Annotated in this window: 49 protein-coding genes, 1 pseudogene and 1 riboswitch; of the genes and pseudogenes, 24 read left to right on the top strand and 26 right to left on the bottom strand. The window is 67.4% G+C overall.

Annotated elements, in window-relative coordinates:
- Nucleotides 1-68 precede the first annotated feature (68 nt).
- The 6 genes from ACFXNW_RS08710 to ACFXNW_RS08685 form a co-directional block, all read right to left on the bottom strand.
- On the bottom strand, nt 69-806 hold the full coding sequence (locus ACFXNW_RS08710) for a hypothetical protein (RefSeq protein ID WP_379417020.1): 738 nt from the start codon (nt 804-806) through the stop codon (nt 69-71).
- Nucleotides 807-931: 125 nt separating this feature from the next.
- Complete coding sequence (locus tag ACFXNW_RS08705) at nt 932-1,696, bottom strand: L,D-transpeptidase family protein (protein WP_379417019.1); 765 nt, start codon at nt 1,694-1,696, stop codon at nt 932-934.
- Between the two features lie 106 nt (nt 1,697-1,802).
- Nucleotides 1,803-3,914, bottom strand: coding sequence for a glycogen debranching N-terminal domain-containing protein (locus ACFXNW_RS08700; RefSeq protein WP_379417018.1), 2,112 nt, complete (start codon nt 3,912-3,914; stop codon nt 1,803-1,805).
- The gene (locus ACFXNW_RS08695) at nt 3,911-5,119 is read right to left on the bottom strand and encodes a glycosyltransferase family 4 protein (protein WP_379417354.1); all 1,209 of its coding nucleotides are present in this window, start codon (nt 5,117-5,119) and stop codon (nt 3,911-3,913) included. Before ACFXNW_RS08695 ends, ACFXNW_RS08700 begins: the two co-directional genes overlap by 4 nt.
- 238 nt (nt 5,120-5,357) lie before the next feature.
- Nucleotides 5,358-5,660 (bottom strand): hypothetical protein, encoded by a 303-nt coding sequence (locus ACFXNW_RS08690; protein ID WP_379417017.1) that lies wholly within the window; start codon nt 5,658-5,660, stop codon nt 5,358-5,360.
- Between the two features lie 398 nt (nt 5,661-6,058).
- The gene (locus tag ACFXNW_RS08685) at nt 6,059-6,718 is read right to left on the bottom strand and encodes a cyclodeaminase/cyclohydrolase family protein (protein WP_379417016.1); all 660 of its coding nucleotides are present in this window, start codon (nt 6,716-6,718) and stop codon (nt 6,059-6,061) included.
- Between the two features lie 107 nt (nt 6,719-6,825).
- On the opposite strand from ACFXNW_RS08685, the gene ACFXNW_RS08680 reads away from it, so the two are divergent.
- Nucleotides 6,826-7,866 carry an LLM class F420-dependent oxidoreductase gene (locus ACFXNW_RS08680; RefSeq protein WP_379417015.1) on the top strand — a complete coding sequence of 347 codons (1,041 nt, stop codon included), beginning with the start codon at nt 6,826-6,828 and terminating at the stop codon, nt 7,864-7,866.
- Nucleotides 7,867-7,963: 97 nt separating this feature from the next.
- Here ACFXNW_RS08680 and ACFXNW_RS08675 read toward each other — a convergent pair whose 3' ends face one another.
- The 7 genes from ACFXNW_RS08675 to mftR form a co-directional block, all read right to left on the bottom strand.
- On the bottom strand, nt 7,964-8,302 hold the full coding sequence (locus ACFXNW_RS08675) for an STAS domain-containing protein (RefSeq protein ID WP_379417353.1): 339 nt from the start codon (nt 8,300-8,302) through the stop codon (nt 7,964-7,966).
- An 84-nt stretch (nt 8,303-8,386) separates the two neighbouring features.
- A complete protein-coding gene (locus ACFXNW_RS08670) occupies nt 8,387-10,672 on the bottom strand; it encodes a SpoIIE family protein phosphatase (protein ID WP_379417014.1) in 2,286 nt (761 codons plus the stop codon).
- A gap of 16 nt (nt 10,673-10,688) precedes the next feature.
- Nucleotides 10,689-11,315, bottom strand: coding sequence for a SpoIIE family protein phosphatase (locus ACFXNW_RS08665; protein ID WP_379417013.1), 627 nt, complete (start codon nt 11,313-11,315; stop codon nt 10,689-10,691).
- The gene (locus tag ACFXNW_RS08660; protein WP_379417352.1) at nt 11,308-11,688 is read right to left on the bottom strand and encodes an anti-sigma regulatory factor; all 381 of its coding nucleotides are present in this window, start codon (nt 11,686-11,688) and stop codon (nt 11,308-11,310) included. The genes ACFXNW_RS08665 and ACFXNW_RS08660 overlap by 8 nt, the downstream gene beginning before the upstream one ends.
- Before the next feature lie 22 nt (nt 11,689-11,710).
- Nucleotides 11,711-12,097 (bottom strand): STAS domain-containing protein, encoded by a 387-nt coding sequence (locus ACFXNW_RS08655; RefSeq protein WP_163823856.1) that lies wholly within the window; start codon nt 12,095-12,097, stop codon nt 11,711-11,713.
- Nucleotides 12,098-12,107: 10 nt separating this feature from the next.
- Nucleotides 12,108-13,004 (bottom strand): STAS domain-containing protein, encoded by an 897-nt coding sequence (locus ACFXNW_RS08650; RefSeq protein ID WP_379417012.1) that lies wholly within the window; start codon nt 13,002-13,004, stop codon nt 12,108-12,110.
- 88 nt (nt 13,005-13,092) lie between these two features.
- Nucleotides 13,093-13,758 carry a mycofactocin system transcriptional regulator gene (gene mftR, locus ACFXNW_RS08645; RefSeq protein ID WP_379417011.1) on the bottom strand — a complete coding sequence of 222 codons (666 nt, stop codon included), beginning with the start codon at nt 13,756-13,758 and terminating at the stop codon, nt 13,093-13,095.
- A 65-nt stretch (nt 13,759-13,823) separates the two neighbouring features.
- Here mftR and mftE point away from each other — a divergent pair, with 65 nt between their 5' ends.
- Both mftE and mftD read left to right on the top strand, forming a co-directional pair.
- Nucleotides 13,824-14,519, top strand: a complete 696-nt coding sequence (gene mftE / locus ACFXNW_RS08640; RefSeq protein WP_379417010.1) for a mycofactocin biosynthesis peptidyl-dipeptidase MftE — start codon at nt 13,824-13,826, stop codon at nt 14,517-14,519.
- A complete protein-coding gene (gene mftD / locus ACFXNW_RS08635; protein ID WP_379417009.1) occupies nt 14,516-15,727 on the top strand; it encodes a pre-mycofactocin synthase MftD in 1,212 nt (403 codons plus the stop codon). Before mftE ends, mftD begins: the two co-directional genes overlap by 4 nt.
- 56 nt (nt 15,728-15,783) lie before the next feature.
- Here the strand turns inward: mftD and ACFXNW_RS08630 are convergent, their stop codons facing one another.
- The gene (locus ACFXNW_RS08630) at nt 15,784-16,674 is read right to left on the bottom strand and encodes an NAD(P)-dependent oxidoreductase (protein ID WP_379417008.1); all 891 of its coding nucleotides are present in this window, start codon (nt 16,672-16,674) and stop codon (nt 15,784-15,786) included.
- A gap of 137 nt (nt 16,675-16,811) precedes the next feature.
- Here ACFXNW_RS08630 and ACFXNW_RS08625 point away from each other — a divergent pair, with 137 nt between their 5' ends.
- Entirely contained in the window at nt 16,812-17,381 is a 570-nt protein-coding gene (locus ACFXNW_RS08625; protein WP_379417007.1) for a TetR/AcrR family transcriptional regulator, read from the top strand.
- Between the two features lie 30 nt (nt 17,382-17,411).
- On the opposite strand, the gene ACFXNW_RS08620 is transcribed toward ACFXNW_RS08625, so the two are convergent.
- Entirely contained in the window at nt 17,412-17,972 is a 561-nt protein-coding gene (locus ACFXNW_RS08620; protein WP_379417006.1) for a MarR family winged helix-turn-helix transcriptional regulator, read from the bottom strand.
- Between the two features lie 251 nt (nt 17,973-18,223).
- Between ACFXNW_RS08620 and ACFXNW_RS08615 the strand changes: the two genes are divergently transcribed.
- From ACFXNW_RS08615 to ACFXNW_RS08600, 4 genes are all read left to right on the top strand, one after another.
- Entirely contained in the window at nt 18,224-19,900 is a 1,677-nt protein-coding gene (locus tag ACFXNW_RS08615) for a fumarate hydratase (protein ID WP_379417005.1), read from the top strand.
- 308 nt (nt 19,901-20,208) lie between these two features.
- The gene (locus ACFXNW_RS08610; RefSeq protein WP_379417004.1) at nt 20,209-20,766 is read left to right on the top strand and encodes a M15 family metallopeptidase; all 558 of its coding nucleotides are present in this window, start codon (nt 20,209-20,211) and stop codon (nt 20,764-20,766) included.
- 106 nt (nt 20,767-20,872) lie between these two features.
- The gene (locus tag ACFXNW_RS08605; protein ID WP_379417003.1) at nt 20,873-21,457 is read left to right on the top strand and encodes a dihydrofolate reductase family protein; all 585 of its coding nucleotides are present in this window, start codon (nt 20,873-20,875) and stop codon (nt 21,455-21,457) included.
- On the top strand, nt 21,454-21,867 hold the full coding sequence (locus tag ACFXNW_RS08600; RefSeq protein WP_379417002.1) for a VOC family protein: 414 nt from the start codon (nt 21,454-21,456) through the stop codon (nt 21,865-21,867). The genes ACFXNW_RS08605 and ACFXNW_RS08600 overlap by 4 nt, the downstream gene beginning before the upstream one ends.
- Before the next feature lie 65 nt (nt 21,868-21,932).
- On the opposite strand, the gene ACFXNW_RS08595 is transcribed toward ACFXNW_RS08600, so the two are convergent.
- Complete coding sequence (locus ACFXNW_RS08595; RefSeq protein WP_379417001.1) at nt 21,933-22,355, bottom strand: SgcJ/EcaC family oxidoreductase; 423 nt, start codon at nt 22,353-22,355, stop codon at nt 21,933-21,935.
- 132 nt (nt 22,356-22,487) lie between these two features.
- Between ACFXNW_RS08595 and ACFXNW_RS08590 the strand changes: the two are divergent.
- Nucleotides 22,488-22,694 (top strand): annotated as a pseudogene (locus tag ACFXNW_RS08590) (helix-turn-helix domain-containing protein); the annotation flags it as partial.
- Between the two features lie 543 nt (nt 22,695-23,237).
- Nucleotides 23,238-24,038, top strand: a complete 801-nt coding sequence (locus ACFXNW_RS08585) for an SMI1/KNR4 family protein (RefSeq protein WP_379417000.1) — start codon at nt 23,238-23,240, stop codon at nt 24,036-24,038.
- Nucleotides 24,039-24,459: 421 nt separating this feature from the next.
- Here the strand turns inward: ACFXNW_RS08585 and ACFXNW_RS08580 are convergent, their stop codons facing one another.
- Together ACFXNW_RS08580 and ACFXNW_RS08575 are read right to left on the bottom strand one after the other, a co-directional pair.
- Nucleotides 24,460-24,882 (bottom strand): VOC family protein, encoded by a 423-nt coding sequence (locus tag ACFXNW_RS08580; protein ID WP_379416999.1) that lies wholly within the window; start codon nt 24,880-24,882, stop codon nt 24,460-24,462.
- A gap of 296 nt (nt 24,883-25,178) precedes the next feature.
- Nucleotides 25,179-25,829, bottom strand: coding sequence for an HD family hydrolase (locus ACFXNW_RS08575; protein ID WP_379416998.1), 651 nt, complete (start codon nt 25,827-25,829; stop codon nt 25,179-25,181).
- Between the two features lie 267 nt (nt 25,830-26,096).
- Between ACFXNW_RS08575 and ACFXNW_RS08570 the strand changes: the two genes are divergently transcribed.
- On the top strand, nt 26,097-26,801 hold the full coding sequence (locus tag ACFXNW_RS08570; protein ID WP_379416997.1) for an HAD family hydrolase: 705 nt from the start codon (nt 26,097-26,099) through the stop codon (nt 26,799-26,801).
- Here the strand turns inward: ACFXNW_RS08570 and ACFXNW_RS08565 are convergent.
- The gene (locus ACFXNW_RS08565) at nt 26,779-27,585 is read right to left on the bottom strand and encodes an XRE family transcriptional regulator (protein ID WP_379416996.1); all 807 of its coding nucleotides are present in this window, start codon (nt 27,583-27,585) and stop codon (nt 26,779-26,781) included. The two genes, ACFXNW_RS08570 and ACFXNW_RS08565, sit on opposite strands and share 23 nt — an antisense overlap.
- Nucleotides 27,586-27,842: 257 nt before the next feature.
- Between ACFXNW_RS08565 and ACFXNW_RS08560 the strand changes: the two genes are divergently transcribed.
- Both ACFXNW_RS08560 and ACFXNW_RS08555 read left to right on the top strand, forming a co-directional pair.
- Complete coding sequence (locus tag ACFXNW_RS08560) at nt 27,843-28,106, top strand: hypothetical protein (protein ID WP_379416995.1); 264 nt, start codon at nt 27,843-27,845, stop codon at nt 28,104-28,106.
- A gap of 226 nt (nt 28,107-28,332) precedes the next feature.
- Nucleotides 28,333-29,355, top strand: a complete 1,023-nt coding sequence (locus ACFXNW_RS08555) for an NADP-dependent oxidoreductase (protein WP_379416994.1) — start codon at nt 28,333-28,335, stop codon at nt 29,353-29,355.
- 221 nt (nt 29,356-29,576) lie between these two features.
- Here the strand turns inward: ACFXNW_RS08555 and ACFXNW_RS08550 are convergent, their stop codons facing one another.
- Together ACFXNW_RS08550 and ACFXNW_RS08545 are read right to left on the bottom strand one after the other, a co-directional pair.
- Nucleotides 29,577-31,313, bottom strand: a complete 1,737-nt coding sequence (locus ACFXNW_RS08550) for an ABC transporter ATP-binding protein (RefSeq protein ID WP_379416993.1) — start codon at nt 31,311-31,313, stop codon at nt 29,577-29,579.
- Complete coding sequence (locus ACFXNW_RS08545) at nt 31,310-33,127, bottom strand: ABC transporter ATP-binding protein (RefSeq protein WP_379416992.1); 1,818 nt, start codon at nt 33,125-33,127, stop codon at nt 31,310-31,312. Before ACFXNW_RS08545 ends, ACFXNW_RS08550 begins: the two co-directional genes overlap by 4 nt.
- A gap of 184 nt (nt 33,128-33,311) precedes the next feature.
- A riboswitch (TPP riboswitch) is annotated at nt 33,312-33,408 on the top strand.
- Here ACFXNW_RS08545 and ACFXNW_RS08540 point away from each other — a divergent pair.
- The 4 genes from ACFXNW_RS08540 (at nt 33,402) to ACFXNW_RS08525 (ending at nt 36,717) form a co-directional block, all read left to right on the top strand.
- Nucleotides 33,402-34,106, top strand: coding sequence for a TenA family protein (locus ACFXNW_RS08540; RefSeq protein WP_379416991.1), 705 nt, complete (start codon nt 33,402-33,404; stop codon nt 34,104-34,106). Its footprint overlaps the riboswitch before it by 7 nt.
- Entirely contained in the window at nt 34,103-35,125 is a 1,023-nt protein-coding gene (locus ACFXNW_RS08535) for an ABC transporter substrate-binding protein (RefSeq protein WP_379416990.1), read from the top strand. The genes ACFXNW_RS08540 and ACFXNW_RS08535 overlap by 4 nt, the downstream gene beginning before the upstream one ends.
- Entirely contained in the window at nt 35,103-35,921 is an 819-nt protein-coding gene (locus tag ACFXNW_RS08530; RefSeq protein WP_379416989.1) for an ABC transporter permease, read from the top strand. The genes ACFXNW_RS08535 and ACFXNW_RS08530 overlap by 23 nt, the downstream gene beginning before the upstream one ends.
- On the top strand, nt 35,914-36,717 hold the full coding sequence (locus ACFXNW_RS08525; RefSeq protein ID WP_379416988.1) for an ABC transporter ATP-binding protein: 804 nt from the start codon (nt 35,914-35,916) through the stop codon (nt 36,715-36,717). The genes ACFXNW_RS08530 and ACFXNW_RS08525 overlap by 8 nt, the downstream gene beginning before the upstream one ends.
- 118 nt (nt 36,718-36,835) lie before the next feature.
- Here ACFXNW_RS08525 and ACFXNW_RS08520 read toward each other — a convergent pair whose 3' ends face one another.
- The 4 genes from ACFXNW_RS08520 to ACFXNW_RS08505 all read right to left on the bottom strand — a co-directional run bounded on the left by ACFXNW_RS08520 (nt 36,836) and on the right by ACFXNW_RS08505 (nt 45,765).
- Complete coding sequence (locus ACFXNW_RS08520; RefSeq protein WP_379416987.1) at nt 36,836-41,353, bottom strand: SbcC/MukB-like Walker B domain-containing protein; 4,518 nt, start codon at nt 41,351-41,353, stop codon at nt 36,836-36,838.
- Nucleotides 41,354-42,853, bottom strand: a complete 1,500-nt coding sequence (locus tag ACFXNW_RS08515; RefSeq protein WP_379416986.1) for a TIGR02678 family protein — start codon at nt 42,851-42,853, stop codon at nt 41,354-41,356.
- Nucleotides 42,850-44,442 carry a TIGR02677 family protein gene (locus ACFXNW_RS08510; protein WP_379416985.1) on the bottom strand — a complete coding sequence of 531 codons (1,593 nt, stop codon included), beginning with the start codon at nt 44,440-44,442 and terminating at the stop codon, nt 42,850-42,852. Before ACFXNW_RS08510 ends, ACFXNW_RS08515 begins: the two co-directional genes overlap by 4 nt.
- Before the next feature lie 90 nt (nt 44,443-44,532).
- Nucleotides 44,533-45,765, bottom strand: a complete 1,233-nt coding sequence (locus ACFXNW_RS08505; protein ID WP_379416984.1) for an XRE family transcriptional regulator — start codon at nt 45,763-45,765, stop codon at nt 44,533-44,535.
- Nucleotides 45,766-45,975: 210 nt separating this feature from the next.
- Here ACFXNW_RS08505 and ACFXNW_RS08500 point away from each other — a divergent pair, with 210 nt between their 5' ends.
- Nucleotides 45,976-46,281: a hypothetical protein gene (locus ACFXNW_RS08500; RefSeq protein ID WP_379416983.1), complete on the top strand. Its 306-nt coding sequence runs from the start codon at nt 45,976-45,978 to the stop codon at nt 46,279-46,281.
- A 69-nt stretch (nt 46,282-46,350) separates the two neighbouring features.
- On the opposite strand, the gene ACFXNW_RS08495 is transcribed toward ACFXNW_RS08500, so the two are convergent.
- The gene (locus tag ACFXNW_RS08495; protein ID WP_379416982.1) at nt 46,351-47,244 is read right to left on the bottom strand and encodes a PAC2 family protein; all 894 of its coding nucleotides are present in this window, start codon (nt 47,242-47,244) and stop codon (nt 46,351-46,353) included.
- 232 nt (nt 47,245-47,476) lie between these two features.
- Here ACFXNW_RS08495 and metH point away from each other — a divergent pair, with 232 nt between their 5' ends.
- The 6 genes from metH to ACFXNW_RS08465 all read left to right on the top strand — a co-directional run bounded on the left by metH (nt 47,477) and on the right by ACFXNW_RS08465 (nt 57,557).
- A complete protein-coding gene (gene metH, locus ACFXNW_RS08490) occupies nt 47,477-51,073 on the top strand; it encodes a methionine synthase (RefSeq protein WP_379416981.1) in 3,597 nt (1,198 codons plus the stop codon).
- Between the two features lie 425 nt (nt 51,074-51,498).
- A complete protein-coding gene (locus ACFXNW_RS08485) occupies nt 51,499-53,142 on the top strand; it encodes a serine/threonine-protein kinase (protein ID WP_379416980.1) in 1,644 nt (547 codons plus the stop codon).
- A 24-nt stretch (nt 53,143-53,166) separates the two neighbouring features.
- On the top strand, nt 53,167-53,853 hold the full coding sequence (locus tag ACFXNW_RS08480) for an HAD family hydrolase (RefSeq protein ID WP_379416979.1): 687 nt from the start codon (nt 53,167-53,169) through the stop codon (nt 53,851-53,853).
- 139 nt (nt 53,854-53,992) lie between these two features.
- The gene (locus ACFXNW_RS08475) at nt 53,993-54,853 is read left to right on the top strand and encodes an arpA protein (RefSeq protein WP_379416978.1); all 861 of its coding nucleotides are present in this window, start codon (nt 53,993-53,995) and stop codon (nt 54,851-54,853) included.
- Nucleotides 54,854-54,883: 30 nt separating this feature from the next.
- The gene (locus ACFXNW_RS08470; protein WP_379416977.1) at nt 54,884-55,693 is read left to right on the top strand and encodes a class I SAM-dependent methyltransferase; all 810 of its coding nucleotides are present in this window, start codon (nt 54,884-54,886) and stop codon (nt 55,691-55,693) included.
- Between the two features lie 49 nt (nt 55,694-55,742).
- A complete protein-coding gene (locus ACFXNW_RS08465) occupies nt 55,743-57,557 on the top strand; it encodes a choline/carnitine O-acyltransferase (protein ID WP_379416976.1) in 1,815 nt (604 codons plus the stop codon).
- The last annotated feature ends 114 nt before the right edge of the window (nt 57,558-57,671 follow it).

Genomic DNA, 57,671 nt, shown 5'->3' with positions numbered 1-57,671 from the left:
ATGTCTGGTGATCGTTCAGCACTGAGCCCGGTCTGGTCGGCGGTCCGCCGTTGCCGACGCGGGCACCGTCAGGTGATGGGGCTGATACCCGTGATCAAGGTTCTGCCGTCGACGCCAGCGGTCGTGACGAGCTGGGCGTTGTAGGTGATCGGCTCTGCGTGCGGCCGGTACTCGGTGATGACGACGGTGTACTGGCCGACGAACGCCCCCGGACTGATGGTGAGGCAATGCGTCGTCCCGGCGGGAACGGAATCGATACCGCGCTGGATATCGGGTGCCGACGGGACGGCCGCACCGGGAGCGACCACCGCGCGCGCCTGCTCGCCGGAGCGGGCGATGTAGAAGGCGTGCTGAAACGCGAAAATGGCGGCGGGCCCGGAGTCGTCCCCGCCGGCCGCATTGCCCTGGATCCGGTTGCCGACTCGTTCCGGCGCGCACGAAGCAGGGCCCGCGGCATGGTCAGGCGCGGCGGCGCCGGCCTGCGCCTGTGCGGGCGCGGGATCGGAGCCCGAGCCGCCGAACTGCACGTAGGCGGCTCCCAGCAGCACACCGGCGCCGAGCAGGCCGAGTGCAGGTGGGATCCACCGTCGTTTACCGGGTGCCGGCTCGATCGGTTCGCGTCGACCGATCCGGAGCGGTGCGTCCTCCCCGGCCGGTGCGGGCCGACCCGGTGCGATCTTCACGGGCGCGGGCAACTGGGACATCCAATCCGCCCACTCGCCCACATAATCCGCGTTCGATTCGCCCTCGGTCTTCCCGGCGCCGGACGCTCCCTCGTCGTCGCGCGCACTGTCCCGTCGATCCATAACGCCCCCACCTTCGTCAGGTTCTTCCGTCAGGTCCACCTATTTGTACTGGACCGACGGGTGAATGGGCGCTCGCGACACCCGCCCGGGCGGTTCGGGATACCGCTCGGGCTGTCGCACGGGAATCACCAGAAAACGTTGACCGGGTCGCCGATGCCGACGTTCTCGTAGTACCAGGCCGCGTCGCCGGGGGCGAGGTTGATGCAGCCGTGGCTGACGTTGGCATTGCCCTGTTGGTCGACCGACCACGGCGCTGAATGCACGAACACACCGCCCCAGGTGAGACGCACACCGTATTCACCGTCGATCAGATATCCCTCGGGGGAATCCAACGGGATGCCGATGGTGCGCGAATCGAAGACGATATGCCGGAACTTCTCCAGCACCGGGAAGGTGCCCGTCGGTGTCTCCCAGCCCGGCTTACCCATCGAGGCGGGCATCTGCCGGACCACCTGACCGCCGATGCTGACGGTGAAGGTGTGCGCCGACATATTCGCGTCGGCGACGACACCGGCATTGGTGGTGAATTCGGTGCGAGTCTCACCGATGCGCACGCCGATGGTGGCGTTGGCGGGCAGGAAACCGGTCGGCGTCCAGGTCAGTTGCCGGTCGCCGGTCCAGGAGAAGGTGCCGGTCAATGGTTGATCGGCCGTGATCACCGTCGATTTCTCGGCGGCGGCCCGATCCGCGACATCGGCCGCGAATCGGATGGTCACCGGATGGGCGATCCCGACCATCCGGCCCTCAGAAGGCGTGATGGAAGCGACCGAACCGACACCCGCGCCCGGCGGGGATCGGTCGATCAACATGGCGTTCGCCGCGCCCGACCCGAACATGGCCAATGCCATGATCGCGGTCGCCAGAAACAAATGTCGAACTACGCTCCGCATGGCTCCACCCCTTCGAGACGGTGTGGTGGGCAGAGATCCATTCTAGGCGCGCATGATCAACTACGGCGCAGAGCGTTGCGTGCTCGTTACTCGGTGGGTGGGTCGCTTACTCGGTGACCAACTGCCAATCGTCGGGTAATCCGTGCACATGAATCTCCGACCCCTCGGCATGCAGGGTGACCGTGGCCGGCCCGAGCCGCATGTCTGTCAACGCGAGCTTGCCCCATCGACGCGGTAACCGCGGGGTGACGGTGAGCCGCCGGTTCGGCACGCACGGCGTCAACCCGAGGAACGAGCGCACCAGCAGCAGCGGCGCCGCACTGGCCCACGCCTGTGGCGAACAGGAGGTCGGATAGGGGATGGGGGACCGGAACTCGCCGCGACCGAACCCGCAGAACAACTCCGGTAGCCGTCCACCGAACTCGGCGGCCGCGTCGAGCAGACCTGTGGTCAGCCGCTCGGCGAGTTCGCTGGCGCCGGGAATGTGGCGGTAGCGCTGCAGCCCGGCCACCGCGATGGCGGTGTCATGCGGCCACACCGAGCCGTTGTGGTAGCTCATCGGGTTGTAGGCGCCCATCGTGGCCGCCAGCGTGCGCAACCCGAAACCGGAATCCATCGAGGCGTCGGCGAGCTTCTCGATCAGCTCGGCGGCGCGCTCGTCGGCGACGATCCCCGACCACAGGCATTGGGCGGCATTGCTGGTCAAGGCATCGACCTGATGTTTGTGCCCGTCCAGTGCGATCGCGTACCAGCCGTTCTTGGCGACCCAGAACGCCTCGTCGAACCTCGTCTTGAGATCCTCGGCCTGACCGCGCAGCCGTACCGCGGTCTCGGTATCACCGAAATGGTCGGCCAGTTCGGCCCTGGCCAGCCGGGCCGCGTACGCGTAGCCCTGCACCTCACTCAGCGCGATGGACGGTTCGGCGAGATGGCCGCTCGCGTCGTTGATCGCGTCGAAACTGTCCTTCCAGCCCTGGTTGGTGAGGCCGCGGTCGGTCTTGCGGCGGTATTCGACGAAGCCGTCACCGTCGGCGTCACCGTATTCGTCGATCCAGGCCAGCGCGGCGTCGGCGGCGGGAAGCAGCTCCCGGATGGCCGATTCGTCGGCACCCCAGCGCCAGCATTCGGCCAGCAGCATCACAAAAAGCGGGGTGGAGTCGATCGAGCCGTAGTACACCTCGCCGCCGAGGACCTGGCCCCCTGCCGGGCCGTGCCGCATCTCGTGCATGATCCGGCCCGGCTCTTCCTCGGTGATCGGTTCCACCTTGGTGCCCTGGAGTTTGGCCAGCTGCCGCAGCGTCCCGACCGCGAGCGCCGAATCCAACGGCAGTGCCATCCACGAGGTGAGCAGGCTGTCGCGGCCGAACAAGGTCATGAACCACGGGGCGCCCGCCGCCACATACGCGGGTGAGCCGTCGCCGCGGCCGTCGATCCGCAGTGCGCCGAGATCACTTTCGGTGCGTTGCAGCACCTGGGTGAGCCGGGCATCGGTGGCGGTCAGATCGGTCGCGGTGGCCCGCCAGGCCTTGAGCCTGCTGATCGGGCTGTCCTCGTCGTCACCGAAGGCCATCTGCACCCGACGGTGCGCGACCACCGGCTGGGCCAGGATCTCGGTCTTCCACTGGCCATGCGCGGGCACCACCACCTGCCAGGTGACGGTCCCGGGCAACATGACCGGATCGCCGGTGGCGCTGATGGTCAGGCCGCGGCCCGGATCGGTGTGGTCGATCAGATGCAGTTCGCCGTCGACGGATTGAGCCTCGGCGCTGCCGAGATGTTTGCGACCCTCCTTGACGGCGAACAGGTCGGCGAAATCGGCGTCGGCGAACAAGGTGACGGTGATCGCGGTGTCCTCGTGACCGAGGTTCTGCACGATGATCGCTTCCTTGAGCCCCTGCCCGATCATGCGCTTGCGCACCACGAGCACAGTGCTGTCGGCGATGCCTTGACGCGGCTGCTTGCGCATGATGAACCGCGCCTTGAACGCCTCCGGGGTGAGCACCGTGAGTTGTTCGGCCGCAAGGCCGTCCAGCCGCAGCTCCCACCGCGAGATCACCCGGGCGTCACGGTAGAAAAGGCCCTGTGAGGTACCCGAATGGATGTCGCCGAGCTGATCGGAGAGACAGAAGGTGCTCGCTTCGACGAGGGTGATGGTCCCCCCGCCGCCGTTGACGGCGGCGGGTTGACCGGAATTGAGCACCCTGGGGGGTTCGGTCATGCTCGACTCCAAGCCGGTGTCGTGCCGTTGTCCGCACGCAGGCCGAGCAGGCCGCTGCGCCGGAGCTCGACGGTGGTCAATTCATCTGCCGGGCGATGGGATTCGTCCCACGCTTCGAGTATGCGGTAGTAGGCCGCCTCGTAGCCCGCACCCAGTTGATCGACACCGAAAAGTTCCTCGACGCGCCTGCGGCAGGCGTACGGGTCGAGTTCGCTCGCGCGCGCGATGGCGGCGGGAAGTTCGGCCGGATCGTCGCAGATGATGCCGGTGACGCCGTCGACGACGACCTCCTCCACCGCACCGCCACGCAACGCCACCACCGGGGTGCCGCAGGCCATGGCCTCGATCATCACGATGCCGAAGGGCTCCTCCCAGCGGATCGGGAACAGCAGGCAGCGCGCGGAGGCGAGCAGTCGCCGTTTGGCCACCGCGTCCGCCTCGCCGAAGACATGATCGCTGTCGGTCAGCAGCGGTTCGATTTCCTGCGCGAAGTAGGCCTTCTCCGGCGGTTCATTGCATTTACCGGCCAGGATCAACGGGATTCCGGCCTCGTGGGCGGCGTGCAGTGCCAGATGCGGGCCCTTGTAGGAGGCGTAGCGGCCGAGGAACAGCGCGTAGTCCTTCTTCTCGACCTGGAACGGCCATTCGCTGGGACGCAATGCGTTGTGTACCCGGGCGATCCAGTTGAACGTCGGCGCGAGCGCGCGCTGGCGATCGCTGATCGCGACCAGGCGGGTGTGCTCGTCGAGGGCGCCGTAGTAGTCGCACATATCGCCGTCGACCGGGCCGTGCACGGTGACCGCGGTAGGAATGCCGAGCGCCTCGTAGGCGGGCGCGTTGAGCGGCCCAGCGAAGGTGTGGTCGTGGATGATATCGATCGGCCTGGTGCGGGCCAGGTCCTCGATGATGCGCCGGACCTTGAGCGCGTTGACGACCTCGGGGAACGGATCGCCGAGCCGGTCGGCCTGGATGCGGTCCCAGACCGGCACGAATTCCGCTGCTGTGCCGGGCTTTCCGGCGCCGAGCAAGGTGACCTGATGGCCGCGCGCGACAAGGGTGTCGGCGAGTTCGGCGACCACGGCCTCCACCCCGCCGTACCCGGCGGGTGGGACATCGAAGTACGGGGGAGCGACGAGAACGATGCTGAGTGGCCGGTGGCGGGAGGCGCCGTTCAACGCGTCGCTGCCGGGTTTTCGGCCGAGTATGCCGGAATCGGAATCGGTGTCCTCGTGGGTGAATATGGTGCTCAACGCAATCCTCCTCAGCGGTGGCCGTGGCACGCGCGTGGCGTACCCGTCGGCCGATGGGTGGAGCTGATCACGAACCATTCGGTCTCATCAGGGCAACGAATGTGACCGGCGCCGATAGTGTCCGGCGCAATGAGGCAGCAGCGCACTGCTGCACGGACAACTCGCGGATGTCCGAAGCGGCATCGTGGGTGATCTACACGGCGCCTGCCCCCGCCCGATCGGGGGCCAGCGTGAACGCCGCACGGCCGGTGGCCGTCGCGTTCAGCGTGTACCTGGCTCGTCTGAGAACCAGGCAATCGGGTGAACAGTAGCGGTGGATGTCGTGGGCGCGGCGTGCCTGACCGACGGTCAGCTCGCCGGGATCGGCCGAGCAGTCCGCGATGTTGGAAACGACCTGGCGCACCGTGATGACGTCGATCCTGGCTGCCTGGCCAGCCGTGCGGTCCAGGTCGTCCGGTTCGAGCGTCGGTGGCGCCGTGATGTACCCGATCCTCACCGTTACCTCCTGCATGTCGAGCTCGAGCTATCAGTTACGGCGGCGGATGGCCGCCGATCACGCTGGTGACTCGTGGTGACGCACAAAGCAGGTGAAGCAAGAACGGTCCGTGAAGTGATGCGTATCACGAAACCGCGGCCCAGTGTACGCCCACTCAGTTACCTACTCGGCAGTACGCCGGTAGAAGGCGGATTCCGGTGCGGTTGAGCATCGGAATCGGGCATCTACTGGCAGTTGTGGTGCGCGGCCCTGGCTTTCGTGTGGCCGGATTGTGGCGAGTTCGGGATCTGTATAGCGGTTTTAAGCCGTGCTGGCTATGTGTCGGCTATTTATTTGGCGGGTAGTCCGGACACGACGAGGCCCGGCCGCCGTGACGGCCGGGCCGGTGACGAGGATGCTCAGCCGCGCACGGCGTGCAGCACGTCCGCATGCAGGGCGTCGGCGCGGGCGGTGATGGTCTCGATTCGGCCGAGCGCCGCGGCGAAGGCGGCGCCGTCCTCGGCCGACAGCGAGCCGACATTGATCTCGATATTGAGCCGCGAGCTCGTCGCGGCCGCACGGGCGGCATCGGCAGCGGCGCCGATGTCGGTGACCACGTTGGGGTTGCCGATCGGCAGCAGTTCGGCGGCCAGCGACAGCACCTCGTCGGCCTCGTCCACCACCGCGGCGGGCACCCGTGCCGCCTCCAGCAGCGCGGCCGTGATCGCGGCGCCGCGGGCCTCGGTCTCCTCGGGGGTGGTCTTGGGCAGCTTGTAGGCCGCACCCACAGCGGTGAAAGCGGCGGCGTCGGCATCGGCGAGCGTCAGCGCGCGCTGCCTGGCCGCGTCGGCGGCCTCGATGATCCGATCCACCACGGGCCGGTGCTCGGCGTCCTTGGCCCTGGTGGTGTACCGGGCGACCATCGCGACCAATGCCGCGCCCTGGGCGGCGTGCAGCGCGGCCACCGCGCCGCCTCCGGGGGCGGGCACCTTGGCCGCCAGATCGGCCAGATATCCGGCGACGGTGGCGTCGGCGAAGCTCGGCGCGAGATCCGGATGCGAGGTGGTCGGCTGCGACACGGCGGTGTGGCCTTTCGTTCTGGTACGCGAGCGGGCGCTCTCACGCTACCGCGATCTCGGTGTGGCCGGTCGCGGGCGGTCGGTCGGCCGTGTCTATGTTGAGTGCTATGCGGATCGGATTGGGTATCAATTATTCGGGGGGCTTCAAGGAGGTCGCGGCCGAGGTCGCCGATCTCGAACGGGCAGGCCTCGACGTCGTGTTCGTCCCGGAGGCGTACTCCTTCGACGCGGTGAGCGCACTGGGCTACCTGGCCGCCAAGACCGAGCGCATCCAGCTCGCCTCGGGCATTCTGCAGCTCTACACCCGCACCCCGAGCCTGACCGCGATGACCGCGGCGGGCCTGGACTTCGTCTCCGACGGCCGCTTCGTCCTCGGCCTCGGTGCGTCCGGCCCGCAGGTGATCGAGGGATTCCACGGCGTGCCCTACGACGCTCCCATCGGTCGCACCAGGGAACTGGTGGAGATCTGCCGCAAGGTATGGCGGCGCGAACGGCTCGAATACGACGGCAAGTACTACCAGATCCCGCTGCCCGCCGAGCGCGGCACCGGCCTGGGTAAGCCGCTCAAGCTGATCAACCATCCGGTGCGCGAACGCATTCCGGTGCTGCTGGCCGCACTCGGCCCGAAGAACGTGCAGCTGGCGGCGGAGATCGCCGAGGGCTGGCAGCCGATCTTCTTCCTGCCCGAGCAGGCGGAAAAGGTGTGGGGCGATGCGCTGGCGGCCGGTCGGGCACAGCGTGATCCGGCACTGGGCGATCTCGAGGTCTACGCGGGCCCGGCGCTGGCCATCGGCGAGAACGTCACGCCGCTACTGGAATTCGTGAAACCGCATCTCGCCCTCTACATCGGCGGCATGGGCGCCAAGGGCAAGAACTTCTATCACACGCTGGCCACCAAGTACGGCTACGGCGCCGAGGCCGACCGCATCCAGGAGCTGTACCTGGCCGGGAAGAAAGAGGAGGCGGCCAAGGTCGTCCCGGACGACCTGGTGCGCGATATCTCGCTGGTCGGTCCTGCGAGCTTCGTCAAGGAACGGATCGCGGCGTTCGCCGAGGCCGGTGTGACGGTGCTCAACGTCGTCCCGATGGCGGCCACCCCCGCTGAACGAGTGGGCTTGATCGAGCAGCTGCGCTCTCTCTGCGACTGAGTACGCCGACAGGGTCGCCCGAGCAGGCGGCCCTGTCCGAGTGACCACGGGCCCCGCATCGCCTCTTCGGTGATGCGGGGCCCGTGGTTTCGGTGGGCTAGTTGCCGCGGAGCCCGTCCAGCGCCGCCTCCAGCGTGGTGTGCAGGGCGAAGACCTGATCGAGGCTGGTCATCTTGAGCTGACGGCTGGTGGCGGGGCCGTCGGCGACGACGGCGATCGCGGTGGTCTCACCGGCCCGCTGATGGGCCGCGACGAGGGCCGCCATGCCCGCCGACGCCAGGAAGGTGACCGCGGTCAGATCGATGATCAGGCCCGACGGTGCGCTGCCGAGGGCCGCGTCGATCGCATTCTCCAGGGCGGGTGCCGTGGCCAGGTCGACCTCCCCGGTTACCGTGAGCACGGTCGCCCCATCGCGGGTGGCGACGGTGGTCGTCATCGTGTCGGTGAGGGGGTACGCGTCTCCGGAAGTGTTTGTCACATCATCACAATCTGCCATGATCCGGGCGATCCTGCCGAATCGTCACCCGGATACCTGTTTGTTCGTTCCGCGCAGCGGGTTGGCCACCGGGAAAGCGATTGCCGGCAGGGTTACCGACATTCGCACCCTCGTGCCGGGCCCGCTGTGGTCGATGTCGAGCTCTTCGGTGAGCGCGCGCATCATATCCAGTCCACGGCCACGGTACCCGCGATCGGCGGACTGCGGTTTCCAGTTGCCGGAGTCGGTGACTCGGATCTCCACCGTTTCGGTACCGCATTCCGCGCTCAGCGCGACCCGGCCGGGTTCGCCGTCACGGTAGGCGTGCTCGATGCTGTTGCTGCACGCCTCGTTCGTCGCCGCGACCAGATCCGAGGCCAGATCGTGCGGTACGGCCGCAGCGGTGAGCCACTCCTTGAGGGTGCGCCGCAGCGCGGAGAGCTGATCAGCGCGGGCGGGTACCTCGACCCGCAGCGGTGCCGGTGGTTGCCGGTAGACGACCATCGCGACGTCGTCGTCGTAACCGCCGGCCGGACGCAGGCGCGACAGCACAGCGTCGGCGACTTCACGCGGCAGCCGTTCATGGGTGTCGGCCAGCACGCTCGCGATCTGGTCGAATCCGTCGAAGATGTCGACACCGCGCTGTTCGACCAGCCCGTCGGTGAACAGCACCAGCGTCGATCCCGGTGGCAGCGGTGTGGTGGCTTCGGGGCGCCGTGGCATATCGAAGGTCGCCAGTGGCACCGCACGTCCGCCTTCCAGCATCCGGCCGGTGACGCCGACGTCGGCGAGGATGGGCGGCATATGGCCTGCGTTGCTGTAGCGGACCAGGCCGCGGATCGGGTCGAGGACGGCCGCGCACACCGTGGTGCACATGGCGCCGGGGATCCGGGCCGCGACGGTGTCCAGCTCGGCCAGCAATTGCGCCGGACCGGCACCGCGCAGCAGCAGTGCCCGTGCCGCGGTGCGCAGCTGACCCATCACCACCGCGGCCGACAGTCCACGGCCGACGCAATCGCCGACGACCACCCCGATCGTGCCGTCCTTCAACGGCACCACGTCGTACCAGTCGCCGCCGATCTCGAGCGGCGGCAGCGCGGGTTCGTAGTGCACCGAGAACCGCGGCGGCAGTTCGATCGGGCCGAGCATGGCGCGCTGCAAGGTGAGCGAGGTGGCGCGGGCCTGGTCGAAGTTGCGTGCACGCTGCACCGCGAGGCTGAGATGTCCGATCAGCAGCGAGAACAGCGTCCAATCGGCGGCACCGACGACGCGCGGCGCGGCGAATCGCAGCCACAGCGCCGCGTCCGCGGTCTCACCGAGCGGGGCGACGATGCCTTCGGCGCGATCGGCGGCCTCCGGCACTGCGATCAGCGTGCGGCCGGGGCGCAGCCGAGCCCGCTCCAGCAGCTCCCGAGTCTCGGGCGCGAGCACCTCGGCCGACTGTGGTTCGCCGACGGCATCCGGTTCCGATTCCGCCGGCGCACCGGACACGTAGACCTCGGGCGCACCCTGCCGAGTAGCCCATACCGCGACAACGGCGGTTTCCGCGTCGATGGTGCGCCGCAGCTCGTCCAGCCCGACTTCGAGCACCTCGGCCACACTGATTGCCGAGGCGACGGCGTTCGCCAGCCGCGAGGCGGCCTGATCGCGGGCCTGGGCATCGTGCTCGGAGGTGACGTCGCGAATGGTGCCGACGAAGATCCGTTCGTTGCCCTCGGGTTTGACCAGGGTGCTCGTGCTCACCGCGAGCCAGCGGTCCCTGCCGTCACGATGGCGGATCTGGGTGACGAATCGCAGTGCGGCGGTGCCGAGATCGGGGTAGCGCGGGCCCTCGGGGATCGACCATGGATGCGGCAGCGCATACGGCACCTCGGTCGCGCCGTAACCGGTCAATTCACCGAAGGCTGAGTTGATCTCGATGATGGTGCCGCGCGCGTCGGCCACGAAGAACCCGTCCTGCAGCGACTCCACCAGCGCGGTGCGGAACTCGTCGCGGCCCGCGAGGTCGTCGGCACGGGTGCGCTGCTGTTCATAGCGGCGGGTGCCGTCGAGGTAGCCGCGGGTGGCGACATCGAGGGTGATGAGGGTCTGCAGCAGGAATTCCAGCGCCGACTCCTCCAGCGGAGTCGCGCTCGGTGCTCCGGATTCGGTCTGCACCTGTTTGACGACCCGGTAGTGGTTCTCGGTGAGATCGAGCAGGCTGATGCCCTCGACCAGGGCTCGTCTGCCCAGTTCATGGCCTTCGGCCAGCCCGTCGTGCGCGGGGGAGCGCAGATGCCGCCGCAATGCGTCGGCGTAGTCGTCGAGGAAGGCGGACAGGACCGTGCTCATTGTCGGCACCCACCGCTCATGAGGTTCCGTTCGCGCCGCGTACCCGGGCCGCGAGGACCAGGGCGTCGTCGGTGTCCTTGGCGTTGTGGTCCAGCAGCGTCGTGGTGATATCGGCCGCGGGTTTCGACAGATCGATTCCGGCGCCGGAATCGATGACGACGCCGTCGGTGGACATCAGCAGCAGATCGCCGGGGCGCACCGCGACGGTCTGTGGTTGCAGGTGCGGCGGCAGCCGATAGCCGACGATCCCGCCGGTCTGCAGCACGGTCGCGCTGATCGAGGGCCCGGCGGGGCCTGCGGTCAGCAGTTGGGAATCGACATTGCCGACACCGAGCCACTGCACCGACTCCGCGCTGAACAGCGCCAGCGAGACCGCGGCACCGCGGGTGTCGGCCATCGCCCGGTGGCACAGCACCATCAGTACGTCCAAGGGTTCGGCGCGATTATCGGCCAGGACTTGCGCGGCTTTGTCGACCGCTGTCGCGGCGGCCTCGCCGTGCCCGAGCCCGTCCAGCACGGCGAACAGCGCGGTGCCTGCTCCGGTGTCGAGCACTGCGCAACGATCGCCGGAGATCTGCTGTCCGGGCAAGGCACGACCGGCAACGGCCCATTCGATCCGGCCGATGTACCCGTCATCATGCACCGTTGGGTACCCACTTCCACATCTCCACCAACGTGCCGCGACCGGGGCCGGAATCGACCGTGAGCCGGTCCATGAGTCGTTTCGCCCCGGGTAACCCGAGGCCGAGCCCGAGGCCGGTCGAATAGCCGTCTTCCATTGCGCGGGCGATGTCGCGAATGCCGGGCCCCTTGTCGCTGGCCTGCACCACCAGCGCTTGACGACCATCGCGTTCGTCGACGAGTAATCGGATCTCGCCGCTGCCCGCGTAGCTGGTGATGTTGCGGGCGACTTCGGAGATGGCGGTGGAGATCATGGTGCGATCGGTGAGGGAGAAGCCGAGTTGTTCGGCCAGTTCACGTCCGGCCTGACGAGCGGTGACGATGTCGTTGGACATTTTCACCGCGATGACTCTGTCCTCAGCGGCCACGGTCACGACCGTCTCTCCGCCGGGCAGGAACATTGCTGTTCAACCAGGCCAGGCCCTCTTCCAGGTCGAGGGCGGTGTGCATGTCCTCGAAGGTGAGGCCGAGCTGGACCATGGCGAACGCGACTTCGGGCTGCAACCCGACGATGACGGTCTGGGCGCCGCGCAACTGCGTCATATGCGCGATGGTCCGCAACGATCTCGCCGCGAACGAGTCCATCACGTCGATGGCGGTCACGTCGACGATGATGCCATGCGCACGGTACTTGCTGACCTGTGTCATCAGGTCGTCCTGGAGACGCTCGGTATCGGCATCGGTCAGCGCGGATTGCACTGATGCGATGAGGTATGTGCCCTGTTTGAGGATGGGAACCGGCATGATCGGCTGATCAGCGCCCGCTGCGTTCGGCGGAGACCCGCGTGATCTCGTAGCCGAGCAGCCGCTCGGCCTCCTCGATACCGCCCTGCAGGTCACCGACAGCGTTCATCTTGGACAGGTCCAGCCCGATGGTCACCAGGGTGAGCGCGATATCCGAGGACAGGCCGGTGATGATGACGTTGGCGCCCATCAGCCCGGAGGCGTCGACGGTCTGCACCAGGTGGTTGGCGACGGTCTGGTCGATCTCCGGCACACCGGTGATGTCGATGACGACCACCTTGGCGCGATTGGCGCGGATCGCGCGTAGCAACTGTTCGGTGAGCTGGCGGGCGCGCTGGCTGTCGAGCACGCCGATGATCGGCAGGATGAGCAGCTGCTCGCGAACCTGCAGCACCGGCGTCGACAGCTCGCGGATGGCTTCTTGCTGCTGGCGGATGACGCGCTCGCGCTCCTGGACGAACGAGACGCCCACGGTGTTGGCGATGCGGTTGGCGGCCGGTTCGTAGGCGTCGAGGACGTCGTTGAGCAGTTCGAAGTTCGACTGGTACTTCTCGAACAGCGAGCGGGCCAGCACGTCACGCAGGAGCAGCACGATGCCGAGGATCTCGTCGGTCTCGACGCCTCTCGGGATGATGCGCTCGGACAGATCGCGAGCGTAGGCCTGCAGCGCCTCGACGCTACCGGTCTCGAGCACCTCGACGTAATTGTCGAAGATCGAGGTGGCCTCGGAGAAGATCTCCTCCGGCGTCATCGCGGTCAGCAGGCGGGCGTCGGTAATGCGGCGCGCCCATTCTTCACGCAGCACGGTGCGGTTCTGACGCAGATGCTCGACCAGCTGCGGAAGCAGATTGTCGACCGGTCCTGCGGCCAGTGAGTCCGCCGAAAGGCTCATGGACACCTCGGACATGGAAACTCGTGCCCCTTTCGACGGGTACGACAGGTCTTGCGTATCTCGGGCGTGGTGACGCTCGGCTGCGTGCCGATATCGAGCCTAGTCATACCCCAGCGGTGCTACCGCTGAAACCACCAGGTCGGGCTGTTCGGCCGTGGCGCCGGTCACCTCCGCTGTCGTCCGGGGTGGCGAAGCCGTGCTCCAGGGCGCCGAGCACCTCGTCCAGATAGACGGTGAGATCGGTGTCGGCGCGGGTCAGCCAGGCATCGAAGGCGGCGCGTGCGGCGGCGAGGGTGGCGCGACCGACGGCCATGGGGATCAGCGCGTCCTCGGGCTGGCCGAGGCGGCTCGCGGCGAAGGAGCTGACGGTGCGCTCCCAGGCGTCGTAATGGGCACCCGCGGTGGCGGCGAGCGCGGGCACGGTCGCGACCAGTTGCATGCGGGTGCGCAGTTCGGGCACGTCTTCGGCGCGGTATCGGTTGGCGTTGACCACCACGCGGCGCACAGCGGTCATCATCGGGATATCGGGGTCGACGGTCGCGAACGCGGCTCGGAGCGCGGTGACCTCGGCATCGAACTGGTACCAGAGCACTTCGGCCTTGCTGGGGAAATAGCGGAAGAACGTTCGGCCGCTCACCCCCGCCGCCGCGGCGATCTGCTCGACGGTGGTGTCGTCGAAGCCCTGTTCGCTGAACAACCGCATAGCGATGAGTTCGAGGGCGCGCTTGCTGGTGCCGCGCGGGCGCCCGCGGGTGCTGTGTGCCGTCACGGCTATTGATTATGCGTCCGAACGGCCTATTGATTATGTCAGTGAGTGACGTTAATGTCGGCGGCATGATGGCGGATCTCACATGGCCCGAGGCGGGAGAATATGTCGCCGCGGGTGTGATCCTTGCCGTGCCCGTCGGTTCGACCGAACAGCACGGCCCACATCTGCCGCTGTCCACCGACACCGATATCGCCCTCGCACTGTGCGCCGGGTTGGCAGCCGAGCGCACGGATGTGCTTGTCGCGCCTGCTGTTCCGTACGGCTCCAGCGGTGAACACGCGGGCTTCCCCGGCACGCTGTCCATCGGCGCGGCCGCGCTGGAGCTGCTGATCGTCGAGCTGTGCCGCTCGGCCACCGACAGCTTCGACCGGATTTTGCTGGTCAATGGGCACGGCGGCAATGTCGAACCGTTGCGTCGTGCGGTGGCACTGCTGCGCAGCGAATCCCGCGACGTGCGCCTGTTCCTGCCGCGCTACGACGGTGATCCGCATGCGGGCCGCACCGAAACCGCGCTCCAGCTCGCGCTCTCGCCCGGCCGGGTCCGTACCGGCCTCGCCGAAGCCGGCGATGTCCGGCCGCTGTCGCAGACTTTGCCGCTGCTGCGCGCCGGGGGAGTGCGCGCCGTGAGCCCCAACGGTGTCCTCGGGGATCCTGCCGGCGCGACCGCCGACGAGGGCGCAGCCCTGCTCGATCAACTGACCTCACAACTGACCGACCAGACCCGGCTGTGGTGGCCGGAGACCGAAAGGACCCAGCCATGAACGCGTGGTTCGAAACCGTCGCCGAAGCGCAGCGGCGCGCGAAGAAGCGACTACCGAAGTCGGTCTACGGCGCGCTGATCGCCGGCTCCGAACGTGGCCAGACCATCGAGGACAACCAGACCGCGTTCACCGAACTGGGTTTCGCGCCGCACGTCGCCGGGCCGATCGGTGAGCGGGATCAGTCGACCACCGTACTCGGGCAACAGATTTCGATGCCGGTGCTGATCTCGCCGACCGGTGTGCAGGCCGTGCACCCCGACGGCGAGGTCGCGGTGGCCCGTGCCGCCGCCGCGCGCGGGACCGCCATGGGGTTGTCCTCGTTCGCGAGCAAGCCGATCGAAGAGGTGATCGCCGCCAACCCCTCGACCTTCTTCCAGCTGTACTGGTGTGGCAGCAAGGACGAGATCTCCGCGCGGATGGCCAGGGCGAAGGCTGCGGGCGCCGTCGGACTCATCCTGACGCTGGACTGGTCCTTCTCGCACGGGCGCGACTGGGGCAGCCCCGTCATCCCCGAATCGCTGAATCTGCGCACCATGATGAAGTTCGCCCCGCAGACCATGGTCAAGCCGCGCTGGCTGACCACCTACGTGCGCTCGGGCAAGCTGCCCGACCTCACCGCGCCCAATATGGCGGTGGGTGGCGCCGCGGCGCCCGGATTCTTCGGTGCCTACGGTGAGTGGATGGGCACACCCGCCCCAGACTGGGCCGATGTCGCCTGGATCTGCGAACAGTGGGACGGCCCGGTGATGCTCAAGGGCGTCATGCGCGTCGATGACGCCCACCGCGCCGTCGACGCGGGCGTGGCCGCCATCTCGGTGTCCAACCACGGCGGCAACAACCTCGACGGCACCCCCGCCGCCATCCGCGCGCTGCCCGTGCTGGCCGACGCGGTCGGTTCGGAGATCGAGATCCTGCTCGACGGCGGTATCCGCCGCGGCAGCGATGTCGTCAAGGCTGTCGCGCTCGGCGCCCGCGCCGTCATGATCGGCCGCGCCTACCTGTGGGGCCTGGCCGCCAACGGTCAGGCGGGCGTGGAGAACGTCCTCGACATCCTGCGCGGCGGTATCGATTCCGCCCTGCTCGGTCTGCGCAAGACCAGCATTGCCGAGCTGGACCGCAGCGACATCGTCGTGCCTGCGGGATTCGAACGGGCGCTGGGTGTTCCGGCCGCGGCCGATCGCGACGCGGCGGTCTCGAACCCTGCCTGAGGTGTGGCGCCGGCTCACTCGGTGTGAGCCGGCACCTCGAAGGGTCGGGTCGAGCGTCAGAGGCCGACGCCTACCTTGCCCATCGCTGCCGCGACGCTTGCGATGCCATGCGTGCCGTGCCCTGCCTCCACCGCCCGGGCGAGCATCGCCCGGAAGGTTTCGGGCAGGTCGGTATGCAGGTTGTGCGCGGCGCTGGTCGCAATGAGGTGGTCCATCGCGGCGGCGTGCACCTCGACGGTGCCGTCGTCGTTCGGATACCTGTGTGCGGCAAGTTGTTCGGCGTGCTCGGTCATGAGCTCCGCGACGAACGGCAGATGTCCGGTCGCCACCTTCGCGAACGCGTCCGGCTCGACACCGGCTTCTCCGGCCAATGCCGCAGCGTGATAGAAGCCCGCCAGTGCGCCCCAAGCCAGGCCGAACAACGCCGTGTCGTACACCGCTGCCAACCCTGGGTCAGTGCCCAGATGTACGCAATTGCCCAGGCTCGCCAGTGTTTCCCGATGCCCATCGAACACCTCGGTGGATCCGCTGAAGACGAACAGCGCCTTGCGTTGCCCGACCCGCGCTGTGCCGCTCATCGCTGCACCGTCGAGGTAGCCCGCGCCCGCTTCGCCCAGCCGGTCGGCCATGTGACGAGCCTCCTGCGGTGTTCCCGAGGTCAGGTTCACCAGGATGCGGCCGCGTAGCCGTTCCATATGGGGTTCGAGCACCTCGGACACCGTCGCGTAGTCCGGAAGACAGATCACGATGACCTGTGCGGACTCGATCGCGGTGGCGAGCGAGCCGGTCCGAATCGCACCCCTGGCGACCAGGGGATCGGCTGCGGCCGCAGTGCGGTTCCAGACGATCGTGCGCTGGTCATCGGCGAGGAAGGCCTCAGCGAGCCGAGTTCCCAACTGTCCGAGGCCGATTGCCGTGACGTCAGCGGGCTTGTCGTTTCCGGACACGCATGAACTCCATTCGTCGGCTGCCTCGCTCACGAGGACCTAGGTACAAAACGTTACGTAACGTTTCGTTGAGTATGGGTCGCCGAGCTGAGTCGCGTCAAGAACGTAACGTTTCGTTTTGGTGTTAGGGTCGAGCGGTGCCCGACGCTGCGAACCCGCGCGCGGCCCGTTCCCGGTCCGCGATCCTGCAAGCCGCCATCGAACTGTGTGCCGAACACGGGTTCGCGGCTGTCACGATGGAAGCGATCGCGACCAGGGCCGCGGTGGGCAAGCCGACGGTGTACCGCTGGTGGCGGTCCAAAAGCGCGGTCCTGCTCGACGCGTTACTGGAGATCTGGGCGGCTCCGGTGGTGCCCATGACCGACTCCGGGGAGCAGGACGTGGTCGCGGATCTGCGCCGTTGGCTGTACGGGTTCGTGGATACCTTCAATGACCCGACTCTGCGTCCGGTCATCGTCGGCGTTCTCGGTGCCGCCCAGCTCGATCCCGAACTCAAGGCGGCGATCCGCGAGCGGGTGCACGCGCCGCTGCGGGCCGGAAACCAGACCTGCCTTGTGGCCGCTCAGCGCGCCGGGCTACTGCCCGCCATCGACCCCGAACTGCTGGAGGATTCACTGGTCGCGCCGCTGTGGTATCGGCTGCTGGTCAGTGACGAACCCGTCGACCGGGACTACGCCGACGCAGTGCTCGCCGCCGTACTGCACTGAGCCGGCGCGCAGGCATGCGCGGGAGCTCGTTCACGGTGGCGTGGGCCCGTCGTCGCCCTGGGTTGCGGTCGAATCGAGGCTGATCCCGAGTGGGTTTCCGGCAGGCGCGTCCGGCGACAAATCTCGGTCACCGTTCGAGCCGCGATGGTGGTTCAGCAGGATGTCGTAGATATCGGCCAAGCTGGACAGCTGCTCTCGGTCGAGCACGTCGATCATGTGCCTGCGCACGCTCTGGACGTGCGCAGGCGCGGCTGTGACGAGCACTTCGAGACCGCGCGGGGTGAGCCGGGCAGCGGTGCGGCGGGCATCATCGGGGATCGGTTGCCGCGCAACGAGGTCGCGCTTCTCCATCCGGGTGATCTGATGCGACAGTCTGCTCTGCGACCATTCGAGCTTGGCCGCCAGATCGGCGAAGGTCAGGCAGTGTTCAGGGTCCTCGACGAGATAGGCGAGGACCGAATACTCGACGTAGGTGAGGTCGGCTTCTCGTGTCGAATCGCGTCCGACGGCGGCCGCGATCAAGTCGCGGGTCCGGACGAATCCCAGCCAGGCCCGCATCTCGACGTCATCGAGCCAGTGGGGGTCGGTCACGTTGGCGCTCCAATTCCGGCGTATCAGGTGAGGTAGCGCGCGCTCGGCGCCCCGCGCGATACCTGCTGGAACGAGAGGTAGCACTCCCGGGGTTGAACGTGCAACCTTTTGTGGCGCATCCCAGTGTCATGACTTCTGGATAGGGTTGCCTAACCGCAGGTGTGGTCCCGATCGGTCGTTAGGCTCGCTGTGCTTCAGTCCAGCTGTGGCTGTGGCCCAAGCCCGACACTTGTTCGAAGGAGTGCGTTGCCGTGACCGCGCCGGAGTTCCGCTATTCCGATCTGCTGCCGATCGGCGCCGACGAGACCCCGTACCGCCTGCTCACCACCGAGGGTGTGAGCACCATCGAGGTGGACGGCCGCACCTTCTTGAAGGTCGAGCCCGAGGCGCTGCGCCTGCTCACCGAGACCGCGATCCACGACATCAGCCACTACCTGCGCCCCGCGCACCTGGCTCAGCTGCGCAAGATCATCGACGACCCGGAAGCCTCCGGCAACGACCGCTTCGTCGCACTGGACCTGCTGAAGAACCTCAACATTTCCGCCGGTGGCGTGCTGCCGATGTGTCAGGACACCGGCACCGCGATCGTGATGGGCAAGAAGAGCGAAGGCGTGCTCACCGGCGCCGACGACGCCGAGGCGATCAGCCGCGGCGTGTTCGACGCCTACTCCCGGCTGAACCTGCGCTACTCGCAGCTGGCGCCGATCACCATGTGGGACGAGAAGAACACCGGCTCCAACCTGCCCGCGCAGATCGAGCTCTACGCCACCGAAGGCGACAAGGACAACCCGGTCTACAAGTTCCTGTTCATGGCCAAGGGCGGCGGTTCGGCCAACAAGTCGTTCCTGTACCAGGAGACCAAGGCCGTCCTGAACCCCGAGCGCATGCTCGAATTCCTCGACGAGAAGATCCGCTCGCTCGGCACCGCCGCCTGCCCGCCGTACCACCTTGCCGTGGTCATCGGCGGCACCAGCGCCGAATTCGCCTTGAAGACGGCCAAATACGCCTCCGCGCATTACCTGGACAATCTGCCCACCGAGGGCTCGATGGCTGGGCATGCTTTCCGCGATCTCGAGCTCGAGGAAGAGGTTTTCCAGCTCACTCGCGAATTCGGCATCGGCGCGCAGTTCGGCGGCAAGTACTTCTGCCACGACGTCCGCGTGGTGCGCCTGCCCCGCCACGGCGCATCCTGCCCGGTGGCCATCGCGGTGTCCTGCTCGGCCGACCGTCAGGCTCTGGCCAAGATCACCAAGGACGGCATCTTCCTGGAACAGCTGGAAACCGAACCGGCCCAGTACCTCCCGGAGCAGACCGAGGACATCCTCGGCGGGGACGTGGTCCAGATCGACCTGAACCGCCCGATGGACGAGATCCGCGCCGAGCTGTCGAAGTACCCCGTCAAGACCCGCCTTTCGCTGACCGGCTCGCTGGTGGTGGCGCGTGATATCGCCCACGCCAAGATCAAGGAACGCCTCGACGCGGGCGAGCCGATGCCGCAGTATCTGCGCGATATGGCCGTCTACTACGCCGGCCCCGCCAAGACCCCTGAGGGTTACGCCTCCGGCTCGTTCGGCCCCACGACCGCGGGCCGCATGGACTCCTACGTCGACCAGTTCCAAGCCGCAGGCGGCTCGTTCGTCATGCTGGCCAAGGGCAACCGCTCCGCGCAGGTCACCAAGGCCTGCAAGGAATACGGCGGCTTCTACCTCGGCTCCATCGGCGGCCCCGCCGCGCGTCTGGCGCTGGACTGCATCAAGAACGTCGAGGTGCTCGAATACCCCGAGCTGGGTATGGAAGCGGTCTGGAAGATCGACGTCGAGGATTTCCCTGCCTTCATCGTCGTCGACGACAAGGGCAACGACTTCTTCGCCGAAACCCAGAAGCCGATCGCGCTGCGGGTCCGCACCCGCTCCAAGGAACGCGTCTGACCGACGCGCCCGCGCCCCGGACTCGGGCGAGTCATAGGTTGTGCACATGATGGGGATGACCTGTGGACAGCGCGGATCCTGAGCGGAACCGGCTGCGCGGCAGTCGGTTCCCATCGGCCTCGAATCGGCATCGGTGGTGGTCAACGGCCTTGACCACGTTGGCGCTGAAACCCATTGCCGCTTGGTGAATGTGATCCACAACACGTGGATAACCTTGTGGACAGTTGCCGTTTCAACCTGTTGTCCCAGGTCATGTCGTACCCGGTGTGAGCTGGGACGCTCGGCGCGTCGCGCTACGATCGACGGCTATGTGGGCAACGGGTGAAGCGCGCAATGGGCGTAACGCGGCATGGTCGAGGCGCCTTGCGCTCGCGGCCGCGGCGGTGACACCGACGGCAGTGGCGCTGAGTGTGATGGCGCCTGCCGCGCAGGCGGCGCCAACCCCGGCGCCCTCGGGAGCGGTCGCGGTGCGACCTGTCGCCGGGGCAGGCACCGAGGGCTTGAATCCTCTGCTGGCGCTCGCCTACAACATGGCTGCCGACGAGGCACACGCATCTGGTGTGCCGCTGTCGATCACCTCCGGCTACCGCACCCACGCTGAACAACAGGCACTGTGGGACGACGGCGTGCGCACCCACGGCAGCCCCGCCGAAGCCCGCCGCTGGGTACTGCCGCCGAACGAATCCACCCACGTGACTGGTCATGCCGTCGACGTCGGCCCGATCGAGGGCGCGCGCTGGCTGGAGGTCAACGGCAACCGCTGGGGGCTGTGTCGCACATTCGACAACGAGTGGTGGCATTTCGAGTTGGCCACCGTCCCCGGCCTGCCCTGCCCGCCCCGCGTGCCCGACGCCAGCGTGCGCTGAGCGGAGTTCGGCCCCGAGTGGAACTGTTCTCGGAGCCCTCGCCTGCGTCACCGCTGAATGCTGGAAGCGGAGCAGCCTCATATCCTGGGGGAAGAAGGAGGCCAGCATGCGCAATCCGATTCGGCTGTACATGTCGATGTCGCTCGACGGCTATATCGCCGGCCCGGACGATCGAGCGGGACAGGAGCTCGGATACGGCGGTGGACGCCTTTTCAACTGGCTCGACGACCGGGAAACCGACGGCCCCAGCGGACAGGTGTATCGCGAGGCGCTGGCGACCGGCGCGTTGATCTCCGGTCGACGGACCTTCGAACTCGCCGGGCGCTGGCAGGGCGATCATCACGACGGCGTGCCGATCTTCGTCCTCACCCACCGGGTGGATGACGAGGACGTGCCACCCGGCCACGCGCGTTTCGTCACCGACGTCGATGCCTGCGCGGGCCAGGCTCGCGCGGCCGCTGGGGATCGGCCGGTCATGGTTCACGGCGCGGGCGCGGCCCAAGCGCTCCTGCGGGCCGGGCACCTCGACGAAATGGAGATCCACCTGGTTCCGGTCCTGCTCGGGGACGGTCGGCGACTGTTCGACCACCTCGGCGGCGAACACATCGAACTCGACCTCATCCGGCGGCTCGAGGACCGAGACGTCACGCACCTGCGCTACCGGGTACGTCGGCCCGAGGAGCTCGGATGAAGACACTTTTCGTCGCCTTCCGCGTCACCGACCTGAACCGCTCGCTCGACTTCTACACCGCCCTCGGCTACGTCGAGCTGGGCCGGGTCGAGCCCGGCGACGACAGTCACCTCGCGCTGCTCCAGTTCCCCGGCGAACCGGCGGCCTCGCTCGAACTGGTCCACCGCCCCGACGGCGGACGCGTCGACGGGGGCGGGAGCGTCGACCACCTGGCTATCCAAGTGGATGCACTTGCCTCCACCCGGGAACGGCTGACCGACGCAGGCCTGGCGCCGGGACCCGTCCAGTACCCGGGCGGGCCGCAGGGCCCGCAGACATCGTGGCTCACCGACCCGGATGGCTACCGGATCGAGTTGGTGCAGTGGCCACCCGGACACGCCGACAGCATCACCGCCGAGGACTTCTCCTGAGCGCCCTGAGGGGAGCGGGCGTACTACCGTCAGGTGGATCCTTCGTCCCGCGATGGCGGCCGAGGTCAGTTCACCGGGGCGGGAAAGCCGCCGATGCGGGTGTTCTGGAAGCTGCTGAACAGCCACTGTCGCCGTCTGCACACAGCCAGCCGGGTCTGGATCGATTTCTCGTCGGGATCCGGTGTCGTGCCCGGTCGCACGGGCCGCCCGGACCGGGTGATCAGGATCGCCGTATCCGGCGCCGGGAAATGCAGGTTCAGCACCGCCGGCTCCAGCATCCGGGTCCCTTTCATGAATCCGTTCAATCCCTCCTGCACGGTGGCCGCGATCGTTGCGCGGCCCCGGATGTATTCGCCGATCACCGAGACGAAGACGGCGTCCTCGGTGAAGGTGTCCGCGAAGGCGGCGCCGTCTGCGGCCGCCCATGCCTCGATCTGGGCGTGCAGAAGGGCCCGCAGCGCATTTTCGGGGATCACGTGGTCGGTCATGAGTTCTTCCTCTCCTGATGAGCCGGACGGGCTCGGCCACGACGCTGCCAGAGCAGTACTCGCATGCTCAATGACCTGACAGGTCATGGATCGGACGGGGTTCGCGAGGGCAGGAATCGCTACGCTTCGGGAGTGCGACAGGGCAACCAGGGTTCTCCGGTCGGGGCATTGTTGCGGCAGTGGCGGCATCGGCGACGGTTGAGCCAGCTCGAACTCGCCCTGGCGGCCGATAGTTCGGCGCGGCACATTTCCTATCTCGAGACCGGTCGATCGCAGCCGAGCCGGGCGATGGTGCTGAAGCTCTGCGTGGCGCTGGATGTGCCGTTGCGAGAACGGAACTCAACTACCGGCAGGTCCGAAAGTCTCTCCTGGAGAGGCTGATCGGGCAGGTGCGTGCGACTGGAGATCCGGCTTTACAGGATCTCTACCCTGGCCGAACTGGCCATCGAGCTGTCATATCCGCTGGATGGTTCTACCGCAGCGATTCTGCATGAGCTGGCGCGAGCCGGCGGGCTTCCGGTCGGTGACATCGCGCGATGACGTTCGGCATCCTGTCGCGGCCGAATCTGTGACCCTCGACGGAACCTGTGTCGTTCTGGGCGCCTTCCCCGTGCGCCCCGATCGCCTTGGGTTCCGGCCGTGCGGTGGTGGCATCGGTGGTGAGGCCAGGTCGGTTCGATGACGGAGCGACTCGCGCCCGAGCTCCTCCAGACTGGTGCTTCTACTCTCCCCGTGTTCACCGCGGTCGTGTATGCGCTGACGGGCGGATGTGCCGAAAGTGGGCGAACCAGAGCCGTTGATCGGGACACTTCCATGCAGAGCGGTGAGCAGTTCCCCGGCTCTGAAGCTACGAGTTGCATTCTCTGCCGGTAGGTTCGCGGTATGAGCCCGTTCCTCGCGCGACTCGACCGATGGCTCGCGGTGAATCGACCCGCCTACCATGCCGGACTCATGCCCGGTGCTTCGGAGGCCGACATCGATGAGCTCGCGCGTGATGTCGGTGGTGATCTCCCCCCGCTGCTTCGGGAGCTGTTCACCTGGCATAACGGACAGAACGGGGACAACGATGGATGCCTGGAGTCTCTCTGGTTTCTGATGTCGACCGAAGACATCGCCGCCGCCATGGAAGATATGGTGTGGGTCAAAGAGACTCAGGGTTTCGAGGATCTGTGGTGGGGCGCCGGGTGGGTCCCTTTCCTGGCAAACATTTACGGTGACTATGTGTGCGTCGATCTACAGGGTGCCTTCGACGGCAAACCTGGGCAGCTCATCGAGTTCCGCAGCAAGGCCGAGTCCCGGAACATCCTCTACCCCTCCCTCGAAGCATGGCTCGAAACGTTTGTTATCGCACTCGAAACAGGCATGTTCGAAGAGGCCGGAGAAGACTACCGACCTGGCTGCTGGGACCCCGTAGACGATGAAGCGTATGAGGCATTTATCGCCGGACGTTACCCCGGCTATCCCATCGAAGCCTGCATACCCGATTCCCCTGACGATATCCAGGATGAATCCTTTTCCGATTTCGTCGAGAAATTCCACAAAGAAGAACTTGTACATGCCGTTGACCTGGACAAGCTGCGTGCTGCCCTGCGAGGCACCGGCTTAGGCAACAATGTTGTCGATGGCGCATTCGATCGATTGATAGAGGTACGTACTCACCGGAAGAACACCGAGGAAGAATGACAAGAGAAGAGGGCCGTGAGAGCAACCTCGCGAGACCTGTCGACGCGGCCGATGTCTACGGCCTGGATCGCCGCCACGAGTTGGAGATAGTTCGCGCGATGGTCGACGAGATCCGGTGCGGTTTGAGATGAGGCGGCACACTTCGCCCGACTCGGCCGAGCTGAGCGCAACGGAAGGTGTTGCCGTACAGCGGCCATACCGTCGATGTCGGCCCGATCGAAGGCGTGCGATGGCTGGAGGTCAACTGCAACCACTGGGGCTGTGTAGGTCGCTGACGGGGTGCGAGCAAACGTGCCCGGTCACGATCGCGTGTTGAGCGATGAGGATCGGATGGCCGCGGTTGGGCCATTTGCCAGCCGTCGGTGACCGGCTCGGCCGGGACGAGCCGGTCACCGATCAGACAGACGAATCAGGTCGTCGGTCAGTGGCGCTGGGCGGTGATGTTGAACATCCAGCTGATCCCGAATCGGTCAACGAGCGAGCCGGCCTCGTCTCCCCATGCCTGCGTTTCAAGAGCCAGCGTGACAGTGCCACCGACCGACAGCTTCTCGAAGTAGTCGCGGAGTTCTCCGTCGTCGCCACCGAGGAAGACCGCAACGTCGTTGCCCGGCTGATAGGGCGGGTGGCCGGGTCTTTCATCCGGAAAGTCCCAGGCCATCAACGTGTATCCGGCGGCAGTGTCCAGACGAGAGTGCATGACCTTGTCAGCGCCCGGCGAGTCCGGTGAGCCGAAGTCCGCGACCGTTGAAATCTCCAGTGCGCCACCGAAGACCTGCTGGTAGAACTCCATCGCCTCCCGCGCGTTCCCATTGAACGTGATGCACGGATTGACCTGAGAACCCACGTGAATGCTCCTTCGTGAACTGACCGATCGGGCCGTCCGATGGCCGCCGAATCAAGGCTCCCAACGAATCACGACACCTTCTGTCATGATTCTTGGTAAAAGCATTGGGTGCGCGTGCCACTCACGCTGGCGCCGATCGCAGCTACTGATGTCAACAGCTTTGGATGTACCTCTACCGTCCACTGACACCAGCCCCCGGGATCCACGTCAGGCGATGCACGTTCCCCTCTCACCAACCGACGGTGCTCAACGTAAGCGGCCTTCCTCTGCGCAACGGACGTCCTGACCCGTAACACCTAGGTTCTGAATGACCCGTGTATCGGTCGTTCGGCCGCGGCGGGAGTACCGAACTTCCTGGCGAACTCGTCCCACCATGCGGTGGGCGGCACTGCTAGTGCGGCCTCGGCCAGTGCCTTCCCTGTCGCGGTGGTGATTAGGGGGATCATGCTGCGAATGAACCGGTCCATGGAGGCGGCGCTCCGCCCTGCTTCCTGGTACTCACGTGCGGTGAGCAGCAGGTCGAGCTTGTCGGCATCACGTGAGCACAACGCTTCGGTGCTCGCCCCGGGCTGTTTGGCGGATTCGTGCTCGGAGACGGCGGCACTGATGCACTCCGCGAGTTCCTCAGGCAGACCGGCGGTTTGATCGGCCACCACGTCGACAGCCGGAACCTGGGTGACGTAAGCCTTCCCCGAGGCTTGTACGTCGCCGTATCGAGTCTCCGGGATGTCGTGGAATAACCCCAGCACCGCTGCTCGCTCCGCGTCGGCGCCCTCGATCACGGCGAGCGCGAACGCCAACACAGCCACCCGCCACGAATGCGCAGCGACAGGTTCCCCATCGGTTATCCCGGCACGCAGCCAACCGGCCCTCGGGAGCGACTTCAGATAGCCCAGCTCGTCGGCGAAGGTGACCGTTTCCTCCGCACCGTTGGCATCCGTGCTCATTCTGCGCTCCTAACGAGATGCGGATCTGTTCCAAGAGCTGTTGCGGTATTCGGTGAAACTGCCACCCGGAGATAGCCTCATCGACAGTAGTAGGGGTAACCGAAGCCCGTCTCGAATGCACGACAAGCGCTCTTTGCGGGCGCCAACAATCTGTGGGATACAGCCGGTAGACGGCGACAAGAGCATCACGGTGGTGGCCCTGTCGGGCCCACTACGTGTGCGAAGTTCGTACCGGCGGTCGCGTGCAGACCACGTAGGCTTTGTCGGGTGGGATCGCTGCTCGTCCTGTGGGATGTGGACAACACGATGATCGCCAACGGTGGTGTATCGAAGGACACATACGCCGGGGCGTTCGAGTTACTGACTGGAGTGCGGCCTGAGAGCCGGCCTCGCACTGGTGGGAGCACTGACGCGCTGATCATGCGCGATCTGGCTGACCGCCACGGGGTGGCGCTCACAGAGGATGCGGAAAGGATCTTCAACGCGTTGGAACGATCGCTGCTGGCTCGCCGAGCCGATCTCGCGGCCCGGGGGCGCGCACTACCAGGTGTTCGGGAAGCGTTGGAAGCCCTGGCTCAGGAGGGTGGAGTCATCCAGTCGGTGCTGACGGGGAACATCCGGCCTAATGGCTTCACGAAGCTCGACACGTTCGGCTTGGCCGGCCCGCCGTTGGATTGGGACATCGGAGCATTCGGCTCTGACGATCACATCCGCGCCAACCTGGTTGGCATCGCCCAAGGCCGCGCAGCGGAGAAGTACTTGGTGTCGTTCGCGCGGGGCAACACGGTGCTGATCGGCGATACGCCCAATGATGTACGAGCCGGACTCGATGGTGGAGCCAAAGTTGTCGGAGTTGCCACGGGCAGCGATCGCGCGGCGGTTCTCGCCGAGGCGGGGGCCGATGTGGTGCTCCCCAGTCTGGAGGATACTGCCGCGTTTCTGGCGGCGATCAAGCAGACGCTTGCGTCCTGAAGTTTGCAGCCGAGAACATCTTCCAGAATTGTGAATCTGTGACGGGTGAGGCGTCTTCCCATACTCGTTCGAAGCTGCGGACATACATATCGAAAAAGTCGCCGCCGTGGACACGCCGCAAGTGTAGGATCGGCGCCTTGTAGCCATAGGTGCCGTAGACATGCTGGTTGACCAGCATCTGATCGTCGTAGCGAAAGATCGAGTTGTAGAGGCACGTACGGTGTAGCCGGAACTCGACTCCGGGAACTCCCACCAAAGGGCTGTAGTACGTGAGTGCCATGCGGATACGTGCGGGTATCGCCTCGTACAGCCGCTCCTCCTCGCCTCGCAGCGACATCTCGGGTGAATCCGGATCGCCCAGAAGTATCCGTACACGGACGCCGTTCTCGGCATTGCGTCGAATCAAGTCGATGGATTCGGGATTCTGCTCAGGCAGAAAGAGGCTGGCGTTGGCGAACAGCCACAGTTCTGACTCGGTGTTCGACAGTAGATCCAGCCACAAGTGGCGCGGCGTGTCCGCCCGGTGTGGATACACGCCCACGATCTCTAACTGGGCGGCTGGCTTCGTACCCAGATCTAGCTCCGGCCAAAGGAAGCCGACCGAGACTCCCAACAGCTCGGCGGCTTTGCGGGCCGTGGCGCGACGTGGGACGACCCCCTTGGTGACCCAGCGATGGACGCTCTTAGGGTCGAGTTCGATCTGCTCGGCCAGTGCTTGATTGGTGAGCCCTGCATCCGCGATCGCGGTGCGCAGGCGTTCATTCGGAGCTGATCGCAATGACATCGCAAGCCCCCCTGGGACGTTCAGGACGTTGTATGGCCAGCCTAACGCCCTCGAACGTCCCCTGGACGTGGTTTCGAAGGTGTCGTCGTGAGCGAAATATCGCAGGTGTACGTCACTTGCTCGGGAAGGCTCTGATCGCAGGGCCACAAGAACGTTCCCGGCACGAGTGCATCCACCACCACGCGGCGGGAAGGCCTATGGAATCCACAACTCCCGGGGTGACAAAACCGACTGCATTCGGATGGATCGATTACGACGTGAGTACTGCCCCCGACTGGGACGCCGCGCAGATCCAACGGCTTGCTCGCCGCCTCGGGTATCCGGTCGTGTGGCCGTCTGAACTCTCAGTGCTACCGATAGCCGAGCAGGTGCGCAACGCGGGTGCGAAGCTGGTGATCCTGCCCGCGCCCGAGCATCTCGGACCGCTCGCACTGAACAGTGTGATGGAGTTTGCCGACGTGGAGGTGGTGTTGCCGCGTCTGTCGTTCGCGAGGTGGTCGACGGTCGGGGTCACGTGGTGAGCGGCTGGGAGATCGTCGGCCTCGCGGTCGCGGTCGGTTTGCCGCTTCTGGTGGTGGTTTTGGCCATCTGGTGGCCGGGTGGGGAATGAGAATCGTTCGAGGTCTCGATGGTCACTCTGGGTATAGACAAGGAGCCGGGCAACCGGTCGGTGCCATGACTGCCGCGGTTCCGGGGCGGGCAAAAATGCGGTCGAAGGTTACGCAGGCAGTGATCTAGCATCGCCCGGTGACGGATGCGGTGAATCGGCAGTGGCTGCTACGGCGGCGCCCGGAGGGCGCGGTGCGGGACGAGGACTTCGAGCTGGTGACCGGGCCCGTGCCGAGTCCGGGGGAGGTGGAAGCCCTGGTCAAGGTGCACTGGCTGGGTATCGACCCCACGCAGCGGGGCTGGCTCAATGAGGGCGCCAACTATATCGATGCCGTGCCGGCCGGTGCGGTGATGCGGGGTAGCGGTATCGGGGAGGTGGTCCGCTCGGACGATCCGCGGTATCCGGTTGGCAGTTGGGTTGCGGGGATGGTGGGGTGGCAGGACTACGTGGTGGCGTCTGCGGGCGGATTGTTCGGGCTGAACGTGATTCCCGACGGTGTGCCGCCGACACTCATGCTGAGCCTGTTCGGAGCACCCGGCCTGACCGCGTACTTCGGCATGACCGACATCGGCCGCCCCGAACCGGGGCAGACGGTGCTTGTATCGGCTGCGGCCGGTGTGACCGGGTCCATCGCGGGCCAGATCGCGAAGGCGTTGGACTGCACGGTCATCGGGGTTGCGGGCGGTCCGCGCAAATGCTCCTGGCTCACCGAACATGCGGGCCTGCATGCCGCCATCGATTACACGAACGACGATATCGACGCCCGTCTGGCCCGCTTGGCCCCCAACGGTGTGGACGTCTTCTTCGACGGCGTCGGCGGTCGCATCCTCGAACACGGTCTGGCGCACCTGGCGCCTCACGCTCGCGTCGTGCTGGCCGGAGCCATCTCGTCCGGTTATCAAGGTGCCGACCCGCCGTGTGGCCCACGGAACTACATGCGCCTGGCCCTCGACCGGGCGCGCATGGAGGGCTTCATCTTTCTCGATTATGTCGACCGTTTCCCGGAAGCGTTTGCCGCGTTGCGTCACTGGCACGACCAGGGGGCCATCACGATCGCCGAAACTGTGAGCAGTGGGCTGGAATCCGCGCCGAGCGCATTGCGTGCGGTATTCGAGGGCGGCAACCTCGGCAAGCAGCTGGTCCGCATCACGCAACCGTGACGTCAGTGTGGCAACCGGCGTGCCTCGTGCAACCGTGACGCCGGTGCGGCCATTGGCGTGCCTCGCGACGATTCGGTCCGCCGATTCCAGTGGCAATGGAAGCTCCTGGATCGAATGGCTCCATCCGAGTTGCCGGTGCGATCTGGTGGCCGGGTGGGAATCCCCGGGGCGGCAGCGCATCAGCGCGAAGCCGCCACCGGGGACAGGTCTAAAGAGCCACCTCAGCCGCGGGCGGCGGTGAGCCGCCACCCAGCAGCCCGAGTGCGTTCCGACCAGAACGCCGCATAGCGCCCGTCGGCCGCGACCAGCTCGTCGTGCGTGCCGCGTTCCACGATGCCACCCTCATCGACGAAAAGAATCTGGTCGGCGTGGCGGATGGTGGGCAGGCGGTGGGCGACCACCAGTACGGTCTTGCCCTCGGTGAGTTCGCGGATACCGCGCACGACGGCGGCCTCGTTCTGCGGGTCCAGGGCGCTGGTCGCCTCGTCGAGTAGTACGACGGGCGCGTTCTTGAGCAGGGCCCGCGCGATCGAGATGCGTTGGCGCTCACCACCGGACAGCGCGGTGCCGCCCTCGCCGACGCGGGTGTCCCAGCCTTCGGGTAGCCGCGCGGCGATTTCGTCGACCCGCGCGGTGCGGGCCGCCTGGAGCACTTCCTCGTCGGTGGCTTCCGGCCGGCCGACGCGGATGTTGTCCATGACCGTCTGGTCGAACAGGTACACGTCCTGGAAGACGAGGGAGACCTGGTTCAGCAGCGTTTCGGAGGTCAGGTCGCGGACGTCGCGGTCGCCGAGCAGGATGCGGCCGCTGTCCGCGTCGTAGAACCGGGCGGCCAGTCGCAGCACCGTGGTCTTGCCCGCGCCGCTGGGTCCGACGATCGCGGTGGTCGTCCCGGCAGGTGCCTCGAACGACACGCCCTCCAGCACCGTGTCGTCGGATCGGTAGCCGAAGGTGACGTCGTCGAACCGGACACCGGCGTCGACCGGCTGCGCGGGCTCGGCCGGCTCGGCGACCACTGGGGTGTCGAGGAACTTGTTGATCTTGTTCACCGCGACCATCGCGCGGCGGATGGCGGTCGACAACTCGGCGGCCTGGTTGAGCGGCTCGACGAACCTGGAGCTCACGGCGATCAGCGCGATCGCGACCGGCACCGAGACATCGCCCGAGGTAGCCAGCGAGATCGCCAGCCACACCAGGGGAATGAACGTCAGCTGCACGACGAAAGCGAAGATCACCAGTCCGGGCACGGACGCCCAGATGGAGCGCGTGGTGGCGCGGCCCTGTTCGCGCAGCGCCGTCCGGAGCGCGTCGGTGCCTGCGTCGTCGGCGCCGAAAGCGCGCAGAACCGGCTGCGCCTGGGCGAATTCGATGACGCGGGAGTTGGCCTCGGCGGCGGCCTGATGCTGGCCCACGGTGGCGTGTGCGTAGAGCGACCCGCCCCACTTGTTCACGAAGTAGAGGACGGGTGCGCTCGCCACCATCGCCAGGGAGATCCGCCAGTCGACGAACAGCATGCCGACAGCGACCGTCATCGGGACCAGCACAGCGGTGACCAGTGGCGTGAGCAGATGCGCGAACACGCCCATCACCTCGCGGGTGCTGGAGGTGATCAAGCGTGAGGCCTGGCCCGAGGTGGACGGGCCGAACGCGCCGAGCGGCATGGCGCCCAGGTGATCGCCGAGCCGCATCTGCAAGTGGCGCATCAGCGCGACGCCGATGCGCAGGCCGATCTGAGCTTGCAGGAAGCTGGTGGCGGCGACCACCAGGTACGCGCCGACGATCCCGGCGAGCCACCAGGCCGCCCGATCGATGCGATCGGCGAAGACGTCCTCGAGCAGCGGCGCGAGCATGACGTAGGCGACGCCCTGTGCGATCGACAACACGATCAGCGCGGCGCCGTATCGGGGGAGCAGCGGCCGGTGCTCTTCGGGCACCAGGCGGGTGAGCTGGCGAATCATCGTGCGGCTCCCTCGATTTCGCCGAGATCGCGGACCGCGGCCTCGTTCGCGTCCCACAGCCCGCGGTAGGTTCCGGCCGCCGCGAGCAATTCCTCGTGTGTGCCCTGCTCGACCAGCTTGCCGTCCTCGAGGACGAGCAACTCGTCGACGCCGGTGATGGTGTGCAGGCGATGCGCGATTACCAGTACCGTGCGTCCGGCGACCAGCGTGGCCAGAGCATCCTGGATCGCTGCCTCCGATTCCGGATCGGCGAACGCGGTCGCCTCGTCCAGCACCAGGATCGGCGCGTCGGCGAGCAGTGCCCGGGCGATCGAGAGTCGTTGCGCCTCACCGCCGGACAATCGGGCGTCATCGCCGATCACGGAGTCGTAGCCACGCGGGAGCTCCAGGATGCGCTCGTGGATCTGCGCCGCGCGCGCGACGCGTTCGATCTCCTCCTCGCTCGCGTTCGGCCGCGCCAGCGCCAGGTTCGCGCGCACCGTGTCGTGGAGCAGGCGCACGTCCTGGAACACGAATGCCACGCGCCGGTACAGGTCTTCCTGCCGCATCGACCGGATGTCCTGGCCGTCGATGGTGATGCGCCCCCGCGTGACGTCGTGGAAGCGCGGCAGCAGTTTCGCCATGGTCGACTTGCCGGACCCACTCGGCCCGACCAGCGCGGTGATGGTGCCCGGGCGCAGCGTCGCCGTGACGCCCTTCAGGACATCGTGGCCTTCGTGGTAGCCGAACTGCACGTCCTCGAACCGGACTGTTCCCGGCTCCACGCCCGCCGCCTCGGCCGGGTCGATCTGCTCCAGCTCCGCAACCTGCAACTGCTCGTACAGTCGCAGGCACGCCGCGTCGGCCTGGCGCAGCGACTGTGCCGAGTAGCCGACCGTCAGCACCGTGGTGCCGAGTCCGAGGCCGAGCAGCAGGAACGGCAGCAAATCCAGCGCGGACATACCGCCCGAGACCAGCGGCAGGCCGACGGCGAGCACGACCACCATGAGGAACACCGGATTGAGCAGCAAGCTCGCCGACGCCTCGATCCGCGTCATCGGCGTCGCCCACGCCTTGAAGTAGTCGGTGAATCCCTCGACCGCGTCGCGGTAGCGGTGGTGGGCGCGGCGGGCCTGCCCGAACGCCCGGACCACCTGGATGCCGTCGACGAACTCGACCGTCGCCGACTCCGAGCGCTTCTCCCACTCGGTGTATTCGCGCATCTTCTCGTCGTAGTTGCGGCCCATCATCGCCCCGAGCGCCACCCCGTACAGGGCCAGTGGCGCCAGCAGGGCCAGCGCGAGCCGCCAGTCGACGAGGAACAGATAGCCAAGCGTCAGGATGGGCGTCACGATCGCCGCGGTGAACTCCATTTGCGCGTGGGCGACCAGGTAATGGATCGACTCCACGTCGTCCTGGAGGAGCTTCTTGACCTCACCCGAGGTGCGGGCCCCGAACCAGCCCAGTGGTACGCGCCGTAGTTTGTCGGCCAGCGACTGTCGCAGATGCAGCTGGTTGCCGGCGTCGATGACGTGGGTCCACAGCAGCGCGCCGGAGTACAGCATGCCGCGCAGGCCGAGCAGGATCAGCGCAACCAGCACCGGCTGCCACACGTCGGTGGTGTCACCGTCGAGGAGCCGCCGGGCGGCCTCGACGATCAGCACGAACGGCAGCACCGCGCACAGCGCGGAGACGAACACGATCGCGCTGGCGATCGCCAGGCGCCCGCGCACCGGCGCGAGTATCGCGTTGCGCGCCGCCTTTTCGGCTTGTTTGGCCTGCTTCGTGTCGGCGGCCGTCTCGGGACGGTCGCCGGTCAGGCTGTCTTCGGGCACAGAGGAACCCCTACGCATCGTTCGGGCGGGTAGTCACGCGCAGTCTATCCAGTTCGGCCGAATGCAGGAAAGCCTTGCCTAATGGAGGGGGCCGACTGTGATGCGCGGCACCTCCTGAGCGCTGTGCGGCGGTCGAGGTCCGGGCGGACGTCCCCTTCGTCCGGATCGGCACTGCTATGGTCGGTCGTCGGACACGGGGTGCTTCGCGACCGCGAGGCTGAGAACACACCCGGCGAACCTGTTCAGGTAATACTGACGAAGGGATGTCACGGCGGTGCACGCCCACACGACGAACACGGGTCGGTTCACCGACCAGCTCTGGGACCGGACGAAGGTCCTGCGGGTCGCGATCGACGACCTCGAATTCCTGCGCCGACTCGGTGACGGCACCTTGCCACCCGAGGTGTTCCGCACCTACATCGAACAGGATTCGCTGTACCTGACCGGGTACTCGAAGGCGCTGGCCATCCTGGCTTCGAAATCGCCCGATCCGCAGACCGCCGCGTTCTGGGCGAACTCGTCGGCCACCGCGGCCACCGTCGAATCCGCGATGCACAACGAGCTGCTCAGCAGCGCAGCGTTGCCGCCGCGGGAAGGTGAGCCGGAGCATTCGCCGACGTGTCTGGCGTACGTGTCCTACCTGATCGCGACCGCCGCGACGGAAACCTACGCGGTCGCCGCCGCGGCGGCGCTGCCCTGCTTCTGGATCTACGCCGAGGTCGGTCGCGACCTGGCCGAGAGCGCCGCGCAGGTGGTCGCCGCCGACCCGGACCACCCGTACGCGCGGTGGGTCACCACCTACGGCGCCGAGGACTTCCAGAAGTCCGCCGCCACGGCCCGCTCCATGGTCGACGCGGCCGCCGAGTCGGCGGGCGACGGTGAGCGGGAGGCGATGGCGGCCGCGTTCACCCTCGCCACGCGGTACGAATTGATGTTCTGGGACACCGCCCTGCATCCGCAGCCCTGGCCTGCCGGATGAACGCCCGCTTGCGCCGCGCCCTCGCGGTCGCAGTCACCGCTGTCGCCGTGCTTTCGGCGCTCACCGCGTGCGGGTCGGGTGGCGGCTCCGATGAGACGATTCGCTTCGCGCTGGATTGGACGCCGAACACCAACCACACCGGGCTCTATGTCGCGATGCAGCAGGGCTACTTCGCCGAAGCGGGCCTCGACGTGCAGATCCTGCCGTACAACAACACGGCCGTCGACACCGTGGTCGACGCCGGGAACGCGGAATTCGGTATCAGCACGCACAATTCGGCCACCTTCGCTCGCGCGGCCGGTGCGCGCACGAAGTCGGTGCTCGCACCATTACAGCACTGGGCGACGGGAATCGGTGTGCGCGCCGACCGCGCCGATATCGCGAGCCCGAAGGACCTGGACGGCAAGACCTACGCCGGCTTCGGTGACCCGGGCGAGAAGGAAGCGCTGCAACAGGTCATCCGGAACGACGGCGGCACCGGCGATTTCACGTCGGTGATGCTGGGATCGTCCGCCTACGAGGCGGTCTATTCCGGTAAGGCCGACTTCACCGTCTCCTATCTGGCGTGGGAGGGCATCGAGGCAGAACATCACGGCACGCCGATGAAGTACTTCCGCTACACCGATTTCGGCTTTCCCGACGCGTACGCCATCGTGATCGATGCCAACGAGGACTGGCTCGCCGCGAACCCGGATCGGGCGCGCAGCTTCGTGCAAGCGCTGCAACGCGGCTACCAGTTCGCCGCCGACAACCCCGACGCGGCGGCCAAGGACCTGATCGACGCCAATCCGGGCGCGTTCAACGACGAGGCGCTGGTCTTCGAAAGCCAGCGCATGCTGGCCGAGCAGTTCATGAAAGACGCCGCGGGCCGGGTGGGCGGCCAGACGCCGGAGCAGTGGGCGGCGAACTCCGGCTTCCTGTATCGGGGAGGTCTGCTGAACGGGCCCGACGGAACGCCGCTGTCTGAGGAGCCCGATTGGTCGAGCTATTTCACCAATGAGTACCTCACCAACCCGTGACATCGCGGTAGGCGAAACAGCTCGCCCGGGTGGAATCCGGTGGGCTGTCCCGTCGGTCGTGATGGTGGCCGTGCTGGTCGCCGTCTGGCAGATCTACGTCTCGACCAGCGGTATCCGCCCGCAGGTGCTGCCGTCGCCGATGCGGGTGGTGCGGCAGGGGTGGGCGCATCGAGACGAGATCGGCACGCACGCGGCGGCCACTGTGCAGGTGACGCTGATCGGGTTCGCGGTCTCGCTGACGCTGGCCTGGGTGCTGGCGATCGTCGTGGACTTCTCACCGTGGCTGCGGCGCGCGTTCGTGCCGTTGTTCGTCGCGTCGCAGACCTTGCCGATCGTCGCGATCGCACCGCTGATGATCATCTGGTTCGGGTTCGGTCTGCTGCCGAAGATCCTGGTGGTCTCGCTGGTGACCTTCTTCCCGATGGCGATCGGCCTGATCGAGGGATTCGCGGCGGCGGACCGGGAGGCAGGCGCGCTGTTGCGGAGCATGGGGGCCTCCCGGATTCAGGTGTTCCGGTATGTGCGGTTGCCCTCAGCGGTGCCGCGTTTCTTCACCGCCTTGCGTATCGGGATCACCTACGCGGTGGTGGGTGCGGTGTTCGCCGAGTACGTCGGTGCCAGTGCGGGGCTCGGCATCTACATGAGTTTGCAGAAGAATTCGTTCCGCACCGATTTGGTGCTGGCGGCGGTGCTGGTGACCGCGCTGTTGAGCATCGCGCTGTATCTGGCGACGTTCGTGATCGAACGACTGGTCGCGCCGTGGGCCCTCGCGGAGAGCAGGAGCGGCCGTGCTTGACGACGGGGACGACCGGCTCGTCGTCGACGGACTCAGGAAGTCGTTTTCGCGGCCCGGGCGGCGTAGCCCGGATCTCGCGGTGCTCGGCGGGGTCTCGTTCACGGTCCGGCCGGGCGAGTTCGTCAGCATCATCGGGCCGAGCGGGTGCGGCAAGAGCACCGTGTTCAACATGCTGGCCGGGCTCGAATCCCCCGACTCGGGCGGTGTCCACTTCCGCGCGACCGATGACGACAACCCGGCCTCGCACTGTGCTTATATGCCGCAGAAGGATCTGCTGTTCCCGTGGCGGACCATCCTCGACAACACCATCCTCGGTTTGCAGGTCCAGGGCGTTGCCAAGTCGCAGGCCCGCCGCCGCGCCCTCGAGCTGTTCCCGGTGTTCGGATTGACGGGGTTCGAGAACGCCCGGCCCGCCCAGCTGTCGGGCGGGATGCGGCAGCGGGCAGCGATGCTGCGCACGGTCGTCCAGGAACGTGACGTGCTGCTACTGGACGAACCTTTCGGCGCGCTCGACTCGTTGACACGTACCGAGATGCAGTCGTGGTTGCAGCAGGTGTGGCAGCGATACCGGTGGACGGTCCTGATGATCACCCACGATATTCGCGAGGCCGTCTACCTGTCGGACCGCGTGATCGTGCTGTCGGCGCGCCCCGCCACCGTGCGTCATGAGGTGCGTGTCGATCTTCCACGACCGCGGGACCTGACGACGATCACCGCGCCCGAATTCGTCGCGCTGGAGCAGGAACTGCTCGAGATCTTGCACGACGAGTCACGACGGGCGTCCCCCGAACAGTAGATCCGCACGGCGCTGTGCGCGGAAATCGGCTGTCCGGCGTGCATATCTGGCCGGTCGAGGTCGGCACCGGCCGGTGATGACGAGCGCTTGCCGCGGTGTCCGAGGTGGTGCGCGATGCTCAGCCGACGGATTCCAGCGCGAGCCCTCCGTGGATCGAATGGGCAAGGCGACGGCGGTTGGGGGAGTGCAGGGCAGTGGTGAGGTCGGTGCCGTCGTGTTCGGCGAGGAGGTCGCCGGCGTCCCAGACCAGTAGCGTGGCGCTCACCGTGTTCTCGGCCGTGGAGTGGGCGAGGTCGTAGTGGGCGCAGGCGGGGACGTGGGGGTAGGTGATCCACAGGTCGTAGCCGGTCATGAAGAGATCGAGGTCGAATTGGACGCTGAGGCCGAGCAATTCGCTGCGGCCGTTGTCGTCGACGCCGGCGAAGGCCTCGTCCAGGGCGAGTAGCCGTGGTGCCTGGGGGTCGGCGGAGTCGAGCATGACGTGGGCGGCAGCGAACAGTGGCAGGTGCAGGGAGACCGACTGCTCACCACCGGAGAGGGCGCTGTGGCGGGCGACGGTGAGCCGGTCCTCGGATCCGTCGCCGGAGATCAGCGTGAACGAGAACACCCGCCACGTGCGGTAATCCAAGGTCGCGGCGAGGATCTCAGGGTAGGAGCGTTCAGGGTGGGCGGCGCGGGCTGCGCGGATCTCGGCGGCGAAATGGGCTCGGATGGCCGCAAGGTCCTCAGCGCTCAATGCGGAGGTGTCACGGTCGAGCAGTTTGCACATCGAGCGTGCCGCATCGGACAACCCGTCGGCGAGCAGCCAGTGCACACCGATGGTGTTGCCCGAGGACATGCGCCGCTGCTCCATCTCCGTACTCATCCGGCTGATCAGTTCGCGGGCATCGCTGGTGCGTTCGTGGATCTGCTGGGCGAGACCGGTCAGCAGGGCGTCTTCGAGAATGCGGCGTTCGGCGTCGGTGAGCAGTAGTTCTTGGTCGCGTCTGGCTGCGTCGACACGGTGCGCGAAATCCGCGAGCGGGGCGACACCGTGGTCGTCGTGGACGCGCACCACTGTCAGCCCGTCGGCGGCGTCCCAGTGGACCCGGTAGTCGCGGCCGGATGCGGCGAGCGCGGCGTCGAACTCTTGGAGGGCGGTGGTCACCGCGCTTCGGGTCGACTTGCGGCCCGCTTCGCTCGCGCGCACCGATTCGGTCGCGGTGCGCAGTTCGGCGAAGAGTTCGGCCACCTCGTCGGGAAGCACTCGTGGCTCGGATTCCGGCCCGGCCGAGGCGATGCGGTACAGCAGCTGATCCGGCGTGGACCACGCGGCATCGCTACTGGGCCAGCGGCATTCGGTATTCGCACCCAGCAGTGCGAGCAGGTCCGGTTGTGCGTAGGGCGCCAGCGCGCGGACATCGGCGAGCACCTCTGTCAGCGCGGTACCCAGCGATTCGTGTGCGGTGCGGTAGGCGGCCTCGGCGTCGCCGACCGCTTCGATGGCGGTATTGGCGGCCTTGCGCGCGGCCTTCTGCTCGGCCCTGGCCGCTTCGATGCGTTCGCGTGCCTGCTCCAGGTCGCGATCGATATCGGCGGCGCTCGCACCTAGGGATTCGCGCAGCGTCTCCAGCTTGCGCGACTGTTCCTCGAACCCGGACTGCGCGGCCTCGGCCTCCTCGGCGAAGGCCTCGGCGAGGTCACGTGCCTCGGCGTGGCGGTCGCCTGCCTCGCGTTCCCGCTCACGATCGCGCTCGTGTTCGGCGCGCAGGCGCAGCAGGCCTGTGCCGGTGTTCTCGAAATGCCGGATCGCGGCGGCCAGGGCGTCGATCTCGCGCGGGTCGCGCGGCGTGCGGTGCGCGACGGCGGCAGTGCGCAGGGCCTTGTCCGCCGTCGACGTCTGTGCCACCGCCTGGTCGAGGTCGGCATCGGCTTGCGTCGCGGCCTCGGTTTTGGAGCGCAACATGCCCGCGCATTCGGAGACTGCGCGGAGTGCGGCGGTCACACCAGTGGGGCGAGGCAGCGCTTTGGCGGCGGCGCTTATTCGGGTGAGCTGCGCGGTGGCGGCTGCTTCGTCGTCGGTGGCGGCATGCTGTTCCGTGGTGGCCGCCTCGATGGCGAGATCCAGTTCGGCGACCCGCAGGTCGCGTCGGCGGGCGCGTGCGGTGGTGCCGATGAACTCGGCATGGGGCTTGCGGTGGCGGCCGAGCAATACACCGAGCCGGAAGTGGCCGGAGGCAGAAACGGTCGCGGTCTCGGCGGAAGCAGCCTGGGCCGACGACTCGGCACCCGCTAGATCGGTCCCTCGAACGCCACGGTCGTACGGGGTCGACCCGCCAGGCGCGTCGTCGGAACTCTGCTGCGCAGTAACCAGCCGGTCGGAGTGATCACCGGGCTCGGCGGTGCGCGACGCAGTGTCAGGGGCGGCAGCAGCAGTCGTCGGCGAATTGGTGCCCGCATCTCCCGCTGCGAGACTCGGTGCGCCACTGCCTTGCCCGGTCGAGCGGGCGCGCCCGCCCTCGCGGTCCAGACGTGCGGCACCAGTGAAGTCGTCGAGATCTGCGAGGCCCGATAAGACAGTGACATCATCCCAGCCATCGTCGCTGACTGCGATCGACGCCAGTACAGCAGCTACCTCCGCCCGAGGCACGGTCAGCTCATCGGAATCCTCCTCCACGATCAGCACATCGGCGAGGGTGCGGCCGACCGGGCGCGCATCGGCGGGCAGCGGGGTGAGGAAAGCCTCGGAGTCGTACTGGGCGGGGCGGTCGGCATCGGCGCAGACCCATGAGTCGAGTAGGCCCGCGGCGGCCAACGCCGATTCGATTCCTGCGGCGGTCTCGATAGGTACGTCGTCGGCGAAACGGACGAGCCGCCACAGCGGTGCGCCCGGCAAGCCGTCGCGAACGTCTGTCCGGGTGCATGAGGCCGGCGGTGCGTCGTCTCGTTGCGCGGCGACCCGGTCGCGTTCGGACCGGAGTTCGCGGATCTGATTGCCCGCGGCGGCAGCGCGTGCCTTCGCCTCCTGACGACGCGTGCGCAGCTCGTCGAGCAGCGGTTCGGCATGTTCGGCGAGGATTTCCGACAGGCCCGCGACCTCGTCGGCTCCGGTCTGGGCGAGTGCTGTGTCCAGCGCGTCGACGATGTCGTTCCCCTCGGCGGAGTACACCTCACGGTGCGCGCTCCACCACTGGCGCAGAGCCGAACTCGCCTCGGTGCGCGCCACCGCCACCGCTGCTTCGGCGCGGACGATCTCGGCGGTGGCCGCATCACGTGCCGTGCGTGCGCGATCGGCGAGCCGTTCGGCCCTGGTTCGCTCGGCCGACGCGGTGTCGAGCAGGCCGAGCGCATGCCGGACGGCGCGAACGTCGGCGTCGCGCTCTTCGGCGTGGCCGCGCACGGCGGTGGTCACCTGCTCGGCCCGCGACAGATCCGACAGCGGCGTCCAGGAGATCCCCGCCTCCTCCGCGGCCGCGCTCAGCTCGTCTTCGCCACGGGCGAGCGCCGAGGTGGTGGTGGCGACGGCCGCTGCGGCACGTTCGGCTTCCTGGGCACGCTGATCGAGGGTCTGCGCCGCTTTGACCGACTTGTCGCGATGCGCGCCCGCGGAGGTTTCCAATCGGCGGACGGCGTCGGCGAGGTCGTCGAGCTGCTGTTTGCCCTCGTAGGCGCTGGAACGCTGCAGGGTCTCCCGATCGGCGATGGACTGCTCGTAGGCGCGGTCAGCGTCGTCGGCGCGTGCCTCGGCCGCCGTGCGTTCGCCCTCGCGACGCTCGCGCAGCGCCGTCGCCGCGAACAACGCGGTCCCGGCATGGGTAACCGCGTCGAGGCGGGCGGCCACCTGCTCGACATCGGTCTTGGCCTGTACCGCAAGGTATTTCCGGTACACCGATACGAAATCCCTGGTCGCGGTGTCGGCCTGGACCAACCCCGACAGCGTGCGCCCGACCTCCTCCATATCGCTGAACGAGCGGGCGGCATCGGTGATCAGCTGATCGTCGAGCGGCCGCAAACCGTCGGTCAGCGCCTGTGACAGGCCGCGCGGATCGAGGTTCTTGGCCAGCTGCGGGCGGCGCAGTGTGAGGATCAGGTTGATGAGCTGGTCGTAGCGTTGAGTGCCGAGTCCAAACATGCGCGCGTCGATCGCGGTCCGGTACTCCACCGGCCGGTCGACGATGGCGTCCGAGCCGATCTGCTCGGCCAGCTGTTTGCGGGTGAACGGCCGGTCGTCCGGCCCGAGCAGGGAGAAGTCGACGCCGACGCGTCCGTCGGCGACGAAGTACCAGCGCGTCACCTTGTCCGCCGAACGTGTGGCCCGCATGCCGATACCAACGGTCACGACTTCCGGGTCGTCCCAGTCGCCGCGCGCGAACTCCATCCAGACGTAGGAGTACGCCGATTCCTGTTTGCGGTAGAGCAGATTCGACTTCATGGTGCGTTCTTCACCGGCGAACGGATTGAGCCGCCGCGGCTCGATCCGGCCGTCCAGCACGAACGGGAACAGCACCTCGAGAGCCTTGGTCTTGCCGGAACCGTTGGGCCCGCGCAGCACCAGCCTGCCGTCGGCGAAGCAGAACTCCTGATCGCGGTAGTCCCACAGGTTCACGATCCCCGCGCGGGTCGGCACGAACCGCACCCCGCCATGAATGAGCGACATCTACTCGGCTCCTTCCGTACCGGCCGTGTCCAGCACGGGTTCTCGGTGAAGTCGGTCTTCGGTGGGGGACGCGGCGGGGTCGACGGCGTCGTCGGGGGCGGGATCCGCAGATCGAGTGCTCGAGACAGCGTCGGCGGACGGGTAGGTCTCGGCGGCGGTGACGAACAACTCGGCGGACTTCTTCGCGCGCACCGTGACGACCGCGCCCCGATACCGTGCCAACGCGGGCAGTACCAGCAACCCGCCCGTCACTCGGGCGATGAGTCGGAGACGTTCCAGCAATGCGATGACCTCAGCCGTGAGGCCGGGCACGTCGGCCTGCCACTGGGCGGCGAAGGTGGCGCCGTAGCGGTCGGTGAGCGCGTGCACGGTTTCCTCGATCCACGCGGTGTCGAGGAAGGGGTAGTCGGGCTCCGGCACGTCTTCGGTGGGCGGCTCATCGGATTCGGTTGACGCCGCATCGAGTTCGCTCAGCGGCTCGAACACCGACGACTGCGGGATCGCCGCGTCGAGGTCGGCCGCGAGTGCGGAGGCGGGTTCGGTGGCCCCAGTGCGTCGGGCGATCGGATCGTCGATATCGAGGACCCGATCGGCGATCTCACCCGCCAGCAGCAAACCGACCTGGGCGAGCGTGCCGGTGCCGGGGAACCGGACATCGGACAACCGCCCGGACGTATCGATCAATGCCACACCCTCGGCGCGGCGTTCGGCGCGCAAGCCGGTGAACAGTTCGACCTCGGCGATGAGCCGATCCTGGGTCAGCAGCGGCAATTCGTCGGCCTCGAGGTCCGCGGCGTACACCACCGGCCGCTCGACCAGCGCCCGCCGCACGTGCCGCGCCGCCTCGGAATGGCGAGGCGATGCCGGGCCGGTGGCGGTGGGTTCACCGAGCAACCCGTGCACGCTGTGCAGGTGCTGCAACGCCCGCGGCGGCCGGAACAGCGCGAACACCACGGCGCGGTCGATGTCGTAGAGCGCCTCACCGGCGTTGGGGTCCGAGGCCCAACCGCTCGCATCGCCGTCGGCCAATGTCAGCGCCCCGCGGGTGGCCAGCCAGCCCACCGCGTCGACGAAGGCGTCACGGTCGGCGGCACGATCGGTGGCCAGGTCGAGCCCGTCGAGCTGCGCGGTGTACACAGCCACCTGGTCGGCGAGCTCGGACAGGGTGATCTGATCTCCGGCCCGGCCCAACGCGGCCAATGCGAGCGCCAGATACGCGTAGCGACGGCGGTCGAACACCCGGTCGGCGGACGTCCGCGCTGGCCTGCTCGCGTCCAACCGGTCCAGCACCGGGAACACCCTTGCCGTGGTCTCGGTGACCTCCAGCCGGTAACCGAAAAGCTCCGCCAGATCCTCGCGCAGCTCGGTGGCCCAGCGCCGCACCAGCGGCAGGGCGATGCGATCCGGGTAGGTACGGGTGACCAGATGGTTGGCCAGCACGACGCGGGCTGCGCGCTGATAGTTGTCCAGCGCGAGGGCGTCGATGCGTCCGCGTGTCATGGCGTGCCCCCTGTGCCGCCGGTCGCGGCCGTGCGAGTCGAAGCACGTGTCGTCTGCCGGACCTCGAGCTTGCGATTGTTCAGATGCAGCACACCCGCGGCCGTGCGGACCTCGGTGGAACCGGTATGCGCGGAGACGGTGAGCGTGACGCCGCTATCGGACCCGCTGGTGCCGCCGACTCGCCCGCTGACCGGCACCCACGCCGTCGAGGCGGCGTCGAGCAGCCGCAGCAGTACCTCGGTCTCCCGCACGTCGAGCACCCGTTCGTGCACATCGGAGCCAGCCAGTGATCGCGCCGCCGCCGCCCGCTCCCGCTGGGCCGCCAACTGGGTTTCCCGCAACCGCCGAATGCCCGCGTCGTTGCGGTGGATCCGGGCCGGTGCGCCGGCCGACGGTGGCCGCCCGGTTTCGGCGAGTGTTCGCGAGATCTCCAATGGCGGTGCCTCCCACCAGGTTCGGATCGCGGGCACGATATCGGCGTCGGGATGTTCGGTGGCCAGATGCCGCGGCCTGCCGAGCCCGAATACGGCATCGAAGAGCGCGTGCGCGCTGTCGGCGGTGGGCGCGGCGGTGAACCACGCCGCCAGATGCCGCAGTGCCGATTCGCGGCTGACACCGCCCTTGCGTGTCTCGGTCACCCGCCGCAACAGCGACAGCACCGCGGCGATCGCGCTCATGGTGGCCTCACGCAGCCGCTCGGCCTCGGTGCTCGCGCCCGCGGTGTCCTCCGGCGGCACGAACCAGGTGCGCAAACCATCCCAGCGTGCGCGCCAATCCGCCTGCCGCCGTGCCGGACTCAGCAATACCCGCTCATCACAACCCGCGGCGCGTTCGATCAGCTCGTCGATGCCGGTGTCTTCGACCGCGGTGATCGCGGCGGCCAGCCGTGGCGCGAACCGGGCCAGGTCGAGGCCGAATTCGCGCATATGCGCGAGCAGGGCGTCCTTGTGGGCGAGGAACGCTTCCGGGGTGATCTCGGTGGTGCGGACCAGATCGCCGAGCGACAGATAGAACTGTGCCGCGTGCCCGGCCATATCGGTCAGCGCGATATCGAGCCTGCGCAGGGTGCGATAGACCCGTTCGGCGTCGGCGCCGCGGTTGGCCTCGGCGAGGGTGTGCAGGTCGGCCAGCAGCTCCGGCAGCACCAGCCGGGGCAGCGACACATCGTCGAGCCGGGCTTCCAGTACACCCGCGACCGCGCGATAGGCCTGGAACCCGGCCTGAGCGAACTGGTAGACGAAATGCCGGTTGCGGTACTCGGCCAGGGTCGCCGCGCGGGAGCCGTCGTAGCTGCGTTCCAGCACACCCCAGCGATGCAGCTGATCGAGCAGCGGGCCGATCTCCGCGGCGGTCAGCCGGGCTAACGCGGCGGTGCCGGTGTCGGTGGCAGTGTTGTCGGCGGTGTCGATCCATGCGGCGACGTCATCGGCGTGCAGCAACACCACATAGCCTGCCCGCGCCCGATCGAAGGCGTCGAGAACGCGCAGGTAGTCGGCGCGCTTCTCGGCGGTGGCGAACGAGAACAGCCGAAGACGCTCGTCCCGGAACGCGGGTTCGGTGCTCGGGGAGCTGTCGGCGGAAGCGGTCACCGGGAACAGGGTAATAGCGGGCCGGTCGCTACCGGAACGATGAACCCCCGTTCGGCGTGGCCGCGTCCGGTATGGCGGTGTTCGCCCGGCTCACTCGGGGGACAGTGCGCGCAGCTGATCGAGGTAGGTGCGGGTGCGTGGATCGCCGGGGAAACGTTCGATGATCTCGCGGGCGACCTCGCCGGCGATCCACATCAGCGACGGCAACGATCGCCGTTTCCCGGAGAAGGCACGCACCCCTTCGTCAACGGCGAGCTCGAGATCGCGCTGCCGCACCGCCACCACGGCCAGTGTCAGGTGAGCTTCGGAGACGCGCATCGGATTGCGCACCGAACCGTCGGCGCGGGTGGCGTCCGCGATCACCTGCCTTGCGTAGGTTTCGGCCAACTTGTCCTCGCCGGCGACCCGGCAGCAATCCATCGCGTAGAAGTCGAACTTCTGCGGATCGACCACGAAATGATTATCGAGATCAGCTGGATGATGGAGCCCATCGAGAATGGCCCGCCCCGTAGACAATGCCGCGTCCACTTCCCGGCGGTCGCCGATCCGAGCCCAGGCCTTGGCCCGCTGCGCGGCCAGCTGCACACCGACCCCGAACGAACCACAGTCGGCCAGACCAGGATCCGCCGCCTCGATCGCACCGCGATAATTGCCCTGGGTCAAGGCGAACCAGGCCGCCATTTCCGCACTCCAGCCGACGATTTCAGGATGTTCGGCCTCGTGGCCCAGCGAACGAGCCGCTCGGCGGGTGGCCTCGGCGGTGGTGCGCCGACCGAGGTCGTAGTCGACGCAGCCCACCAGCAGCGCCACCCAGCCCGCCAGTTCCAGCACCTCACGATGCTGGGACAGGGTCAGCCTGCCGTCGAGCAACGAGGTGATCCGGCGCAACCAGTTGGTGCCCTCGACGTGCAACTCGTGTGGATCCGTATAGGGGTATTCACAACACAGCCGCTCGGCGGTGATCCGGATGGCCTCGAGTGTGGCCGCGGAAACGTCCGACATGCGCAGGCGGCCGATGAATTCCAGTGTGTCCATACCGGTTGCGGCCAGCAGCTCGTCATCGCGATTGGGTCGCGACTTCGGAAAGAACGCCGCGGTGACGGTATCGAAGGCGGCTGCGATGATGGGGGCGTAGAACTCGTCGGGCCGGGACTCGCCCGATTCCCACCGTCGCCAGTTACGCAGCAAGGTACTGTCTGTCGGCAGGTTGTGGGATGACTTGGCGCGCATCGCGCGGACGGCGTCTGCTTGTGACCACCCTCTCGCGTCGCGCTCCGAGCGCATCCGGACAGCCCAGACGGGTCGATCGTCAGCAGCGGCCACGTCTGTAGTATCGCACCAGTTAACTTTCGGTGCACCGGATAGGGCACCTAGATGTCACTGGGTTGACATCTGCTTTCGCCGCAGTAGATCGGACATGCTGTACATGGGCCGATGTTGGTCCGGCCCAGCGCAACACCCCCGCATCCGCGGGGCGAGATCCCGGAGGCGCACTGCTCCCCGCCGCGGCGGGGGAAGACCCAGGAGGTACGGGTGGAAGCGTTGATCTATGGATATTTGCGTGACGATTTGGCCGAGGGCCATGGCGACGAGCTGGAAGCCGCGCTGCGCGGCCTCGCTCGCGCCGCGGGGCTCTGCTTCGCCGCGACATTCCATGAATCGACCGCGGGTGACGGTACGGCGTTCGCCGAGCTCACCCAAGAACTGAAGCGAGCCGACGCCCACCACGTGGTGGTGCCATCGCTTGATCACCTTGCCGGTCAGACGATTCCGCGAGAACTGCTGCTCGCGAAGCTGGCCAGCGATGCGGAGGCTCAGGTCTGGACGCTGCAAACCTGAGCCCCGCCGCCGCGCGCCCTATCCGAAATCGATTGTCGCGGTGGATCGCCCGTGACAGCCGGGCCGCCCTCAGCGGCCGAAGCTACCGGGCCCGCGCCGGCGCAGATACTTCTCGAACTCCGCGGCGATGGCATCGCCATCGATCTTGGCCATGGTCTCGTTGAGATCGCTCGCGGCGTCACCACGCTCCTCGAGTGAGCGCACGTACTCGCTGATCTCCTCGTCGTTGACCGTCATCTCGTTGACCGTCGACTCCCATTCCTCGGCCTGCGCGGGCAGCTCCCGCAGCGGCACCTCGATATCGAGGACATCCTCGACCCGGTGCAGCAACGCGATCGTGGCCTTGGGGTTGGGCGGCTGCGAGACGTAGTGCGGAACAGCCGCCCAGAACGACACCGCGGGTACGCCCGCCTTCACGCACTGATCCTGGAGCACGCCGGTGATACCGGTGGGGCCTTCGTAGCGGGTCTGCTCGAGGTTGAACCGCTCGGCCGCCTCCTTGTTATAGGCGGAGCCGGTGACCGGCACGGGGCGCGTATGCGGAGTATCGGCGAGCAGGGCGCCGAGGATGACCACGGTCTGCACCTCGAGCTGGTCGATGAGTTCCAGCAGATCGGCGCAGAACCGGCGCCAGCGCATATTGGGTTCGATCCCGCGCAACAACACCACATCGCGATCGCTGCCCGGCGGCGAGCACACCGTCAGCACCGTGGCCGGCCACACGATTTCCCTGGTCACCCCGTCGACCTGCCGCACCATCGGCCGATTGACCTGGTAGTCGTAATAGTCCTCGGAATCGAGTTCGGCCAGTGGTCTGGCATCCCAGATGAGTTCGAGATGTTCGACCGCACCGCTGGCAGCGTCACCCGCGTCGTTCCAGCCCTCGAAGGCGGCGACGAGCACCGGATCCCGCAACGGCGGCAGTTCCGGACCGGGCGAGGCCGCAGATTCACTCGAGTTCACCCGAGCCAGCCTACGACCAGAGCCGATTCACCGTGTCCGCGACGCGGTATTCGACGGCGCGTGTCGGGGGCAGCGTGGGCGTACCTCCACACTTGCTGCGGCCATGCGCGGTCCATGGCCGGGCGACCGGACAGTCTCCTTTGCCTCGTACCTCTAGCCCCGCTGTGTCCGGTCGCACGATGAACGGGTGTACCAGCGCGGAACGATGTACGCGCCATCTACCCTGGAGGGCATGTCTGCGTCCAGCTCCACCGCGTTCGATACCACGCTTCTCGACACGCTCGCTCGTCGTGTCGTCATCGGCGACGGCGCGATGGGCACGATGTTGCAGGCCGCGGATCTGACCCTGGACGATTTCCGTGGCCTCGAAGGATGCAATGAGATCCTGAACGACACCCGCCCGGATGTGCTGCGCAGTATTCATCGCGCCTATTTCGAGGCCGGTGCGGACGCGGTGGAGACCAATACCTTCGGCTGCAATCTGCCGAACCTTGCCGATTACGACATCGCCGACCGGATCCGCGACCTGTCGGAGAAGGGCACCCGCCTGGCGCGGGATGTGGCCGATGAGATGGGTCCGGGTGCCGACGGCTCGGCACGATTCGTGCTGGGGTCGATGGGGCCGGGCACGAAGCTGCCGACGCTGGGTCACGCGCCGTATGACGCGCTGCGTGATGCCTACACCGAGGCGGCGCTCGGCATGCTCGATGGGGGAGCGGATGCCATTTTGGTCGAGACCTGCCAGGACCTGCTGCAGGTGAAGGCCGCGGTGACCGGCAGCCGGCGCGCGATGGAGCGGGCGGGACGCCGGATTCCGATCATCACCCACGTCACCGTCGAGACCACCGGCACCATGCTGGTCGGCAGTGAGATCGGCGCCGCGTTGACGGCGCTCGAGCCGCTCGGTATCGACATGATCGGCCTGAACTGCGCGACCGGCCCGGATGAGATGAGCGAACATCTGCGGCATCTGTCGCGGCACGCCCGGATCCCGGTGTCGGTGATGCCGAACGCGGGTCTGCCGGTGCTCGGCGCCAACGGTGCGGAATACCCGCTGACGCCGGAGGAGCTGGCGGTGGCGCTGTCGGGCTTCGTCTCCGAGTTCGGGCTGGGCTTGGTGGGTGGTTGCTGCGGAACGACACCCGAGCACATCCGTCAGGTGACCGAGGCGGTGCGCGAGATCGAGCCGAGCCTGCCGCCGATCGCGGCGCGGCGCGCACCGGTGCACGAGCCCGCGGTGTCGAGCATGTACACGGCGGTGCCGTTCGAGCAGGACGCCAGCATCATGATGATCGGCGAGCGCACCAACGCCAACGGCTCCAAGGCTTTCCGTGAAGCGATGCTTGCCGCTGATTGGCAGAAGTGCCTCGATATCGCCAAGGACCAGACCCGCGACGGCGCGCACATGCTCGATCTGTGCATCGACTACGTCGGCCGCGACGGCACCGCCGATATGCATGAGCTGGCGGGCCGGTTGGCGACGGCCTCGACGTTGCCGATCATGCTCGACTCCACCGAGCCGCCGGTGCTGCAGGCCGGGCTCGAGCATCTGGGTGGGCGCTGCGCGGTCAACTCGGTCAACTACGAGGACGGCGACGGACCCGATTCGCGGTATCAGCAGATCATGCGGCTGGTCGCCGAGCACGGCGCGGCGGTGGTTGCGTTGACCATCGACGAGGAGGGCCAGGCCCGCACCGCGGAGCACAAGGTACAGATCGCCGAACGCCTGATCGCCGATATCACCGGCACGTGGGGCTTGGACGAGTCCGACATCATCATCGACACCCTGACCTTCACCCTCGGCACCGGTCAGGAGGAATCGCGCCGCGACGGCTTGGAGACCATCGAAGCGATCCGCGAACTCAAGCGTCGCCATCCCGCCGTGCAGACCACCCTCGGCCTGTCCAATATTTCCTTCGGCCTGAATCCGGCCGCTCGTCAGGTGCTGAACTCGGTGTTCATGCACGAATGCGTGCAGGCCGGGCTCGACAGCGCGATCGTGCACGCGTCGAAGATTCTGCCGATCGCCCGGATCCCGCAGGAGCAGCGCGAGACGGCGCTGGATCTGGTCTACGACCGCCGCCGTGAGGGCTATGACCCGCTGCAGAAGCTGATGCAACTGTTCGAAGGTGTATCGGCGTCGTCGTCGAAGGCCTCTCGCGCGGAAGAACTGGCGGCATTGCCGCTGTTCGAACGGCTCGAGCGCCGCATCGTCGACGGTGAGAAGGCCGGCATGGACGCCGACCTGGATGCCGCCATGCAGGAAGTACCGCCGCTGCGGATCATCAACGAAACGCTGCTCGCGGGGATGAAGACGGTGGGTGAGCTGTTCGGATCCGGGCAGATGCAGCTGCCGTTCGTGCTGCAGTCGGCGGAAGTCATGAAAACCGCCGTGGCGTATCTGGAGCCGCATATGGAGGCCACCGACGATTCCGGTAAGGGCCGGATCGTGCTGGCCACCGTCAAGGGCGATGTGCACGACATCGGTAAGAACCTCGTCGACATCATCCTGTCCAACAACGGCTACGAAGTGGTCAATCTCGGTATCAAACAACCGATTTCGACCATTCTGGACGCTGCGGTGGACAAGAAGGCAGACGTCATCGGCATGTCCGGGCTGCTGGTGAAGTCGACGGTGGTGATGAAGGAGAACCTCGAGGAGCTCAACGCCAAGGGTATGTCCGATCAGTTCCCGGTGCTGCTCGGTGGCGCCGCGCTGACCCGCTCCTACGTGGAGAACGACCTCACCGAGGTCTACCTCGGCGACGTGCACTACGCACGCGACGCCTTCGAGGGCCTGCGCCTGATGGACGACATCATGTCCCGCAAACGCGGCGGCGGCCCCGATCCCGACAGCCCCGAGGCCATCGCCGAGCGGGAGAAGGCCGCCGAACGCAAGGCCCGTCACGAACGCTCCAAACGGATCGCCGCCGAACGCAAGGCCGCCGAAGCTCCGGTCGTGGTACCCGAACGCTCGGACGTGGCCGCGGACCTGCCGGTGCCGGTGCCGCCGTTCTGGGGCACCCGCGTGGTCAAAGGCCTGGCGCTGCACGAGTACTCGGGTCTGCTCGACGAACGCGCACTGTTCCTCGGCCAGTGGGGGCTGCGCGGTCAGCGCAGCGGCGACGGGCCCACCTATGAGGAACTGGTCGAGTCCGAGGGCCGCCCGCGCCTGCGGGCGTGGCTGGATCGGCTGTCCACCGAGGGTGTGCTGCAGCATGCGGCGGTCGTCTACGGGTACTTCCCGGCGATTTCCGAGGGCGACGACGTCATCGTGCTGACCGAACCCGATCCCGCCGCGCCGCAACGGTATCGGTTCACCTTCCCGCGTCAGCAACGCGATCGGTTCCTGTGCATCGCCGACTTCATCCGCTCCCGCGAACGCGCCGTCGAGACCGGCCAGGTGGATGTGCTGCCGTTCCAGCTGGTCACCATGGGCCAGCCGATCGCCGATTTCGCCAACGAACTGTTCGCCGCCGACAACTACCGCGACTACCTCGAAGTCCACGGCATCGGCGTCCAGCTCACCGAGGCGCTCGCCGAATACTGGCATCGCCGCGTTCGCGAAGAACTGGTCCTGGACGGGCATTCGGTCGCCGACTCCGACCCCGACGACGTGCAGGACTACTTCAAGCTCGGCTACCGTGGGGCGCGCTACTCCTTCGGCTACGGCGCCTGCCCCGAACTCGAAGACCGCGCCAAACTCGTCGACCTGCTCGACGCGGGCCGCATCGGCGTCAATCTGTCGGAAGAACTGCAGCTGCACCCCGAACAGTCCACCGACGCGTTCGTGCTGCTGCATCCGGAGGCGAAGTACTTCAACGCTTGACCGACGGCACCCGGGGGCGGCGCTCCGGGTGCCGGTCTCGCTCGCGTTGTGACCGTTCTCACGGATAATCGTCGGCAGGTGGGGTAGGGGTGATCGCCCGGACTCGCGCACCGCGGTGACCTGGCCATTTCCGAATCGGTGGGGTCGAGTTCCGGCTCACCGCGGCGCCGGTTCGGCGTGAGAACGTCGCGACACCGGTCCGCCACACCGGCGACGCCGCCGAAACCAGCAACGCTGCTGGAACCTGTCGGACGCTTATGCCATTGTCGGAGGGTGGCAACTGCATCCGGGGCAGTCGGCGGATGCGTTTTCATCCTGCAGCTCACCGGTGCAAACAACTTCGGCGCGTAGAGATCCCAGGATCCACCTGGACCACGCGCGGAAGGGTCGAGGACTCGGCGGGAAAGCAGGAGGGGCGCAACCTCATGACGGCGGATCGGTTGATCGCTGGACGGTATCGGCTCACGGATCCGATCGGCACAGGCGCCATGGGCGTGGTGTGGCGAGCCACCGACGTCCGATTGCGGCGCACCGTCGCCGTCAAACAGGTGCTGCTCGGCCCAGGCCTCACGCCGGAAGCCGCACTCGAGGCGAAATTGCGCGCCAAGCGCGAGGGCCGGATCGCGGCACGACTGCACCACCCCAACGCGATCACCGTCTTCGACGTCGTCGAGGAAGACGGGCAGCCCTGGCTGGTCATGGAATACATGGACGCGCCCAGCCTGGCGGCGAAGCTGGCCGGTCGGCGAACCTTGCCCGCCACCGAGGTCGCCGAGATCGGCGCCCAAGCCGCCGCCGCGCTGGTCGCCGCACATGATGCCGGCATCGTGCACCGCGATGTGAAGCCGGCCAATCTGCTGGTCGCCGACGACGGCACGGTGAAGATCACCGACTTCGGCATCTCGCGCGCCGTCGGCGACGTCACCGTCACCGCGACCGGCTTCCTCGCCGGTACACCCGCCTATCTCGCGCCCGAGGTGGCACGCGGTGAGAACCCGGAACCCGCCTCGGATGTGTTCGCGCTCGGCTCGACGCTGTACGCGGCGGTCGAGGGCACCCCGCCGTTCGGCGAGGGCGACAATCCGCTGGCGGTACTGCATGCGGTGGCGCGCGGCCAGGTCCGTCCGCCGGCGAACGTAGGCGATCTCGGTCCGGTGCTGATGCGGTTGCTGTCGGCTGACGTCGCCGAACGCCCGACCATGCGTGAGGCCCAGCGTGCGCTGAAAGACGTTGCGGCGGGCCGCAGTCCCAAGATGGCCGCCCCCGCCACCACGAAGATCCTGCCGCAGCCCTCGCCCGCGTCGGCAATCGGCGGGGCGGATGATTCGACGCAAGCGGTGCCTCGCCCGGCCACCGTCCCCGCCGCAGCTGCGCCGGGACCGGTCACGAGTCCTGCCGCGCCCGTCCCGGTTCCATCGAGCGGGCCCGGCCGTGGCCGCATGGTCGCCGTGATGGCGGGTGTCGCGGTCGGCATCCTCTTCCTGGCCGGCTTGATCGCCGCTGCGATGAACGGCGGCGGCGAACCGTCGGCGGACGGGTCCGGATCGCCGACGGTGACGGCCGCGCACCCCTCGGTGGCAGCTCTCGGTCCCGATGGCGCGGGGGAGTCCGAGTCCGGCGACGACGCCCCTACCGAGCTGACAACCACCGCGCAACCCACGACGGCATCGACCACCACGAGCCCGACGTCGACCACCGCGTCCACTACACCGAGCGCGTCCACCACTCCGACCACGCCTACCAGCGTCACGACCAGCTTCGGACCGCCGACCCCCGACCGAGTGGCTCAGTTCGTCAGCAGCTACTACGGCATGCTGCCGGGCAATGCCGCCGGCGCGTGGTCCATGCTCGCGCCCAGCTACCAGGCGCAGACCGGCCAGAGCGACTACCTGAACTTCTGGTCCGGCATCAGCGCCCTCACCGTGCACAACGTCACACCCAACGGTGAGACCGGGGCGACCGTTTCCATGACCTATACCCTGAAGGACGGTTCGACCTCCACCGAGAGCCGGTGGATCCAGGTCGCCTCGGACAACAGGCGGTTGCTGATCGCCAATTCGGGGCTGTAGGGGGACGACAAGGAGACGATTCGGGTGAACACGCGGCTGGCCGGAGTGCTGTGGGATATGGACGGCACGCTGCTGGATTCGGAGAAGCTGTGGGACATCGCCGTGCGCGACCTCGCGGTCGAGCTCGGCTCGGAGATGACCGACGAGATCCGTCGCTCCCTCATCGGAGCCTCCGGCCCCAACGCTTTGCGCATCGTGTTCACCGGGCTCGGCCTCGATCCGGACCCGGAGGCCATGCGGGCCGCGGGCGGCTTCCTGGAGCGTCGAGTCACTGAACTGATGGCCGAGCCCATTCCGTGGCGGCCCGGCGCCAAGGACGCATTGGCGATGGTGCGCGCGGCCGGGCTGCCCAGCGCCCTCGTCACCAACACCAAACGGTCGCTTGCCGAGTTCGGGCTGGACACGCTCGGCCGGGAGTACTTCGACGCGTCGGTCTGTGGTGACGAGGTTCCGCACGGTAAACCCGACCCCGCCGTCTACCTGCGCGCGGCCGAACTTCTCGGCCTCGACCCGAAAACCTGTGTGGCGGTTGAGGACTCGCCGACCGGTGCCGCATCGGCGGAGGCTGCCGGCTGCGCGGTACTCGTGGTGCCGTGCGAGATCGCGGTCCCCGAGGCGCCCACCCGTTCGCAGCGTGACTCCCTCGTCGCGCTCTCGGTGACGGACCTGCACGATGTCCTGCGTACTCGGTACCCGCTGGATCAGGCCTGAGCTACGACGTTGCTGCCGGGGTATTTGCCCTGGTCGAACTGTGTTGCCGTGCAACGAGACCGAGCGGTTCGTGACGATTGTCACCGCCTATCTCGGAAAAACCCGGGCGTGTCGGGAATAGTCCGATAACAATGTCGCTATGGCAGCGACGGTAGCCCTGGACGAGATCGTCGACACCACTCGCTTTCCGCTCACCGAACCCGATAGCGCCGGCTGGCGCGCGGCGGTGGCGGCTGCGCGAGCCGACCTGGCGCAGGACGGATGCACCGTGCTGCGCGAATTCATCCGGCCCGATCTGCATGAGCGCTTGCGGGACCAGGGTGAGCAGATGGCGCCGCACGCGCACTATCAGGTGGAGCGGGTCAACGCCTACAACATTCCGCTCGATACCGAACTGCCCGAGGATCATCCGGGTCGGATCGTGCTCGAACGCGGCAATGCGTTCGTCCCCCGCGACCGTATCGACACCGACGCGCTGATTCACCAGCTCTACACCAGTCAGCTGTTCCAGCGCTTCATCGCCGACTGCTTCGAGCTGCCCGGCTTGCACGAATTCGCCGACCCGCTGGCCGGTCTGGTGCTCAACGTCGTCGCGCCGGGTATGTCGCATCCTTGGCATTTCGACACCAACGAATACACCGTCAGCATGCTCACTCGAGCGCCGGAGGCGGGCGGTGTTTTCGAATACTGCCCCGGCATCCGCTCGCCGCACGCGGAGAACCTCGACGACGTGCGTGCGGTGCTGACCGGATCGGGTGCGGGTCTGACCCAGCAGCTCGAGCTGCGTCCCGGCGATCTGCAACTGTTCCAGGGCCGCTACTCCCTGCATCGGGTGTCCCCGGTGAGCGGCCGGACCCAACGGCATACGGCGATCTTCGCCTACAGCGACCGACCAGGTGTCATCGGCACCGTGGAACGCACCCGCCAGCTCTTCGGGCGGGTGCTGTCGGACCATCACGCCGCGGCCGATGCTGTCCGTGGCGACCGGCTACTCGACTGAGCAGCACAGTTCGACCCGAGAGGAACCATCGTGTCCGTGCCTATGCACACCACCGGGAAAGCCTCCTTCGACGATATCTACGACCGTCCCGATCCGCGCGAGTACTACGCGCGCATGGCCGAATTGGATTACTGCATACCGCAATTGGCGAAGCCGCATTTCGAGCAGCAGCTCGCCGAATACAGTGCGGCGACCGGGGTCGAGGCGCCGACCGTGCTCGATATCGGCTGCTCCTACGGCGTCAACGCGGCACTGCTGCGACTGGACACGACCATCGATGATCTGGGGGAGCACTACCGCGGCGCCGATGCCGGCGATCCGGCCACGCTGATCGCCAGGGACCGGGCCAGGCTCGACGCCGAGGACATCCGACCAGAGGTGCGCTTCGTCGGCATGGACGCCGCCCGTCCCGCGCTGGACTACGCCCAGGCCGCGGGCCTGCTGCACGACGCGGTGCACGCCGATCTGGAAGCCACCGACCCCACCGACGAGCAGCGTGCGGTGCTGGCCGGAGCCGATCTGGTGATCTCGACCGGATGTATCGGCTACGTCACCGAGAAGACGCTGCTGCGGGTGGCCACCGCTCATCCCGAACGCAGGCCGTGGATGGCACACTTCGTATTGCGCATGTACGGCTTCGATGCGATCGAGGGCGAGCTGTCGGCTCTCGGCTACCGCACCGAGCAGGTGCCCGGCGATTTCGCCCAGCGCCGCTTCGCCTCGGATGCCGAACAGGCGCAGGTGTTGAATACTCTGTCCGCCAACGGAATCGATCCGACCGACCGGGAAGACAGCGGCTGGCTCTACGCCAACCTCTACCTCTCCCGCCCCGCCGCCTGACACATACCCACGCCGCAGCCAGACACATAACCACACCGAGGAAACCGACTTGACCGAACGCACGTTTGCCGCCGAGGACCACCTACCCCGGGTACCGCTGCCGACGCTGGAGGACAGCTGCACCCGGTTCGTGGAGTGGTGCACGCCGCTGCTCAGCGCCGACGAACTCGCCGCCACCGAGGCCGCCGTCGCCGACCTGCTGCGCCCCGGCGGCCCGGGCCGGACCCTGGATACCGCACTGCGCGACTACGACGCCACTCCCGGCGTCGGCAGCTGGCTCGACGAGTTCTGGCCGTCGCGGTATCTGGGCCGGCGCGACCGGATCGCGCTCAACGCCAACTTCTTCTTCCTGTTCCGCGACGACACCACCCTCGCGGCGTCCACCGGCGCGGGACAGGTCGAGCGGGCGGCCGGGATCGTCAGCGCCGCCGTCGACTACAAGCTGGCCCTGGACCGGGAGGAGATCCCGCCGGTCACTCAGCGTGGTCAGCAGCTGTCGATGTGGCAGAACAAGTACCTGTTCTCCGAAACCCGCATCCCGGGCGAGGAGCAGGACAGTGTGCGCGTGCCCTACAGCCCTGAATGGCCGGGCCCGTCCGACGCCCGTCACATCCTGGTCTTCCACCGCGGCAGCATGTTCCGGATGGAGGTCATCGGAGCCGACGGCGCACCGCACAGCTTCGAGGACCTGACCGACGGCCTGCGCGCCGTCCTCAAGGCGGGAACGAAATACGCGGCCACCGATACCGCTGTCGGCCATCTGACCACCCTGCCGCGCGCGGACTGGGCGCGCAGCCGGGCCGCTCTGCTGGCCGACCCGGTCGACGCCGCCGCGCTCGACACCATCGAGACCGCGCTGTTCTGCGTGTGCCTCGAGGATTTCGCGCCGCGCGATGAGGCCCACGCCTGCGACATCCTGCTGCACGGCGACAGCGCCAACCGCTGGTTCGACAAGGCGGTGTCGTTCATCGTCTTCGCCGACGGGCAGGCCGGTATCAACGTCGAGCACTGTGGTTTGGACGGCACGACGATCCTGTCGTTCGTCGACACCTTGCTCGAGACCACCGCCGCCGATCACGCCGAACGATCCGGTGCGCAGCCGCAGGGGCTGCCTGTGGTGGAGCCGATCGAGTTCCGGCTCAGCGCCGAACAGCGTGGTGAGATCGGGGCGGCAGGCGCGGCGTTCGCACACTATGCCGCCGAGAACGCCACCACCACAGTGTCGTTCGACGATTTCGGGACCGCGAAGGCCAAGCAGCTCGGGATTTCCCCTGACGCTTTCGCCCAGCTGAGCTATCAGCTGGCCCACCGCCGCAGTAAGGGCATCACCGGCGCCACCTACGAATCCATCGCCACCCGGCAGTACCGCAACGGCCGCACCGAGGCCATGCGGGTGATCACCCCGGAAATGGTGGCGTTCGTGGACGCCATGCAGGACGAGTCCGCCGACACCGCGACCCGCCTCGCCGCCGCCCGCACCGCCGCGGCCGCCCACGTGGCGCGGGCCAAACAATGCCAGGCCGGCGAGGCGCCGGAACAGCATCTGTGGGAGCTGGAGTGGATCCAGCGCCGCCGCGGTGCCGAACTGGGCGTCACCGATCCGATCGCGCTCTACACCAGTCCCGGCTGGACGATCATGCGTGACGACTACCTGAGCACCAGCTCGGCGCCGTCGGTCAACATCCGGTACTTCGGTTTCGGCTCCACCAGTCCGCGCTGCATCGGGGTGGCCTACGTGCTGCTGCCCGATCGCTGGAATCTGTACCTGGCCACACCCGCGCCGGTCGCCGATCAGATGCACGCCTTCGCCGGACATCTGCGGACCGCGGTCGCCGACCTGCAAGCCCTGCTGGCAGCGCACTGACGTCCGGGTCGAGTGGTGGGCCGGGGGCGCGGTTGCCGGCGGGCAGCCCGCGACAGGGAACGGGTTGGGGGGGTGTGTAAAAAAAACCCCCACGGGAGACATTAAGGGGCCTGG

The organism is Nocardia sp. NPDC059180 (assembly GCF_042754945.1).
In the GTDB taxonomy this organism is placed as follows: domain Bacteria; phylum Actinomycetota; class Actinomycetes; order Mycobacteriales; family Mycobacteriaceae; genus Nocardia.
Note: the sequence above shows the minus strand (reverse complement) of the source record. Positions and strands in the feature narration are given on the sequence as shown.

Bases quoted from the DNA above. Each gene is read 5' to 3' on its own strand.
- ACFXNW_RS08535 (WP_379416990.1), top strand. From the start codon at position 34,103: ATGAACGCCCGCTTGCGCCGCGCCCTCGCGGTCGCAGTCACCGCTGTC.
- ACFXNW_RS08650 (WP_379417012.1), bottom strand. From the start codon at position 13,004: ATGTCCGAGGTGTCCATGAGCCTTTCGGCGGACTCACTGGCCGCAGGA.
- mftD (WP_379417009.1), top strand. From the start codon at position 14,516: ATGAACGCGTGGTTCGAAACCGTCGCCGAAGCGCAGCGGCGCGCGAAG.
- ACFXNW_RS08710 (WP_379417020.1), bottom strand. From the start codon at position 806: ATGGATCGACGGGACAGTGCGCGCGACGACGAGGGAGCGTCCGGCGCC.
- ACFXNW_RS08605 (WP_379417003.1), top strand. From the start codon at position 20,873: ATGCGCAATCCGATTCGGCTGTACATGTCGATGTCGCTCGACGGCTAT.
- ACFXNW_RS08675 (WP_379417353.1), bottom strand. From the start codon at position 8,302: ATGACGACCACCGTCGCCACCCGCGATGGGGCGACCGTGCTCACGGTA.
- mftE (WP_379417010.1), top strand. From the start codon at position 13,824: ATGATGGCGGATCTCACATGGCCCGAGGCGGGAGAATATGTCGCCGCG.
- ACFXNW_RS08670 (WP_379417014.1), bottom strand. From the start codon at position 10,672: ATGAGCACGGTCCTGTCCGCCTTCCTCGACGACTACGCCGACGCATTG.
- ACFXNW_RS08530 (WP_379416989.1), top strand. From the start codon at position 35,103: ATGAGTACCTCACCAACCCGTGACATCGCGGTAGGCGAAACAGCTCGC.
- ACFXNW_RS08565 (WP_379416996.1), bottom strand. From the start codon at position 27,585: ATGTCATTGCGATCAGCTCCGAATGAACGCCTGCGCACCGCGATCGCG.
- ACFXNW_RS08520 (WP_379416987.1), bottom strand. From the start codon at position 41,353: ATGTCGCTCATTCATGGCGGGGTGCGGTTCGTGCCGACCCGCGCGGGG.
- ACFXNW_RS08475 (WP_379416978.1), top strand. From the start codon at position 53,993: ATGGCAGCGACGGTAGCCCTGGACGAGATCGTCGACACCACTCGCTTT.
- ACFXNW_RS08575 (WP_379416998.1), bottom strand. From the start codon at position 25,829: ATGAGCACGGATGCCAACGGTGCGGAGGAAACGGTCACCTTCGCCGAC.
- ACFXNW_RS08550 (WP_379416993.1), bottom strand. From the start codon at position 31,313: ATGATTCGCCAGCTCACCCGCCTGGTGCCCGAAGAGCACCGGCCGCTG.
- ACFXNW_RS08705 (WP_379417019.1), bottom strand. From the start codon at position 1,696: ATGCGGAGCGTAGTTCGACATTTGTTTCTGGCGACCGCGATCATGGCA.
- ACFXNW_RS08660 (WP_379417352.1), bottom strand. From the start codon at position 11,688: ATGTCCAACGACATCGTCACCGCTCGTCAGGCCGGACGTGAACTGGCC.
- ACFXNW_RS08600 (WP_379417002.1), top strand. From the start codon at position 21,454: ATGAAGACACTTTTCGTCGCCTTCCGCGTCACCGACCTGAACCGCTCG.
- ACFXNW_RS08700 (WP_379417018.1), bottom strand. From the start codon at position 3,914: ATGACCGAACCCCCCAGGGTGCTCAATTCCGGTCAACCCGCCGCCGTC.
- metH (WP_379416981.1), top strand. From the start codon at position 47,477: ATGTCTGCGTCCAGCTCCACCGCGTTCGATACCACGCTTCTCGACACG.
- ACFXNW_RS08595 (WP_379417001.1), bottom strand. From the start codon at position 22,355: ATGACCGACCACGTGATCCCCGAAAATGCGCTGCGGGCCCTTCTGCAC.
- ACFXNW_RS08485 (WP_379416980.1), top strand. From the start codon at position 51,499: ATGACGGCGGATCGGTTGATCGCTGGACGGTATCGGCTCACGGATCCG.
- ACFXNW_RS08610 (WP_379417004.1), top strand. From the start codon at position 20,209: ATGTGGGCAACGGGTGAAGCGCGCAATGGGCGTAACGCGGCATGGTCG.
- ACFXNW_RS08515 (WP_379416986.1), bottom strand. From the start codon at position 42,853: ATGACACGCGGACGCATCGACGCCCTCGCGCTGGACAACTATCAGCGC.
- ACFXNW_RS08585 (WP_379417000.1), top strand. From the start codon at position 23,238: ATGAGCCCGTTCCTCGCGCGACTCGACCGATGGCTCGCGGTGAATCGA.
- ACFXNW_RS08655 (WP_163823856.1), bottom strand. From the start codon at position 12,097: ATGCCGGTTCCCATCCTCAAACAGGGCACATACCTCATCGCATCAGTG.
- ACFXNW_RS08680 (WP_379417015.1), top strand. From the start codon at position 6,826: ATGCGGATCGGATTGGGTATCAATTATTCGGGGGGCTTCAAGGAGGTC.